This window comes from Deinococcus rubellus, assembly GCF_025244745.1.
In the GTDB taxonomy this organism is placed as follows: domain Bacteria; phylum Deinococcota; class Deinococci; order Deinococcales; family Deinococcaceae; genus Deinococcus; species Deinococcus rubellus.
This window is the reverse complement of record NZ_CP104213.1, coordinates 1446309-1501541: the sequence shown is the minus strand read 5'-3', so window position 1 is coordinate 1501541 and position 55233 is coordinate 1446309. Positions and strand designations below refer to the sequence as shown.

The following is a 55233-nucleotide window of genomic DNA, read 5'->3' as shown; positions in this document are numbered from 1 at the left end:
GAATGAGGCGGGCGTCAACATCAACACCGTCCACGGCCTGGTCGGCATCGCCGGTCCCTATGACTACGATTTTCGCAAGTTCCCCAGCAAGAACGCTTTCCCGGCGGGCGGCGACCCGGCCAACATCATGCCCAGCCGTCATATCCGGCCCGACGCCCCGCCGCACCTGCTGCTGGTGGCAGCCAACGACACCACCGTGGACCCCGATAACGGCGAGCGCATGAAAGCGGCCCTGCAAGCGGCTGGTGTGCCGTACACCTACACCGTGCTACCAGGCCTCAACCACATCACCATCGTGGCCGCGCTCTCGCGCAAACTCACCTTTCTGGGCGGCACCCGCAAGGCCGTGCTGGACTTTCTGGCGACCCAGGAGCAGAAGCCGTGAACCTGACGGCAGGCGTCTAGACAACTTTCTCTGCCGTCAGGTTCGGATGAGGCACACGTGCTGGGATAACGCGCATGTCTCATCTGGTTCTGCGCCTTTCACTCGTTTTCACGCTGCTCAGTTCGCCTGGACTGGCCGCCGTGACAGTCAAAAAGGGCGATACCCTCTACGCCATCTCTCAGCGCAGCGGCGTCAGCGTCGCCCGTTTGCAGGCCCTCAACCAGCTCGGCACCCACCTGATCGTGCCGGGACAGGTGCTCAGGACCGGCGGCCCGCTGCCCCGGCTGGCGGCCCAGCCGCCCAAGCCGCCTCCACAGCGCGGTAAAACGGCCTCCAGTCCTCTCCCGGCAACGCGGACGGCCATCCGCTACACGGTGCGCCCCGGCGACACCCTCGGGCGGATCGCGGGGCGCAGCGGCATCAGCGTGGCGGCCCTGCAAGCAGCCAACCGCCTCAGCGGCAACCTGATCCGGGTGGGCCAGGTGCTGACGGTGCCGCCGCCCAGCAGCCCGGCGCAGCGCCTGGCCGCCCGCATTCCGGCGTTGCCGCCCAACATGGAAGCCCGCACCGTCTACACCTACACCACGGTCGGCATCACCGACACCTTCGTGACGCTGGCGCAGACGGCCAGACAAAATGCCAGGCTCACACCCGCACAGTTCATGAGCCTCAACCGGCTTTCCTCGGCCTGGGTGTACCCCGGCATGAAGGTGCTGCTGCCCCGGCGCATTCCGGTGCCGATTCCGCCGCGTCCCCAGCACAGCGCCGTGACGCTCTCGGCGGTGCGGGTACTGGGCGTCCCGGTGCAGGTGGTGCGGGTCGATCTGAGACACCGAGACGTGCTGGTGTCGCCGGTGCTGCCCACGCGCGGGATCGGGAGCAGCGCCCGCGTCAGCACCCTGGCCCGGCTCAGCGGCGCGGCAGCCGTCATCAACGGCAGCTACTTTCATCCGCGCAGCTTTGTCCCGGCGGGCGATCTGGTGGTGCAGGGCAAACGCCTCTCGTGGGGGCGCATTCCAGTGGCCCTCTCGATCACGCCCGACAACCGCGCCCGCATCGGCAGCGGGGCAGGTGGCTCAGGGGTGGGCAGCCAGTGGAGCGGCATGGAAACCGTGATCGCCAGCGGCCCGCAGATCGTGCGCGGTGGGGCGCTGACCAGCGTTTATTCCGCCGTCTTTCAGGACCCGGCACTGTTTGGCCGGGCCGCCCGCAGCGCCATCGGCCTGAGCAGCAACCGCGATTTGCTGCTGGTCAGTACCCACGCCCGGCTCACCCCCAGTGAGATGGGCAAGGTCATGGCCCGCCTCGGCGCGCAGGACGCCCTGCTGCTCGACGGCGGCTCCAGCGCGGGCCTGAGCTGGAACAACGCCCCGGTGCTGGAAAGTCTGCGCAGCGTCGCCTACGGTATCGGGGTCTTTCCGGAGTATGCGGGTCGGCGGTATTCGCGGAGCTGAGGGAGTCTCAGCGCCCCGCCCGCACGTCCTCGATCAGCTCGCGGCACAGCTCGGCGGCCACCGGCCCCAGCGGGCTGATTTCCGCACCGAGCAGGGTGACCAGTTTGTCCTGGCGGGCACCGCTCAGGTAAGGCCAGCGCTCCAGATCGCCGCGCCACACCTGCGCGGCCGCGTCGCGCACGAAACGCACCGCACCGTCGAAGTAGCCGACCTGAACGGCCAATCGGGCGCGCTTCTCGGCCTGCACCAGATTCAGCCCGCGCGTCGCCAGCAGCACCCGGCGCGCCTCGCGCTCACCGCCGAAGCCGTAGAGCTGATCGAGGTGGTCCACCGCCCTGGGAAACGCCAGCCCGACCTGCGCGCGCCAGAGGTGCGGCAGCCGTACCCCGCCGTCCGGCCAGCCCGCCGCCCAAAGATGCCGCCAGCTCAGCAGCGCTGGATACAGGCACTCCACGGCCAGGCGGCGCACGTCGGCCAGCACCAGCAGTTGCGCCGCCGTGCCGGAGCCCGCGCTGAGCAGTTGCTGGGCGGCAGTCAGGCGGATCTCGGCCTGACGGATAAGTCCGGCGCGGAAGTCGGCCAGTTGCAGCGGCGTCAGGGCATACAGGGTCCGCTGAAGCCTACCGAGGGTGCCGCCGGGATCGTAGACGGGGCGGCAGTGGGCCAGCAGACCCAGCGGCCCAGTGGCCTGGAGCGCCTCCCAGTCCTGCCAGGCTTCCAGCGAGTCATAGGGAAAGCGCAGCCGCACCACGCCCGCCTCCGTTGCCCGCAGCGGGAACCCGGTTTCCGGGGCGCTCAGGCCGCGCTCGAAACTCAGCAGTGTGGGGGTGCTGCCCGCCCAAGCGCTCGGCGTGCCCAGGCTGCCCACCTTGGCCAACGCCCGCACCTTGCGCTCGGCGCTGAGGCGCTGCACGATCTGTTCAAGCGGCTCCATCTGTTCAAGCGGCTCCATGTCGGGCCTACTGTACTGCCCAGCTCAGCCCAAACCGCGCAGCCCCCGGACTACCCAGCCCGCTCAGGTCAGTCAGCGGCGCAGAGGGAGCCTTCATGCTCGCCCGGCACATTCGGCGTCACCTTCGCGTCAGCGCGCCGCAGTAGAATCGAACCATGCAAAAGTCAGTCTGCTCTGCTCTTTTGACACTTCTGATGCTCTCCTCGGCCCAGGCCCTGAGCTTGCAGGGCAGTGTCATCGGCAGCGGGGCCAGTCTGCCGCCCAGCGCGCGGGTGGGCCTGTGGAGCGCTGGGCCGTCAGGCGCGCCGATCAACGAACTGGTCAGCGCGCCCATCATCGGCGGCACCTTCACGCTGAGCCTACCGACGGACGCGCCGCCCAGCCGCGCCCAGTTCCCGCTGCGCCCGGAAAGTATCGGCTGGCCCGGTGTGGTCGGCGACGTGAGCCTCAGCGCCCCAGTGCTCAGCAGCGCGGTCAATCTGTTCGTCTACGACGACGCCAACCGCAACGGCAAGCGCGACGACAACGAAGCGCTGATGGACGCCTTTCCCGACGTGCAGCGTCAACCGCTGGTTATATTCTGGGTTAGCGGCAAGGTGACGGTGAGCGCCGGGCACGGCTTTGCGGCAACGCTCAGCAGCGGCTGGAACACCTTCATCGTGGACCTGGGCCGCAACGCCAGCATGAGTGCTTATACCGGACAGCCGGTCAACCTGCGGGTGCGGCCTTAAGGAGCTGCTGAGGCGCGTAGCACGCACTCCATCCCAGTTCTGGCAGCCTGCCCAACCGATTCTTTTGTGATGCTCAGCCTTGCCGCCGCCTGTCAGATGAGATACAAGTGCAGGATATGCGAGAAGCTGTTCTGGAGTCCCTGCGCTCGGTCAACGATCCTGAGCTGCACCGCGATCTGGTGTCACTGGGCATGATCGAACGAATTGACGTGGCTCAGCTTGAGCACGCGGCGGGCAGCGCCATTACCGTCAAGGTCAACCTCACCACCCCGGCCTGCCCGCTCAAGGCCACCATCGAGCGGGACGTGCGGGCCGCCGTGCTGGGCGTGCCGGGTGTTGAGACAGTCAGCGTCGAGTTCGGCGCTCAGGTCCGGATGCCCGCGACCCCGCCGCTGCCCGGTGTCAAGAACGTGCTGCTGATCGGCAGCGGCAAGGGCGGCGTGGGCAAGTCGTCGGTGGCGGTCAACATCGCCTGCGCGCTGGCCCAGAGCGGCGCGGCGGTGGGGTTGATGGACGCCGACGTGTACGGCCCCTCGGTGGCGCACATGCTGGGGCAGGGCAGCGCCAAACTCGTCGGCAACGCCGAGCGCAAGATGGTGCCGCTTGAAGCGCACGGCATCCGCTTTATCAGCATGGCCAACCTCTCCCCCGCTGGACAGGCGCTGGTGTGGCGCGGCCCGATGCTGCACTCGGCCATTCAGCAGTTTCTAAAAGACGCCGCCTGGGGCAATCTCGATTACCTGATCGTGGATCTGCCGCCCGGCACCGGCGACGTGCAGCTTTCCTTGACCCAGAGCGTGCAGGTCACTGGGGCCGTCATCGTGACCACCCCGCAGGACGTGGCCCTGATCGACGCGGCGCGGGCCATCGACATGTTCCGCAAGGCCAGCGTGCCGGTGCTGGGCATTATCGAGAACATGAGTTACTTCGTGGCTCCCGACACCGGCATTGTCTACGACCTGTTCGGACGTGGGGGGGCTGCCAAGCTCGGCAATTATCCGCTGCTGGGCGAGGTGCCGCTCGATACCGACGTGCGCCGCGACGCCGACGAGGGCACGCCCGCCGTGATCTCGCACCCCGACGCGGCGGCTTCAAAGGCACTCAGACAGATTGCCGAGAATCTCGCCGGACGGGTCAGTGTGCAGACCCTGGCCGAGTTGCCGATGGCACAACTGGTGTAAGGGCTATGACCCTCGCCCCAACCGACCCAGCGGCCCCAGGTGACACAGGTACCAGAAGTGTCGCCGCGCCGCCCGCCTTGCCGGAGCGCACCAAGAGCAAATTGCTGGAAGTCATCAAGGCCTGCGACTGCGCCACTGCCCAGACGCTGGCCGACAAGCTGGGCGTCACGGTTCCGGCCATCCGGCGGCACCTGCAAGACCTTCAAGACGCCGGGCAGCTCGAAGTCCGCACCGAGAAGCCCGGTGGCCGGGGCCGTCCGCAGCATGTGTATGTGCTGACCGAGGCGGGTGAGGCCACCTTTCCCAAAGCCTACGCCGCTCTATGCCTGGACGTGCTCAGCCACGTGGAGCAGCTCTTCGGTGAGGGCGCGGTGATGCAGGTGATGGACGCCCGGCGACTGGAATTGTGCACCCAACTCACGCCGCTGCTGGGCCAGCACACCGATCTGGGCCACAAATTGCACGCCCTGGCCAGGGCCCTGTGTGAGCACGGCTACGCCGCCCGCGCCTATCAGGAGGGCAGTCAGTGGTATCTGGCGCAGCGCAATTGCCCGGCCCCCGCCGTCGCCAAGCACTTTCCCCAGCTCTGCCAGGGCGAACTGACGCTCTACCGTGAGTTACTGGGGGTGCCGGTGAGCCGCGAATCCAGACTCTCATGCGGCGCGGCGGAATGCCGCTACAAGGTCGGTTGAGCCGGGCGTATGCCGCTCTACAGCATGGTGGCCTGGCCCACCGCCGAACTCAGTGACTGGCTGACAGGGGTGCAGCGCCGCCTGGGCGTCAGCAGCTACGGCGACCCACACCTGAACCTGCGGGTGCCGTTCGAGTATGAGGGCCAGCCCCAGACCCTGATCTGTGACGTGCGGCGCAGCCTGGCAGGCATGTCGCCGTTTCAAGTTGAGTTTCTGCGCTGGCGGCACTTCCCGCACGTCGTCTTTCTGGAGTACGCCCTCAGCGTGCCGCTCCGCGATCTGCACCAGCAGCTGATTCAGGTGCCGGGCGCACCCGCCGGGAAGTACGACGGCGAGCAGTTCATCCCGCACCTCTCGCTGGCCATCGGCATCTGCGACTGGGCCGAGGAAAGCGTCTGGCGCGAGCTGGAGCCACTGCGCCCGCCGCAGAGCAGCTTTGAAGTGCAGGCTGCCTCACTGACCCGTGAAGGCGGCGGCGAATTGCGCGAGGTTCACACCTTTCCGCTGGGCGATAGCCTGACCGGAATGCGCGAGCAGGAGCAGTAAGGCAGCTCCTGCCCCATGCCACGAATCCCCGCGAGACGAACGCCGTTACTTCACCGCCACCCGTTCAGAACGCTGCCACCTGACCGTCGGCCCGGCTCTCGCTGCCGCCGATCAGCACCCCTTCCGGCGTCCGCCAGATGATCTGGGCGCGCCCGAAACTGGCCCCCTCGGTCTGCACACGCACGGTGTGACCCATCCGGGAGAGTTCGCGCACGGCCCTCTCGCCGAAGTCGTATTCCACCTCGATTTCCTGGCCGGTGAGCCACTGCCAGCGCGGCGCGTCGATGGCCGCCTGCGGGTTGAGGTGACCGAGGAGGGTGTTGAGGATGACCTGCACGTGGCCCTGCGGCTGCATGAACCCGCCCATGACGCCGAACGGCCCCACCGCCCGTCCCTGATGCGTCAGGAAGCCGGGGATGATGGTGTGGTAGGGGCGCTTGCCCGCTGCCAGGCGGTTGGGGTGGCCCGCCTCCAGCGTGAAGTTGTGGCCCCGGTTGTGCAGCGCCACGCCGGTTCCCGGCACCACCACGCCGCTGCCGAAGCCCATGTAGTTGCTCTGGATGAAGCTGACCATGTTGCCCTGGCCGTCCGCTGTTGCCAGATACACTGTGCCGCCGCTGCCAGGGCCGGGCGTCTGCGGGTCGCGGGCCGCATCCGAAATCAGGGCGCGCAGCTCCTCGGCGTGGGCGCTCGACAGCAGCCGGTCCACCGGCACCTCGGCGTGCCTGGGATCGGCAATGTGGCGGTGCGCGTCGACGAAGGCCAGCTTGATCGCCTCGATTTGCAGGTGCAGCGAGCGGGGATCGTCGCGGCCAGGCGGCAAATCCAGCCCGTTCAGAATGTTTAGCGCGATCAGGGCCGTCAGCCCCTGCCCGTTCGGCGGAATCTCCCAGACATCGTGCCCTTTGTACTGGGCACTGATCGGCGCGACCCACTCGGAGGCGTGAGCGGCCAGATCGTCCGCGCTCAGGAAGCCGCCCGCCTGCTGGCTCGCCGCGTGAATGGCGCGGGCCGTCTCGCCGTCGTAGAAGTCGGCCCCCTGACTGTCTGCAATGCGCTCCAGGGTGCGGGCATGGTCCTCGGAGGCCCAGACCGCACCGGGCGTCGGCGTGAATCCGACGGGCATGAAGACCTTGAACCACTCGGCGAACTCAGGGCCGCTGAGTGCCGCGTAGCTACGGGCCGCCCGCGCCCAGTGGCGGGCCACCTCGGGGCTGAGCGGGTAGCCCTGCCGGGCGTAATGAATGGCGGGCGCGAGCAGTGTGGCGAACGGCAGTTTGCCCTGGCGGGCGTGCAGATCGGCCCAGCCGCGCACCGCACCGGGCACGGTCACCGGCGTCCAGCCGTGGCGGGGGATCGGGCCGCCGCCGAGTGACTCGGGCGTCAGCCGGGCTGGAGCCGCGCCGCTGGCATTGAGGCCGCTCAGCTCGCCGCCGTTCCCGTCCGCCTGCCAGCTCAGGGCGAAGGCGTCGCTGCCAATGCCGTTGCTGGTGGGTTCCAGCACCGTCAGAGCGGCGGCAGTGGCAATGGCGGCGTCGGCGGCTGACCCGCCCTCGCGCAGAATGAAGAGACCGGCCTGGGCGGCCAGCGGCTGCGAGGTCGCCACCATGCCGCCGCGTGCCAGCACCGGCTGGCGGGTGGACTTGTAAGGATTTTCAGGGTTCACGGCTCCAGTGTGCCACTCCCGCACCGTCAACAAGTAGAGTGCGGCATCGAAACCGGCTCCTACAAACTCTTAATGAAGTTGTGAATCGCCTCAATCTGGGCAGGGGTGGCAGGTTCGCCGCTCAGGCCAGTATCGGCAAAATGCGGCATGATGGACGACAGGGTGCGGCCCTCGGCCTGACCGTGCAGGACCGCCTCACTGAACACCGGCAGCGCCCAGCTCTTGGTCACAGCCAGATTCGGCCCGACCCCGCCCTCGGCCTTTGCGCCGTGACAGCCCGCGCAGCTCAGCGCGAACAGCTCGCCGCCGTTGACGCTGACCTGCGTGGCCTGCCCCTCGGCAGCGCCGCCCGCCAGCGCCTCGCCACTCACCCCAGACATCCGCTGGCCCACGGTGTAGGCCCCCAGGCTGAGGCCAATGGTGGCAACGAAGCCCACCAGTGACCACACCAGACTGCTGGTCTTGACCCGTTCATCATCCATGGGCGGCTCCTTGATATGTAATGGCTGTTCTCACTGAAGTGCCCACCGTCATTTCTGACCTCACCACAACCGCAGCCCCGGCACCGGATTGCTGTTGGCCAGCATCGGGCCAATCACCGGGCCGTAAGTCAGCAGCACCAGCACGAATGCCATCACCCAGATGGCGGGCAGGGCTTCCAGGCGGCGGGCCAGACGGCTGTTCTCGTGGGTGCTGATCGCCTGACTCCAGGGGATCGGGGTGTCTTCACCGTCGCTGCGGCGTTTGCCCCAGAGGGTACCGAACAGGACCGTGAAAAAGAGGATGGACGCGATGAACAGCACCCCGCCGCTGATGGCCGTCAGCAGTTGCGGCAGGTGTGCCGACTGGTACACGTCCTGGCCCATATTGCTGATCTGGGCGCGGCGCGGCACCCCGAGCAGGCCCTGCCAGTGCATGCCCACCGCAAAGATCATCATGCCGATAAACCAGGTGTAAGCGCTCCACAGCGCCGCTTTCGGCGCGAACAGGGGCTTGCCGGTCAGGTGCGGCACCCACCAGAAAGCGATACCCATAAACGTCAGCGTCGTGGCCGTGCCCACGGTGATGTGAAAGTGACCGGGAATCCAGGCGGTGTTGTGAATCACCGTATCGAGCGCGGCGCTGGCGTTGATGAAGCCGCCCGCACCACCAAAGATGAAGCTGATCATCGCCAGAACCTGCGCCGTGAAGCTGGCATTCTTCCAGGGCAGATGGGCCATCCAACCGAACAGGCCGCTACCACCGCGCGCTCTCGCTGCGTCCTCCAGGCTGGCCGCCAGACTGAAGGCTGTCAGCAAGCTGGGAATCGCCACCATGAAGGTCAGGCACATTTGAATCGTTTTCATCAGCGGGCTGATATTGGGGTCACTGTACTGGTGGTGCAGCCCCACCGGGGTGCTGAACAGGAGAAACATGGCGAAGGCCAGGCGGGTCAGCGGATCGGAAGCCAGCCGCCCGCCCGCCTGCTTCGGGATGAAGGCGTACCAGCTGATATAAGCGGGGAGAAGCCAGAAATACACGATGGGGTGGCCAGTCCACCAGAACAGCGTGCGTGAGAGCAGCGGATCAACCCCGGCGGTCAGGCCCAGGGACCAGGGAATCAGCAGCACCAGCACTTCCACGACGAGGCCCAGCGAGGCGACGATCCACATCATCCAGGTGACCACGCACATGTACGTCACCAGCGGCGTGATCTGGCCCCGGTGGGCGCGCTTCCAGCTCCACCACAGCCCGATGACCTGCCAGGCCACGAACCAGCTCGACCCCACCATCAGCCCCGCGCCGATATAAAACAGCGGACTGCCCTTCAGCGGCGGGTAAAAGGTGTAGAGCACACTGGCATTGTTCATCAGGATCGGCACGGCGGCGATCAGCAGACCCAGCGTCATGGCCCAGTAACTGAACCAGGCGAATTTGAGGTTGGGCCGCATGTTCAGGTCGCGGGCGGGTAGGTACAGCATCCAGCCGGAGATAAAGAACTGGGTGAAGACCAGCGCGTTGAGAACGCCGTGCAGGGTCAGGCCCTGGTAGTACGACTGAATGATGTTGCGCAGAATCGGCAGGTTATAGAGGTTGATGTTGCCGTAGTTGAGCGCCTGCAAGGGGCCGATCAGCACCCCGATCAGCAGCGCCAGGAAAGCGGTGACGATGTAGTACTGCGCCACTTTCTTGAGCGGCTGGACGGCAGCCGCCTCCGAAATGGGCACGTGCTGAGTACGGGCGGGCTGGGTAATGGTCATTTGTTCTCCGGCGCAGTCACGACGAAGCGCGTCACCATGTTCTGGTGACCGATACCGCAGTACTCGTTGCAGACGACGTTGTAGGTGCCGGGGCGGGTGAAGGTATGGCGGAAGGTCGCCACCTGCCCCGGAATCACCTCGATGTTGATATTGCTGCCCTCGACGTAAAAGCCGTGAATCACGTCCTGCGAGGTCACGTTGATGCTGAGCGGCTGGCCTGCCGGAACGCGCACCACCGCTGGCTCGAAGCTGAACGCCTTGGCGACGATATAGAGATCGGCTGGCGTGCCCGCCGCACTCGGACGCAGTCCCGGCGTGGCGAACGGCGTCACCGCCAGGTTGGTGGGGTCCACCTGGCGGCCCGCGTCACCGGCGTGGCCGCCCTTGAGTTGCGGAAAGGTACCGGACAGAAAGCTGACGAACACCCCGGCCAGCAGCAGCGCGGTCATGACGGTGGCCACGCCGAGCCAGAGGTTCTCCGCCCGCTCCAAACGGTCATGGTCGAGCATCAGGCCCGCGCCTCCAGAATGCCCAGCACCAAAAACCACATCATCAGAATGGTCAGGACCAGCACCGCGATGACGACCCAGGTACCGTACGGTCCGCTGCCCCGGCGAGGCTTTTGTCCGCCTTGAGAACTGTGCGCGCCCCGGCTCACGGCTGAGACCCGATTTTCCAGCAGCGGCCCCGGCATTGACAGACTTCAGTATTCACGCCTCCAGCCTGGGCAACCAGCGTTACAAGAGCATTACGGCCCCTCCCAGCGCGCTGAACTCAACGACACCCCGATGCCGGAAACCGTCGAGCTGGCCGAGCAGATCAGGCAAGGCCGCGTCATCAGGGCCAGGGCGGCGTTGACACCTGTATTGATCATCGGCGCAGGGGCAATGCTGCTCAGCGAGTCAGCTCTCCTCCATCAGCCTCAGCTCCAGCAACCGCGCCACCGGAGCGAAGGTGCGGCGGTGTAAAGCACTCACGCCCAGTTCGGCCAGCGCCGAGCGGTGGGCGGGTACACCGTACCCCTTGTGCGCAGCGAAACCGTAGCCGGGATACTCGGCGTCGAGCCGCACCATCAGGGCGTCGCGCTCGGTCTTGGCGAGCAGCGAGGCCGCCGCCACCGTGTAGCTCAGCGCGTCGGCACGGGCCGGGGCCGAGTAGGGCAGGTCGGTGGGCAGCCGCAGGTAATCGGTGACGAGCGCCTGCGGTCTGGGGTCGAGGCGGGCAATAGCGCGCAGGGCGGCAGCGTGGGTGGCTCCCAGGATGTTGAGGCGGTCAATTTCGTCAGGCCAGGCGTACTCGACGGCGTAGGCCAGAGCCACCCGGCGCACCTCGGCAGCCAGCACCTCACGCTCGGCGGCGGGAAGCTGCTTGCTGTCGCGGAAAGGCAGATCGCCCAGATTGTTCGGCAAAATCACGGCGGCCACCGTCACCGGCCCGGCCCAGGCCCCGCGCCCGGCCTCATCCACGCCCGCGACCCGAAAATACCCGCGCCGCCAGTGGGCGCGCTCATAGCTCCAGTCGGGGGTCACCGGGGGAAGGTGGGTCATCTGGCGCTCAGTGTAGGGCAGCCGATCTCCATCGTCAGCGGCTCTGCACGCCCACGTCGAGCGACTCGGCCACCGCCTGCACCGCTTCGAGCTGGATGTCCTTGACCGCCACCGCCACCGTCTCACCGCTCTCCAGATCAACCACGAAATGGTCGCCCTCCAAGCGCACCCGGCTGACGATCTGCTCGTCGCCCTGCGGACGGGTGCGGGCGCGCAGTTCCACGTACTTGCTCAGCGGGGTGCGGATGACCTTGGGGGCCAGCACCTCCTCCACCTGAAAGATGCCGCCAGAATTGTTCATGGTCACGTCAATGCGAACCGGCTTGTTCAGGCCGCGCTCGATGACGACCTGATCGACGGCCAGGGCACTGATCGAATGGATGTCCACGCTGCCCAGGGCAAAGGCCTTACGCCCGCGCCCCTTGGTGATGTCGGTGCCGTCAGCCACCGCCGTGATGCCCGCCTCGATGGTCAGCGGCGGCGGGTTGAGATCGTGGCAGTTGATGCAGCCGAGAATGATGCTGCGGATCTTGGTGCGCTTGAACACGTCCGGGTAGATCGGCTCCAGAATGCGGTTGATGATCGGCAGGGCCAGCATCACGCCGTGATGTTCGTGCGAGGCGCGGTGAATCTGGTTGCCGATATCGTGCAGCATGGTGCCGAGAATGACGCTGAGGTACACGTCCTCCACCTCGCCGATGCCGCTCTCCAGGATGTCCGGGCGGACCCCGCCCTCCAGCAGCAGCTCCAGGATGGCCAGGCTGGCGGCCCCGGTGATAAAGGCGTGAACCCGCCCGTGGTCGTTGTAGCCGAGCTTGCGCATGGTGATGTAATTGGCCATGTCCCAGTCGGCCAGCGCCTCGGGATCGCTTTGCAGGGCGTCGTAGGCGGCCAGGGCACGCGGGAATTCGGCCAGGTCGGCGCGAATGGCCCGGTCCGCCTCCTCGATCAGCTTGGCGCGGGGCGTGGCGAATTCCACCGTCCGTTCAGCCGTCTGGCGGCGGGTGGCCACGTCGTGCAGCGCGCCGCCGCTGACGTTCAGGGTAAATTTCTGGTCGGTCATGGCAACTCCTGGGCTTGGACTGTTCGGGAAAAACGGGCAAGCCCCTGAACTCTAGCGGTCAGGGACTTATGGTTTTCTGACGTCCCGCCCGCTGATACCCGCACTTCAGGGCAAGGTCAGGTGCCAGCGGGCCTCACTCGCCCTGAAAATCGGCCTGACGTTTGGCCAGGAACGCCGCCGTGCCTTCCTTGAAATCGCTGGTGGCGGCGGCCATGCCGAACAGGTCTGCCTCGATTTCCAACCCTTCTTCCAGGCTGCCGCTCAACCCGCGCCGCACCGCTTCCTTGACCAGCGAGAGGGCGATGGGCGCATTTTTGGTCATCTGCTGGGCCACCTCACGGGCTTTTTCGAGCGGGTTCTCGGCCAGGTAGTTGACCAGGCCCATCTGCAAGGCTTCCTCGGCCCCGACCTGCCGCCCGGTCAGCATCATGTCGAGCGCCCGGCCCGGCCCGATCAGGCGCGGCAGGCGCTGGGTGCCGCCGTAGCCGGGAATCAGGCCCAGCGTCACTTCCGGCAGGCCCAGTTTGGCGCGCGGCGAGGCGATTCGCACGTCGCAGGCCAGTGCCAGTTCCAGGCCGCCGCCGAGTGCATAGCCGTCGATGGCCGCGATGGTCGGAAACGGCAGCGAGGCGATCTCGTGCATCACGTTCTGACCCGAGAGCGACGTTTCGCGCCCGGCGTAGACCCCGTCCAGGCGGCTGAGTTCGGCAATGTCGGCCCCGGCCACGAACGCCTTACCGCCGCCCCCAGTGACGATCAGGGCCGCAATCTCAGCAGTCTCGGCGACGGCCTCGATGGCCTCGACCAGTTCGGTCAGAACTTCGCCGCTCAGCGCGTTGAGGGCCTGCGGGCGGTTGATGGTCAGCACGGCCAGGTCACCGTGCTGATCGAGCGTCAAAGTCCCAAATTCGAGTTCGTCAAGCATGCCGCTCATCTTCTCACAGCGGCGGCGCGGACCTGGGTCATGGGCCTGGCCGCCCCGCCTGGCCCAACATCCACCCAACAGACTATGAGGGGTCTTCTCACATCTCCAATCAGATTCAAGAGAGCATTCATCTTCTCATGAAAAGAGCCAGAAAGAAGCGCCGAGCCAGTATCAGGCGCACTCATCCAGAAAAGTGTCCTGGTCACACCAAAGCAAAGTGAGTCGGAATCGGGACAAACGGCCAACCTTAAGCGAAGTCACAGTCAACCCGTCTTGTCACGCAGTTCATAGGCCACTCACAGAAGCTGACTACGGTAGAAGGCGAGATCGTGAGCCGTGAGGCAAGAAGCACGACGAGTCACTGAGGAGAAAGATATGAAAAAGATTCTGACGATTGTTGCGACGATGGCCCTCGCCCTGGGCGTGGCCAGCGCACAAGACACTGCTCCGGTGACCAGCGCTACTGTCACCAACTTCACCGACATCCCGGCAGGCCACTGGGCCAAGGACGCTGTTGACCTGATCGTCCAGAAGGGCCTGATCCAGGGCTTCCCCGACGGCACCTTCCGGGGCAATGAGAACCTGACCCGTTATCAGGCGGCCCTGATCTTCGCCCGTCTGCTCCAGACCGGTGCCCTGAGTGCCGCTGCCCAGCCTGCCACCGGCAGCCTGAGCGCCGAAGACGTGGCCACCATCACCAAGGGCATGCAGGACGTGTCAACCGAACTGGCCGCTGTCAGCAGCCGGGTGGACGACCTGGAGACCGCCTCGACGGCCCAGCAGGACCGCATCGCGGCCTTGGAAGACAAGATCGCCGCGATGGGCGACGCTTCGGCGGCGAGCAACACCGACGAGATGACGGCCCGCATTGACGCGCTGGAGCAGGCCGTGAAGAACATTCCGGCGGGTCCGGCTGGCGAGGCTGGTCCGGCGGGTCCGGCTGGCGACGTCGGTCCGGCGGGTCCGGCTGGCGACGTCGGTCCGGCAGGCCCGGCTGGCCCCCAGGGTCCGGCAGGCCCGGCTGGCGACACTGCCAACGTGGACGCCCTGACGGCCCGCGTGGCCGCACTGGAAGCCCGCAGCACCAGCACCACGACCACCAACAGCACCGTGACCACCACCCCGGCCACCCCCTCCACCACCGTGGTGATCGGTGACACGGCCCCGATGGACAACAGCATGACCATGATGGCTGACGACCAGAGCAACAGCGGTCTGTACGCGGGCGTCACCACCAGCGCGATCTTCAGCGGCGCTCAGGGTACCCTGTTCGGGAAGAATGTGCCGTTCGTCGGCAGCTTCGGCGCGACGGTGGGTGCCAGCAAGGTCCTCTTCGGGCTGGGCCTGCGCGCCAACGTGGACTATGTGTCCCCGACCAAGGCCATTCAGGCTGACGTCAACGCCATGTACTCGCTCGGCGTGGGCCGTCTGTCGCCCTACGTCGGCGTGGGCTTCGGCCTGAGCAGCAGCACCAGCAACACCAACATCACCGCCAAGGCCAACGACTACTACGTCAACGGCATCATCGGAGCCGACGTCAAGGTTGTCGGCAACCTGAGCGCCTTCGGCGAATTCGACGGCAAGTACTACCTCAGCAACAACGGCAGCGGTACCAACAACACCGACCCCTCAGCCACAGCGACCAGCAAGTCCTTCTCGCCTGCGGCCAAGATCGGCCTGAAGTACTACTTCTAAATTTCTCGAAGTCAGACCGTGCATTCGCCCATTGAATGCAGGTCTGGACCGGAGCGCTCGCCCCTGGTGGTGGGCCGCTCCGGTCTTTTTGTGTTGTTTCCTCCCACACTCACGCCCGGCCGTTAAGCTGAGCACCACGCACCCGTCCCCGTCTCTCCACCCGCCCGGAGGTTTCCTATGACCCGCATGCTCACTGCCGCCCTGCTGCTTACCCTGCTGGGCCAGGCCGCCGCCCAGACGACAGATCAGACGACGAGCCAGCCGCCCGTCACCCAGCCGCTGCCCGCGACCAACATCGCCGCGCCGATTGCTCCACCTGCGCCGACCCTGCCGCCGACCCCGCCCGTCGCGCCGCTCTCCAGCCGCCTTTACGCTGGGGTCAGCTTCGCACCCTCGCTGAGCGGTGCGGGTACGGCCTACGGCATCGTGGTGGGCAGTTCGCAGGTCTTTGGATCCTTTGGCGCTCAGGCGGCAGTGGACTACGTGACGAGTTCGGGAGCACTCTCGGTGGATGCGCTGCTGCTCTACCGCCCCCAGTTCGGCGGCAAGCTGCGGCCCTACCTGGGCGCGGGCCTGGGCCTGACCAGCAGCACGGCGGCAGCCAGCACCATACCGACCACGCCCGTCAACGGTATTCAGCCCGCCGTCCAGACCGCCACCGACTACGCCGCACTCGTCGCCCTGGGCAGCGACTATCTGCTCACCGACAGCATCGTCGCCAGCGCTGAGATCGATTACCGCAGCCCCTTTAGCAGTATGGGCACGGCCAACGGAGCGGGCCTGCGGGGGCGGCTGGGCCTCAAGTTTCTGTTCTGAGGCGGCAGAAACGAAGAGGGTGAGGAGTCTGGGCAATCACGGTTGCCTCAAATCTCTCGCCCCTTTTTTCGCTCAGGTCTTGCCCTGAAACCACGCTCACCCCCACCACGCCCAAATGGCCCGGCCCAGTCGCCGGTCTTCTGCTATCCTCGCCCAGACGTGGCGGCTCCCTCTCTGTCCCTGACGCTGGCCCACGCCCATCTGCGGCGGCGGCGCACCCAGAACCTCAGCACTGTGCTGGGCATCGCGGTGGGCGTCATGGTCCTCATCGCCGCCCTGAGCCTCACCAACGGTTTTACTGGCGCGCTGGTGCAGGCCACCCTGCGCGCCAGCCCCCATCTCAGCCTGACCCGCTTCTCGCCTGGCGGCCTGGACCCCCAGATGGAGCAAGCACTCAAGCAGAACCCGGCAGTGGTGGCCTTCATGCCTTTTCTGGCCGACAAGGGACTGCTGACCCGCCCCGCCTCGGACGGGCGCGACGCGGGCCTGGATTTTGCCACCCTCTTCGGCGTCACTGCCGAGGCCGGAAAGGTGCTGGCCCTGCCGCCCGAGGAAAGCAAGCTCCTCTCAGACCTCAAGCCCGGTGAAGTGCTGCTGGGCAGCGCCCTGGCGCAGAGCCTGGGCGCTTTTCAGGGCCAGGAGTTGAGGCTGCTGGTGGGCAGCACCCAGCGCCGCAGCACCCTCAAGGTGGCGGGCATCTTCCGCAGCGGCAACTACCTGATCGACAGCGCCTACGCCTTCGTGCCGCTCAGGACGCTGCAACAGCTTCAGAACACTCCCAACATCAACGGCTATCAGGTGCGCTTGAATGACCCCGACCTCGCGCCGCAGGTGGGCGAGGCGCTCAGCCGGGCGCTGCCGTACAGCAGCCTGCCGTGGCAAAACCTCTACGGCTCGCTGCTCGATCAGCTCCGGCTGCAAAAACAGGTCATCGGCTTCGTGGTCTTTCTGATCGTCATCGTGGCCGCCTTCGGCATCGCCAACGTCCTGACCCTGACCGTCTTCGAGAAGACCCAGGAAATCGCCATTCTGCGGGCGATGGGCGCGTCGCGGCGGCACATCATCTGGGCTTTCGTGTGGCAGGGCGCGGCCCTGGGTGCAGCAGGGCTGCTGCTGGGGAACCTGCTGGGGCTGCTGATCAGCTTATATTTTACCTGGCGACCCTTTCAGATTCCCGGCGATCTGTACTTCATCACAGCGCTGCCGGTGCAGGTCAGACTTAGCGATCTAGTATGGGTCAACGCGCTGGGCATTTCGACCACCCTGCTGGCCGCACTGCTCCCGGCCCGGCGGGCGGCCAATATCGAACCGGCCCGGATCATCCGCTGAGCAAGGTGGAATGAAGCGCGCTGGGCAGGCGGCAGGTTTACGCCGAATCCGTGTAACTACTCAGCAGCAAAAACTAGGCATAATGATTTCACTGCGAAACACGCTGACGAGGCCATGCCAGACGTTCAATCCCTGCTTGTGGAGCGTCGAGATGTCACTCCGGATACGGGCGAAGTGCTGGCCGCCCTCCTTGGATCGGAAGCCCCCAGAGACCTTGCGTTTAACGCACCACGGCCTGATGTCCCGTTCGGCCTGATTGTTGTCAAAAGGCACACCTTCGTCGTGGAGGAAGCGCAGCACCGCCTCGCGGTGCTGCTGGCACCTCAGGGCCAGGTTGCGGCCTGGTGTCTGTTTCGTTCGGCCTCGTCTCCCAGGGACCGGAGGTGCTGGAGGATTGGCCTTCAGTCCAGCGTCCAGCAGGGCATCGAACTGCTGTTCGAAGGCGATCACGAGGTCGGGAGTGATCGTCCCATCCTTCTGCTGGTGGTACACCAGGCGCAGCGCGTCTCGCAGCTCTCCCACCCATACTTGAGCGTGATGCTCGGCGAGGCCACGCAGTTCGCGCAGCAGGTGTGCCCCGCAGAGTGCGTGTTTCGCGGAGAGCTTGAAAGACGTGCTCCAGGCGTCGTGCATCAGGATGCCCTTGAACTGCGGCAGGACATTCATGGCTTCCAGCGCGGCGAAGCCCCGCTGGGAATGCTGGCCATCCAGGGTGAGCTGCGCGCAGCTCACGACATGCATCCACTGCAGCTTGCCGTTGACCTTGCTGCCGGTCTCATCGGCGTGCAGGACGGGTTGATTGAGCAGCGCGGCTTTGAGCTGTGTCTCGAAGTCGATGAGGCGGTCAGCAGCCAATTGGAGGTTCAGGACAATGGTGCCTTCACTGGGATGCGCTCCACACAACGCTTCGAGGATCTCCGTGGTGCGTTCCAGTGGTATGAAGTGTGCCGCATTCAGGGAGACCGCCAGCCCATGAACCCGAGACCCGTACTGAACCCGGCCGGGAACGTCGTCAGGGAAGGATGCGTGCTGGCGGTGCCGACACCCTGGGCAGACCTTGACGTCCGCGCGGTATTCGGTCACCTGCAAACGCAGCTCTGGCAGGTCCATGACCTGCCGTGCTACGTGCCCTTGGGCACTGACGCTCTCCCACGCGTGTCCACAGGCGCAATATCCGGTCAACGGTAAGGAGACGACCTCATCCACGTGCTCCGCCATCTTGAGGGTCTTACCGACATGACCACGTTGAGCGCCAGAAGACCGGCCGGTCTTCTGGCGCTCACTCTTGGGTACCCACGGCTTGTCTTTGCTCGGTGGTTGACTGGACGTCGTGCTGTCCTGTGCCAACCGGGCCTCGAGGTCCCGGAGCCGTCCGAGCAACTGAGCCACCTGCGCTTCGAGTTCACGAATCCGGGCCTCAAGGCGCTCACAGTTGGGACAGGGAACTTCGCAGATGTCCAACTGTAGCAAGGAGACTGAGCTACCTCGCTGAGTAGTTACGAATCCGTTTCGTTCCCGGCGTCCTGGTCGAGATACCCCAGATCGAGCACCCGCTCCAGAAAGAGCTGAACCAGTTCGGGATCGAAGGCGCGGCCCGATTCGCGCAGCAGGAATTCTCCGGCGGCCTCAGGGGTCCAGGCGTCCTTGTATGAGCGGTCACTGGTCAGGGCGTCGAACACGTCGGCGATCATGACGATGCGCGCCGAGATGGGAATGCGCTCCTCGACCAGTCCCGCCGGATAGCCCTGACCGTCCCAGCGCTCGTGGTGGTGCAGCACCGCCTGGCGGGCTGCGTCCGGCAGGAATTCCAGTTTCTCCAGAATCTCAGCGCCCCACACCGGATGCTGCACCACCACGTCGAACTCGTCGGCACTCAGCGGGCCGCGCTTATTCAGAATGTCCTGCGGTACACGGGCCTTACCGACATCGTGCAGGGCCGCGCCCCAGCGCACTGAGCGCAGGCCCGCCGCATCGAGACCGTAGATCTCGCCCAGCCGGGTGGCATATGACGTCATCCGCATGACGTGCTGGCCCTGCACCGGGTCGAGGGTGGTGCCCAGGCAGGCAATGGTCTGCTCCAGCGCTTCCTCGGCCCGGCGCAGTTTCTCGCTGCGCTCATAAGCCTCGCGGGCGGCGGGGCCAGGTTGCTCCAGGCTGCCCGCCACCCACGTTTCACCGCGCTGCCAGACGATCCTCACCCGCCGCGACAACCCGCCGCGCCCGATGGACGCTTCCTCGCACACCCCACTCTCGGCGTAGAGGCCGCGCGGATGACTGCCCAGCGGCAGCTTGAGAAACTGGTGCAGCGGGCGGCCCAGCACATGCTCGGGCAGCAGCCCGGTGACGCCCTGCCAGTTACCGCCGATGCGCATCAGCATGCCTGCCTGGTCGAGCAAGAAGAGTGCCGAGGGCTGGCAGCGCAGCAGTTCGCTGTCGTCGGCCTCGGCTTCGGGCACATCGTCCTGCACCAGCGGACGGGCGGACGGCACGGTTTGCTCGCTGGCGTCCAGATCACCATTGAACGGAAAGCGGCGAAACGGGCCGCTCAATTCACATCACGCCCTGGCGAGGAAGAACCTGCTGCAATCGCCAGAACATTCACGCCTTCATTCTACGTTAAAGTTCGCCCAGATAAAGAAACCCAGATCAGCCTTGAGTTGCCCCTCTCCGGGGGGCCACCATCTGGGGGGGCTGGGCGGCGTAAACGAATTGACGTGCCGAGTACGCTAAGCCGCTAGCATGAGCGCCATGTTGCGGGTGCTTTTTGTGGGAGACGTGTACGGCAGGCCCGGCAGGCGGGTGCTGGCGGCCCATCTGCCGGGCCTGCGCGCCCAGGCCGATTTCATCATCGTCAACGGCGAGAACGCCGCCGGGGGCTTTGGCCTCAACCGTGAGTCGTTCGAGCTGATCGTCTCGGCGGGCGCGGACGCCGTGACGCTGGGCAACCATGCCTGGCACCACAAGGAGGTCTACGGGCTGCTGGACGGCCCCCGGCTGATCCGGCCCCTCAACCTGCCACTGGACACGCCAGGACGCGGCTGGAGCACATTCGAGGTGGGTGGCGAGCGAATCACAGTCGTCAACCTGCTGGGCCGGGTATTCATGGAGGCGGTCCAGAACCCTTTCCTGGCGATGGACGAACTGCTGACTCAGCCGGACCTGGGCAGCGTCTTCGTGGACTTTCACGCCGAGGCCACCAGCGAGAAGGCCGCCCTCGCCTGGTATCTCGACGGACGGGTGGCCGCCGTGATCGGCACCCACACCCATGTGCCCACCGCCGACAGCCGCCTGCTCCCCAGAGGCACCGCCTTCCAGACCGATGCGGGCTTCACCGGGCCGATGCACAGCATTATCGGGGCCGATCCGGCAGGCCCGGTGCAGAAATTCGTCACCGAGCGGCCCCACCGTTTCGGCGTCAAGGACGGTCCCGCCGAACTCAACGGCGTGTGGCTGGACATTGAGAGTGGCCTGGCGACCCGCATCGAGCGCCACCACTTTGAAGAGAGCATGTAGGCAGGACCTGTAAGAACAGCAGCGCAGCATCACACGGCCACTGACCTTTTCCTTTCGACCCTTTTCATTCAACTGTTCAGACTTTCGGGAGACCATATGGGCATTCGTGAAGACGTGAATCTGCTGGGCCGCACGCTGGGACAGGTCCTCAAGGAGCAGGAGGGCGAGGACTTCTTCAATCTGGTCGAGGAGGTGCGGGCGCTGGTGCGGCGGGCACGCGGCGGCGAAGGCTCGGCGCAGCTTCAGGCGTTGGTCGCCGGACTCGGCACCGACGACGCCGAGAATCTGCTGCGGGCCTTTACCTGGTACTTCCAACTGGTCAACCTGGCCGAGGAATATGAGCGGGTGCGGGTCCTCTCGGAAGCCAAGGGGGTGCGCCCGCAGAGCCTGGAGAAAGCCCTGAGCGACCTCAAGACGCTGGGCCTGAGCGCCGAGCAGACCGAGACGCTGATCAGCCGGGTCAGCCTGGGCCTGACCTTCACCGCCCACCCCACCGAGATGCGGCGGCGCACCGTCCGCAACCATCTGGTGGAAGTGGCCGAGGCCATTCCCGAACTGGGCAATCCCGAACTTACCGAGGAAGCCACCTTGCGCGTGGCGGCGCACATCGAGGCGATGTGGTCCACGCCCGAACTGCGCCGCCTCAAGCCCACGGTGCAAGATGAGGTCAAGGGTGGGCTGAGCTACCTGCCAGTGATCGCCCAGGCGCTGCCCCGGCTTCAGCGCGATCTGGAACGGGCCTTCGTGCATATCTACGGCAGACACAGTGACGCCCGGCTGCCGCTGAGTTTCAGCTCCTGGATGGGTGGGGACCGCGACGGCAATCCCTTCGTGACGCCGGAAGCGACCCGCGAAACCCTGGAACTGCACCGCGAACGTGCCCGCGAGCTGCTGCTAGAGCACATCCGCCAGGCATACGCCGATCTCAGTCAGGAGGGCGGCGGCGAGGAACCCTACCGCCAGACCCTGCGCGACCTGCACAATGCCGTGCGTGACGGCCAGCCGGTGGCGCTGCTGCCCACCCTGGAAGCGCTCGACGCCCGGCTGCGCCAGGACGGCCAGGCCCGCAGCGCCGATCAGCTCCTGACCCCGCTGCTGACGGTCGCCCGCACCTTCGGGCAGCATCTGGTGAGCCTGGATCTGCGCGAGCACAGCCAGCTCACCGGCGCGGCGGTGGCCGAGTTGCTCCGGAGCGCGGGTGTCTCGGAAAACTACGACGACCTACCTGAACACGCCAAGCTCGATGTGCTGAGCGCCGAACTCCGCTCACGCCGCCCGCTGTGGCCTGCCGGAATGCCCTTCACTGCCGAGCTGGAGCGCACCATCGGCCCCATCCGCGAGGTGCAGCGGGCCGTCGAGAAGGTCGGGCCACGCGCCTTTGGCCGCTACATCATCAGCATGAGCGAGTCGGTCAGCGACATCCTGGAGCCGCTGCTGCTGGCCCGCGAGGTGGGGTTCCGGATTCTGCCGGTGCCGCTGTTCGAGACGCTGGGCGACCTGCAGCGCGCCCCGAGCGTGATGTGGGAACTGCTCTCGCTGCCGGAATACCGCGCGGTACTGGGCAGCGACGTGCAGGAGATCATGCTGGGCTATTCGGATTCCAACAAGGATGCGGGCTTTCTGGCCGCCAACTGGGCCCTGCACGAGGCGCAGCGCCAGATCAGCGCGGTGTGCCAGCGCTCGAACGTGCCGTGGCGGTTCTTTCACGGGCGCGGCACCAGCATCGGGCGCGGCGGCGGCCCGGCCTCGCGGGCCATTCTGGGGCAGCCTGCCGGAACGATTGACGCGGGACTGCGGATCACCGAGCAGGGCGAGGCGCTGGCCGACAAGTACAGCCACCCGGTGCTGGCCCACCGCAACCTGGAGCAGGCGCTCTACGGCCTCCTGCTCTCGGCGGCGCGCCCCCAGGCCGACCTGCCAACCGCCTGGACCGACGCCCTGACCGCAGCCAGCGAGGTCAGCGCCCGCACCTACCGCGCCCTGGTCGAGGACGATCACTTCCTGCCCTTCTTCGAGGCGGTGACGCCGATTCACGAAATTGCTCGCCTGAATATCGCCTCACGCCCGGTGCGGCGGCCCGGCGCGCCCACCCTGAGCAATCTGCGGGCCATTCCCTGGGTCATGAGCTGGACCCAGAACCGCTCCAATCTGCCGGGCTGGTACGGTTTGCCCGAAGCGATTGAGCAGATGGGACTGGACGTGGCCCGCGAGATGTATCGGCAGTGGCCCTTCTTCCGCAGCGTACTGGACAACGCGCAGATGGCGCTCGCCAAAAGCGACCCGCAGATTTTTGACGATTACCTGTCGCTGGGGGGTGCAGGCACCGAGCTGGCCGAGCGCCTTCAGCATGCCTACGAGGGGGCGGTGCGGCTGGTCGAGGCGGTCATCGGCGGCGAGCTACTGGCGGGCGAGCCGCGCCTCAAGCAGAGCATCGCCCTGCGCAACCCCTATATCGACCCGATCCACCGCATTCAGGTGGAATTGCTGCGCCGCTCGCGCGCCGAGGAAAACGGCCTGGACACCTACGAGCGCCCACTGCTGCTGAGCGTGCAGGGGATTGCAGCAGGAGTGCGGAACACGGGGTAACGTCGATCAAACACGCTACATTTGAAATATGGACTCCGACTGAGATGGGGCCAACCTAAAGTACATCGCCCGGCACGTTGTGGAAGCCGAAGAGCCACTGACAGACGAGGGCCGGGTGAGAATCCCCAGCACTCCAAAACGGGCAGGCGAAGTCCGACTGGCTTGCACAAGCAGGGCGGAAAACGAATGATCTACGCGGTAGTGGCATGCATGGCGCTCTGGGGCCTAGAACCGAATGTCCCAGCAAGCGTAGTGAGTGGTAAGCAGTTTAAAATCTCCATCATGAATAGGCCGTTTTCAGTTGTCGACTATATTTTCTTCCGTTTAAGTACTATGGCTTTCACACAAGATGGAGACTGAAGTCTCCAGACTGCGCCGACCAGCACTTCTGAAGCCATCGTCAATGCTCCAACTAGCGACACAACTGGAACGCTCTATATTTAGGCCCGAACTTTTGCTGATACGCGTTTTGTATAGATAAACGAGAACCAAGTATCGTTCAACTACTGTTCTCCCAGTGTAGATTTTGGAAAAACGCTCGAGTCAACCGCTTTAAATTTGCCTATCGGTGATATCACTGTCGGCATTACTTGCTAGATCTGCCAAATTGCAACATAGAGTTTAATTCACAATTTAGAGCAGAATAACTCATCTGGATTGTACTGCTCTAAGTTGTTCTACAAACCCAATATTCTTAGCCCTCCAGCACCCTCTCCAACCGCCCCAGCACCCGCTTCTTCCCCATCGCTTCCAGCATCTCGAACATGCCGGGGCTTTCGCTGGTGCCCGCAATCGCGGCCCGCAGCGGCTGCATCACCTTGCCGGGTTTGACACCCTCGGCCTCGGCCAGCTGGCGCAGGGCGGCCTCGGTGGTGTCATGGGCGAAGTCGGGCAGGGCAGCCAGCGCGTCTCGCACCCTGGGCAGCAACTCGCGCCCGTCCGCGATCAGCTTGACGGCCTTGTCGTTGATGCTGTAGTCCTCGGTGAAGAAGTAAGTGGTCTTCTCCCAGAACTCGGCCAGCGTCTCGAAGCGCGGCAGCATCATGGCAACGACAGCGCGGAAGTAAGTGTCTTTGGCAATGCCCTCGGCGTAACCCTGCTCGGCCCCGAAAGCGTGAACACGGTTCACCACATCGTCCAGGGTCAGCACCTCGCGGATGTACTTGCCGTTGAGCCACCTGAGTTTTTCCACGTCGAAGGTGGACCCGCCCAAACTGACCCGTTCCCAGGTGAAGTGCTCCACCATCTCGGCAGGCGAGAAGACTTCCTGCGCCGCGCCATCGTCGCCGCTGGGCATGCTCCAGCCCATCATGCCGAGGTAATTGAGGAGGGCTTCGGGCAAAATGCCCATCTTGCGGAAATCTTCGACGCTGGGATCGCCCCGGCGCTTGCTGTACTTCTTGCCGCCCTTCGACAGCAACCAGGGCGTGTGAATCCACTCCGGCTCGCTCCAGCTCAGCCCCTGCAAGATCAGCTGGTGAATGGGGGTGCTGGTCAGCCACTCCTCGGCGCGGATGACGTGGGTCACGTTCATCAGGTGGTCGTCCACCATCGCCGCCAGGTGGTAGGTCGGGAAGCCGTCACGCTTGAGCAGCACCTTGTCGTCGAGTTCAGCATTATTGAACACCACGTCGCCGCGCAGCCGGTCACGCACCACCGTCTGCCCTTCGAGGGGCGCGGCCAGCCGGATCACGAACGCCTCACCCTCCTCGGCCCGCCGGTCGGATTCCTCACGGCTCAGCGTCCGGTCCCGGCGGTCATAGCCTAAGTAGCTGTCCTTGCGGGCCTCGGCAGCCTTGCGGCGCTCGTCCAACTCTTCCGGCGTGTCGAAGGCCCGGTACGCCGCGCCACTTTCTAGCAGTTGCACGGCGTACTGGCGGTGCAAATCGGCACGCTGCGACTGGGTGTAGGGACCGAACTCGTCTTCCTGGCGCGGGCTGGCGTCCGGCTTGAGGCCGTCCCAGACCGTGCCGAGCCAGTCGAGCATGTCCAGAATGCGGCCCTCGCTGGCGGCGTCGTAACGGTTGCGGTCAGTGTCTTCGAGGCGCACGATGAACTTGCCGCCGTGCTGGCGGGCAAACACCGAGTTAAAGAGGGCCTGATAGGCGGTGCCGACGTGCGGGTCGCCGGTGGGGCTGGGGGCGATGCGGGTCACAACTTGAGGCGCAGACATAAGCCGCAGGATACCGCCTGCACGAACGTGTAAGACCTTCGTCCGGGGGCCGTGCGCTACCCTGAGAGCATGAGCGAGCACACATCAGAACGCGAGCGCCTCACCGACGGCGACGTGCAGGAACGCAAACCCCAGGGCTGGTGGGGCGACGACGGCAAGCTGTTTCGGCTCTTTGAATTTGACAGCTACCGGCAGGGCCTGGACTTCGTGGTGCGGGTGGCCGAACTCGCCGAGGCCCAGAACCATCATCCCGACATCACCCTGAAGTACAAAAAAGTGCATGTCGAGTACGTGACCCACGAGACCAACAGCATCGTCGGCGGCGTCACCGAACTCGATCTGCGGGGGGCAGAGGCTGTCAACAGCATTTTTGAGCTGCCCGGAGAAGCGCTGTCGGGCGAGGGATGAGCCTGCCGGTTGCCGCCCCCGAACCGGGCCTGGCTGAGATCGCTGCCCGTACCCACACCCTGCACGTCTGGGTACAGCCCGAGGACATCGACGAACTGGGGCACGTCAACAACGTGGTGTACCTGGCGTGGTGCGAACTGGTGGCCCGCGCCCATTCGGACCGGGTAGGCATGACCTTGCCGCGCCTCTTCGAACTCGGCATGGTGGCGGTGGCGCGGCGGCACGACATCACTTACCACATCCCGGCACTGCTGGGCGACGAGGTGGAGGTCTGCACCAACCTGATTTCCAGCCAGGGCATCCGGGCGCGGCGCGAATACACCCTGACCCGCGTGTCTGATAACAAACGCCTGGCCGAGTGCGTCACCGACTGGGTCTGGGTCGATCCGGTATCGGGCCGCCCCAAGCGCCCTGATCCGGAAATCGTGGCCGCCTTCGGCTTCTGACGACTTAGCCTGGCCTCTTCAGGGCACTGGCTTACTCAGGGTACTGGGTTGGACACGTCCGCGCTCCGGTGAGCGCCGCTGTCGAGCAGTTCGCGCAGCACCCGCACCGTCTGACACAGTTCGTCCTCGGTGGTGTAGAGGGCAATCGGCGCGAGGCGCAGCACATCGGGCGAGCGGTAATCGGGAATGATGCCGCGTGTCCGCAGCGCCGCCGAGAGGGCGCGGGCCTCGGGGTGCAGTAGCGACACGTGGCCGCCGCGCCGGGCATGATCGCGTGGCGTGATGACCCGCATCTCCAGCAGGTGCTGGTCGGCCAGCTCGATCAGCAGATCGGTCAGGGCCAGACTGCGTGCCCGCAGCGCCGCCAGATCAAGGTGCTCGAAGACTTCCAGCGCCCCGTCGAGTGCCGCCAGCGCCAGCACAGGCGGGGTGCCCTGCTGGTAGGCCGCCGCGCCGGGAGCCGGGCGAAACTGGGCCGTCATCTCGAACTGACTGCCCTTGTCGTTGCCCCACCAGCCACTGAGCGCGGGGGCAAGATGGTGATGACGCTGATGCACAAACAGCCCGCCCGGCGCGCCGGGGCCAGCGTTGAGGTACTTGTAGCTGCACCACACTGCGAAGTCGGCCCCTGCACCATGGAAGTCATGCGGCATGGCCCCGATGCTGTGGGCGGCGTCCCAGCCGATCAGCGCGCCCGCCTGGTGGGCCAGCTGGGTCAGCCCGGCCACGTCGAGCAGTTGCCCGCTGCGGTAGAGCACGGTGGGCAGCAGCACCACGGCGATGTCCGGCCCCAGCGCAGCGCGCACGTCGTCCTCGTGGATGGTCTGGCCGTCGCGGCTGGGCACGACTTTCAGCTCCGCACCGTAGAGCCTGGCCCAGCTCTGCATCGCGTAGAGGTCGGTGGGAAAATCGAGCGCGGTGGCCAGCAGGTGTTTGCGCTCGCCCTGGGGCCGGTAGAGGGTGGCCAGCAGCGCGTGCAGGTTGGCGGTGATGCTGCCGGTGGCGATGACCTCGCGCGGCTCGGCCCCCACCAGCCGCGACAGCGCAGGCGAAAGGCTCTCGGCCAGCCCGAACCACTCGTCCCAGCCCGACACCGCCTGGGTCTGCCACTCGCCCAGGCGGCGCAACACCGCCTGATGGGCACTCAGCGGCATCAGGCCAAGGCTGTTGCCATCGAGGTAAATCCCTTCCGGCATGGCAAACAGTTCGCGGCGCGGCCAGACCAGCACGGGAGCCGCCGTCACGGCAACAACCCGGCGGGCAGCAGCACGGCGCGGGCCGGTGCGCCATCGGCCTCGGTCAGCGGCAGCGGCAGGCAGATCAGGGTGTACTCGCCCGGCTCGACGCCCGAGAGGTTCAGCCCTTCCAGAATCAGCATGCCGGTGTCCAGAAAAGCGTGGTGGGCGTCGAGGGTCTTGCTGGTCAGCGGGTCCACGCTGGGGCTGTCGGTGCCGATCAGCCGCACCCCGCGCCGCGCCGCCGCGTACACGAAGGCTGGATCGAGGGCCGTGAAGTCTTCTGGAAAGGTGAGCCAGTGGGCGGGCTGGCCGGTGTAGAGCAGCAGTCTGGGCGGCAGCGGGTCAGGCAGATGACCAAGCAGTTCAGCCGTCACGAACTCGCCGGGCGGCGTATGCACGACCAGGCACTCGCCGAGGTAGCGCTCCAGCGGCACCTGGCCGAGTTTGGGCGCGTCGTCGCCGTAGTGCCAGGGGGCGTCCACATGGGTGCCGGTGTGTGTACTGGTGTGAATGACCCCGGTGTTGACGCTGTCGCCCTGCGCCATGCGCGCCCCCGGCGTCACTGTGAAGGGCGGATCGCCGGGCCAGTTGGGGTGGAAATCAGGCAGGCTGCGGGAGATGTCGCGGAAGCCAGCAGGCAAATCAGGCATGGCCCCAGGGTACGGCAAAGCGGGCCGCACCAATGCTGGGGCAACCCGCTAAAAGGAGGCGCGCGCTACTGCCGGATGATCTGGGCGTCTTTGGGCAACTGACGCAGCCGGGCCATGCTCAGGCCGCTGTTGACTTTGTACTCGCTGACGTTCAGGTCGGCCACAGTCTTGCCAGCGCCATCAATGAGCTGAAAACGGGTGGGCCGCCAACCGTTCTCGCTGACGAACACACGGGTCTTGCCGCCCTGCACGCCGGTCCTGGGGCTGGCTTCCAACTGGTAGACCCGGTTGGGGGCCGCGCCGCTGCTGCCGAGCAGCTTCACGTCGTAGCGGGTCTTGAGGGCCGTCACCAGGTTGCTGAGCTGCGAGAGGTCGAGGCCGCCGAGGTCCTGGCCGCCTGCTGCCTTGCTGGCGTTCATCACCGTGATCTGGTTGGTCAGGTAAAGGTAATTGCGGACTTCCTTGTTGTCGAGAATGACCACGTTGTCGGCCAGCGCGTCGGGGGCATTGAACACCACGCGGGCCAGGTTGGACGCCGGGATGGTCTGGACATTCAAATCGAGCTTCTGGACGCCGCCGCCCTGATCGGCGGTGCCGGAGACCCGGAAACTGACGTCCTTGGCCGACTTCTGAGCACTGGCGAGGTTGTTGAGAATGTCGTCGGCACTCTGGGCCTGCGCCACCGAGAAAGAAGTCAGTGAAACGACGCCGAGGACGCCCAGCACGGCGAGAGAAGGAGAAATACGCATGCCCGGAGTATCGCGTCCGCTCTCATGAGAAGCCCCGAGGCTGGCTGACGACGGGTTGGCCGATCCCGCCAGGCCACCCCAGGGAGCTGCTCAGGGCTGGTTTGGCGGCTGGTTCATTGGCAATTGGGGAAGTGATTGATCGGTGGATGACGGCGCTGCTGATGGGTCGGTGGTCTCCAGCTCCGGCGGCTGGTCCGACGAACCCACTTCCGGCACCTGATCCGGCGTTCCCGCCCCTGGCGTCTGTGTTTGTGTTCCCGCTCCTGGCGTCTGCGTTGATGCTCCCGCCCCTGGCGTGAAGGTGTACCCGGCGCGGACGCCCAGGCCGCCGCTGCCGCCGCGCACACCAAGACTCAGGTGGCCGTCCACGGCCTGGCCCAGCGGCACATCGGCGTCCAGGCCGTAACGCAGGGGGAGGGCCGCGCTGCGCCACGGCTCATAAGCCAGATAAGCACTCAGGTCAATGGCCTGCTCGTCATTCAGGGCGATGAGAGCCGGAGCGTCCAGGGTCAGCGTGCCGCCGAAGCTGCGCCCCAGCAGAGCGTCCGCGCTGAGGGTGAAGGTATCGGCGCGGTAGGTGGCTCCGGCCAGTGCGCCCAGCACCCCCACGCCGCCCAGCGCCCCGAGACGGTAGCTGAAAGCTCCGGCCCGCCACTCGCCGCTCAGGGCCGCCCGGCTCTGCGCGCCCAGCTGGCCGCTGAAGGTGGCGATCAGGTTGCGCGACACCCGGTACTTGGCGTCCAGATTGGCCTGGGCCCCGAGCGGACCGACGGCGGGAGCCACCTGATTCCAGACCGAGAGCGGATCGAGGGCCGCTGCTGGCGCGCTCCAGAACTGCCCCGAGGCGCTCAGCGCCACTGGCCCCAGCGTGCCGCCTGCCGAGGCCCCCAGCCGCACGCCCGGCTGCGCGAACACCAGCGCGGCGTTCAGCTTCAGGTTCACGGTGCCGATGGTGAAGAGCGGCTGGTTGCGCTCAGCGCCCACCTCGGCGGCGCGGTTGGACACGCCCAACGAGAGCTGGTTGCCGCCCAGCAGCACGTCCGAGACGCCCGCGCGCACCGTGAAGGGTTGGGCCACCCCCGAGGCCACCGAGCCGGAAAAGTCGTAGGTCGCGGCCTGAGCTGGGCTGAAGAATGCCGGGGCGAGCAGCAACGCCTTGAGCGTAAAGCGAACGGGACGGCGTGCGCGGGAAGTCCGGAAGATCATGCCCCGCAGTGTAGCGATCAGCACCCACCATTTCAGACAATTCAGCTCCAGCCCGCTAGACTTGTGGGCATGATCCTGCCTGGCCGCTTACCGCTTCCGGTTCTCCTCACCGCCGCGCTGCTGGGCAGCTTGCTGAGCCTGAGCAGTTGCGCCCCCGCGCTGCAACGCGTCGTCAAGGTGCCCACCTTCACCGTCCAGCAGACCCGCCTGACCGGGCTGGCACTGGGGTCTCCGGCCATCGCCCGCGTGACCATCAAGCTGCGGATCGACAACCCCAACCCGGTTGCGGCGCGGCTGGCCAACATCAACGGGCACTTTTACCTCAACGGCGCGGACGTGGGGACCGTCAACCTGCCGAACATCGACGTTCCGGCGCGCGGCAGCGCCCTGCAAGATGCCCTGCTGGAACTGCCGGTCAGTTTCCAGACCACCGCCATCTGGTTGCAGGTGGCGCGGGGCCGCGAGATGCCCTACCGGGTGGACGGCACGTTTACCGCCGACTTCGGGGCGCTGGGCCAGCCGAGTTTCGGGCCGTACACGCTGGCACAGGGCCTCTTTCAGCAGCCTGCCATCCTGCCATGACACCAGACCCAGACAATTTCGGCGCGTGGGCCTACCAGCCGCAGCAGCCTATTCCCGGCGCGGCAGGCGGTCCCCTGTCGGGCCTGCTGTTCAATGTCAAGGACCTCTACGGCGTGGACGGCTGGCCGCTGACGGCCTCCACCCAGGCCCAGTTGCCGCCCGTGGTGCCCAGCCCGCTGGTGACGCGTCTGCTCGACCTCGGCGCGACCCTGATGGGCAAGACCCACCTCCACGAGATCGCCCTGGGCATCACCGGGGCCAACCCCGTCGCGGCGGGCCGCAATCCGCTCGACCCGGCGCGGGTGCCAGGCGGGTCGAGCAGCGGCGCGGCCATCACAGTGGCGCTGGGCGAGGTGGATTTCGCGCTGGGCACCGATACCGGCGGCAGCATCCGGGTTCCGGCGGCCTGGTGCGGGGTGGTGGGATTCAAGCCGACCAAGGACCACCCCACCTGGCCGACGACCGGCATCTTGCCGCTGAGCCAGACCTGCGACCACGCCGGACCGCTGACCCGTGACGTGGCGACGGCAGCCCGCCTGCACGCTGCACTCAGTGGCAAAAAGCTGGAAGCGACAAGCTGGGACGGCTTGCGGGTGGGCCTGTGGCGGCCCGAGGAGTGGCTGCAAGCCGAGGCATTGGGCGCGCTGGACGAGGTGGGTGCCAAGGTGGAGGCGCTGGGCGCGTCGGTCAAGGAATTCCGGCTGCCCGACATGCTCGACGCCTACAGTCCCATCGTGCAGAGCGAGGCGGCGGCCATTCACGCGGCGGCGCTGGACGACTCGCCTACCGGCTTCAGCCAGGGCACCGAGGCCCTGCTGCGGCTGGGCGCGGCGCGGCCCCATGAGGAGGTACTGGCGGCCAGGGCCAAACGCGACGGCTACCGCGCCCGCTTAGAGGACCTGTTCACCCAGTTTGACGTGCTGCTGGCCCCCGCCGTGCCGGGCGTCGCGCCGCTGACCGGGCAGGAGGAGTTGGCCCTGCCGGAAGGCCAACCGCATTCAGCCCTGACGCCGCTGCGGGTGGCGGTGCTGCGCCTCAGCGTGCCGTTCAGTTTGCTGGGCGTGCCGGTGGTCAGTCTCCCCCGCCCCGCCGGAGCGCTCAGTGTGGGCGTACAGCTGGTGGGAGCCTGGAATACCGACGCCGAGCTGCTGGGGCTGGCACTGAGCCTGGAATCTGCGCTGGGTTGACCAGAACTCCGCCGTCAGACAGCCTTCATGCTCGCCGCTTACCTTGAGCAGATGAAACAGCGCACGAAACACGCTTTCCCCCTGCTCGCGGCCCGACTCGCCCTGGTTCCCGCCCTCGCGCTCGGCGCAGCCAGCCTCGCTCCGGCCCACGCCGCCGCGCTGTGGATAGGTGCGGACCTGCGGACCAACGGCCTGGACGCCCACGCAGGCAGCGCGCTCTTACCGGTGCCGTTCATCGGTACGGTGGGTGTCGAGGCGGGCGCGACCACCAGCAGCAGCGCGGGCGGGCTGAGCGAGGTGCGGGTGGGCGGCACCCTGCGCGATTTGAATCTGCCGTTCACCAAGACTGACGCCTTCCTCAGCGCAGGGCTGGCCTACCACACCGCTGGCAGCCAGTCTTCCGGCGTGGGCGTGTACCTGGAAGGCGGCGCGCGCGGGCCACTGGCCGGGCCGCTCGGCTGGCGCGTGAGTGTCAAGACCGATACCAAGTCGGGCATCAGCGCCGGAGCCGGGCTGGAGTTCCGCTTCTGAACCCACCGTTCTGAATTCGCCCGTCGGGCACGCCTCTCACACCCTTCAGGCTGCCTGAGCGCTAGGTTGACGCATGCGCTCCTGCGGCCTTGTCCTGACGTTGCTGCTCACCACCGCCGCCCACGCCGCCCCCAGCGCCCTGGAGATCGTGGTGGCCTACCCGCCCGCGAACTACAGCGTTCCCTACGACCACGTCATCTTTGAGGGCCACGTGACGCCCGGCGCGAACCTGAGCCTCAACGGACAGGCACTCAACGTCGGCGCGGACGGCCTGTTTATGGAGTGGCTGCCGCTCAAGATGGGTAAGAATGCGCTGAAACTGCTCAGCAGCCTGGGGAGCCAGCGCCGCACCGTGACGTTCAATGTGAATTTCAATCCACCGCGCGCCCTGCCCGCCAAGCCCACCGCCATCAAGGCCGGGACGCTGACGCCGGACCGGGCGCTGAGCCTGTATACCCGCGTGCCCGCAGAGGGCCGCACCTTCACGGTGGGCTTTCAGGGATCGCCGGGCGGACGGGCCAGCGTCAGCATTCCGGGGCTGGGCCGCTTCGCCCTGACCGAGCAGCCTGCCAGCACCCGCCCGCCTCTGGCCGCCGGGTGGTACAGCGCGGCCCTGACCTTGCCGGAGAACCTGCCGCTGGGCAGAGCCGACGTCAAGGTCAGCCTGACCGGCAGAGACGGCAATACGGTCGTCGCCACCGCACCGGGCACGCTCAACTCCACACCGACGGGCGCGGCGCGGGTGGCCGAGGTCACGGCAGCGGACGTGGGTGAGGGCGTGAATCCCAGCACCAGCGCCCTGACCACTGGGCCGGGCACCACCGACCTGCTGTTTCCCAAACAGGGGCAGCGCTTGGCCGTGCTGGGCGACCTGGGCGACGCTTACCTGGTGCGCGGACCCGGCGGCCTGGCCACCGCCCTCAAATCGGTGCTGAAGCTGCTGCCAGCAGGCACACCGCCGCCCACTGCCGGAGCAGGAGTGCCGCAACTGCTCAGCTTGCCTGGCGAGTGGCAGGTGCGGCTGCCGATCAGCCAGCGCACCGTCTTCAGCCTCGACGAAAGCCAGGTGGGCGACTCTGCGGGCCTGAGCTGGACACTTGCCGACGCGGTGGTTCCAGCGGGCCACACCCCCAGCGACCCCCACACACCGGCCCTGAGCTGGCAGCCGGACGGGTCCAGCCTGCGTCTGACGGTACAGCTTCCGCAAACCCAGAACTGGGGCTACCACGTCACGGCAGAGCCGGGCGCGTGGGTGCTGCACATCCGCCAAGCGCCCATACTCGACCCGCTTCAACCGCTGAAGAACCGCTTGATTCTGCTCGATCCCGGTCACGGCGGCTCAGAGCTCGGCGGGGCGGGCAGTCTGGGCGAGCCGGAAAAGAACATCACGCTGCCGATTGCCCGGCGGGTGGCGGAACTGCTGCGCGCCCAGGGAGCCGACGCCCGCCTGACCCGTGACCGCGACGTGCGGGTGCCGCTGTATGACCGCCCGCTGATGGCCGAGCAACTCCGCGCCGATCTACTGATCAGCATTCACGCCAATGCCCTTCCGGACGGTGCGGACCCGAGGCAGCGGCGCGGCCTGGAGGTCTACACCTTTCACCCGATGACCTGGGGGCTGGCCAGGGCGCTCATCAAGAGCATCGCCGCGGCGACGAACCTGCCCACCCAGAGCGCGCCGCCGCTCACGCTACCGGGCCTGCGGGTCAGCAACCTGGCACTGACCCGGCCCACCTCGCAGCGCAGCTTGCTGATCGAGACCGCTTACCTGACCCAGCCGGGCGACCTGCGGCTGCTGATGGATCCGGTGGGCCGCGAAGCCATCGCCCAGGGCATCGCGCAGGGCATCGCCGACGATTACGCTGCGCAGGCCAGGCTCGCCGCGCCGCTCGTCCCGCCAGCCCCACCGCTCCCCGAACTCACGCCGCTGCCGCGCCCGCCGCAGCCCGACGCGCCGCTGGTACCGACGCCCGCGCCTGCCGGACCCACTGTGCCCACAGGCCCGCCACTCGGCCCACCAACTGACCCCGGCGGCCAACCGTAAACGGCAAATCAGCCGCAGATCACACCAGTCACTTAAACTGGGCAGATGAACAAAGTGCTGCCCCTGCTCTTCCTGGGCGTTCTGATGCTGCCCGCCGCGCTGGCACAAACGAATCTGCCAGAGATTCCGCCAGTCAATCAGCCGCTCCCCATTCCGGCCCAGCCCGCGCCACTGCCCCCCATTCCGGCCCAGCCCGCGCCACTACCCCCCATTCCGACGCAGCCCAGCCCGCCGCCCACCCTGATTCTGCCCGCTCCAGTGATACTCGACAAAGTGGGAGCGACCCTCAGCGCGCCGCGCACTGTCAGCGGCGAGTTCACACTGAGCCTGAGCCTCAAGAACGACCAGGCAGCGGCCCTGGACTTCAGTGCCGGGCGCGACAGCGAGCAGAACTGCGCGGCGGCCCCCAGTCTGCGGGTGCTGCAAGTCGGCACACGAGCGGTGATCTATCCCACCGGCGAAAAGCGCATCTGCACCCAGGAGCAGCAGATTCAGACGGCCCCGGCAGGCGGCAGCGCCACGTTTACCCGCACGCTGACCTTGCCCGCAGGCGAGTACATGGTCGAGGGCTGGTTTCAGGGCTTTGCCGGGAAGGCCGGGCAGCAGGTCAAGGTGAGTGCCCAGCCGGTGCGAATCAGCGTGAAGTGAGGGCATGGTATGCGGTCTGCGGCACGGACCGTATGACCGCCCCTGGCCCGGCCCCCGATTTAGACTTTCAGCCTGCCACCGTCCGCTTTTCCCTGCGCGCCGCCGTGATCGTCATTCACGGCGGCTTGGTGCTGGTGTGCCGCGAACCGGGCCTGGACATGTGTCACCTCCCCGGCGGACGGCATCCAGGCAGGCGAGGACAGCCTCGCGGCGGCACGGCGCGAACTGCTGGAGGAAACCGGGCGAGACGTGGGACCGCTACAGCTGGCGCTGATCTCCAAGGATTTCTTCGAGCCGGCCAGCGGACCACATCAGGGCGTCGCATTTTACTACGTTGCCGGGGCCGCGCCCGACTTGCCTGCCGAAGCCTTTGCCAACCTCAGCGCCGGGGGGTACTGGTTCGAGTGGATCAATCTGGACAGGCTGGCCGAGACGCAACTGGTGCCACCGATGGTGCGAGATTTCGTGCCGAACCTACCAGGCCCAAATCGACCTGGAGACGGTGTGCAGCATCTGGTGTCTCGGCGCTGACGGCCCATACGGGTTCCGTCTGTTTCGTTAACAGACTGGGAAAGCGCCAGTTTGCCAACTCCACGCCCGGAACCCGTTCTTCTCATTCTCGATACGCTCGGATATTCATCGTTTTTGCAAACGATTCAATCGGAATCCGTATCAGTTGGCAGTTCAGTTGATTGAGACCAGAGGAAGGCGGTCTGTTGGTACGCTCGGGCCGCCCAACCACTCACCTTGAGTTCGGGCCAGGCTCCCCGGCCCGCTGAATGCCGAGCAAGACCCCGAAGCGCGGCAGCACCCAGCGGTCCAGGCCCCACCAGCCCGCCACCCGCCAGCCCAGCACCAGCCAGGTGGCCAGAATGAACAGCAGCGGATTGACCGAGACGGTTCCGGCCAGCAGGTAGCTGGCATTCATCAGGCCGCCGAAGAAAGCTGCCAGGCCGGTAAACAGCCCCAGAATCAGCGCCAGGCCCACCAGGATTTCACCGTAAGCCACCAGGTACGAGAAGGTGGCGGCGTTGGGAAGGGCCACACGCTCAAGGAAGGTGGCGTACCAGCCGCTGACATCGGGGTGATCGCCTGAGGCTTTGTGCAGCGCGCCCTGCAAAAAGCCGCTGACAGCGGTTCCGGCTTTGGCCCCCACCCAGACGCCCGCCGGGTTGGTCAGTTTTTCCCAGCCTGCCAGCAGCCATTCGTAGCCGACGTAGAGGCGCAGCAGCGTCCACAGCGGCGCGAGGCGTGGGTCCGCGAATAAAAAGCGTGAGATGGCCGGTTCATGCAGAGCGGGCGGCGCAGCGGAACGAACGTTGACCTGGGTCATATGTGGTCTCCTATGGGGGGTTTAATCGAGCGCACCAGCAGCACTGGCACCTCCACGCGCCGTAAAAGTGCCTCGGCCACGCTGCCGAGCAGCATTTTGGCCATCCCGCTGCGGCCATGCGTGCCCATTACGACCACGTCCACGCCGCGCCGCTGCACCTCGTCGGCGATGACCTTGGCAACCTGACTGCCGCCCGCTTCCACACTCACGGTCTGGAGGTTGGGCACGTCCAGCAGGCGGCCAGCTTCAGTCAAGACGCGCCCGGCTTCAAGGCGAATCAGTTCGCGTTCCTCGGCCACGTCCAGCGAGTAGAGTGCGCCGTCCGCGTAAGAGATCGGCGGCGGCGGCGCGACGTAGAGCAGTGTCAGGTCGCTCTGATACTGGCGGGCAAGGTCGGCGGCGTAAGGCAGGGCCTGGTGACTGGTTGGGCTGCCGTCGGTGGTGACGAGAATGTGAGCAAACATGACGCCTCCTGTCTTTCTGTACGGTTGATCTACAAGGGCAGCCTGTGCCCAGCGCGTTACCGCAGCATTACGGCCTGCCCAGCGCCGTAACGCCCCAGTAATTCACCAGGGCCAGGATCAGGGACGTTCAAAGGAGACACTATGTTGGTCAAAGACGCCATGCATATCGGAGCGCTGTTCATCACACTGTCAGACCCACTGAGCGCTGCCGCCGCCAGAATGCAGGCGCAGCAGATCAAACGCTTGCCGGTGTTTGAGGGCGCGCGACTCGTCGGCCTGCTGACCGAGCGTGACATCAAACGCCACCTGCCCGCCCTGCACGAAAACCTGACGCCGTGGGAGTTTATCTGCCGCGTCGGCCAGCTCAATGTCAGCGACGTGATGGCCCAGCCGGTCCTGACCACCATCCCCGAAGAAACGCTCACCGACGCCGTGCGCCGGATGCTGGACCACCGGGTGGGCGGTCTGCCGGTGCTGGAAAATGGCCAGCTCAGCGGGATGCTCACCCTCACCGATGTCCTCAGGGCCGAGGTCAAGCAGGCCCGGCTCAAGTGGGGATCGGTGCGCCAGCACATGACCGTCAACACTATCAGCGTCAGGGCCGAGTCGCCTGCCCGCGAGGCCAGCGCCAAACTCAACATCACCGGACTGCGGGTATTGCCGGTGCTGGACGGCGATGTGATGGTCGGCGTCATCCACGAACGCGATCTGCGCGAAGCGGTGGAGCATGGCAAGGTGGGACACGGCGACACCGTGCTGGCCGATCAATTTTTTCTGGAAGGCGTGACGGTGCGGGAGATGATGCGCCCGCCCAGCGAGTACGTCTTAGACACCAACCCGATGCGCGACGCCCTGAGCCGGATGCTGGAAATGGGCATTCACGGCCTGCCGGTCATCAGCGAGGGCGGGCGGCTACTCGGCGTCCTGACCATCAGCGACGTGCTGAGAACCCTGCTGGGCGAGGCCCACCCGGATCAGGCCGCCGTCTCCAGCGGGCCCAAGGAGGCCTGAATCCGCTCTAGACCTTGCTCAGATTCGCAAACTTGACGATCAGTTTTTTCGTCCCCGCCGTCCCGAAATGCACCGTGACTTCCTGCTTCTCGCCCATGCCCGATACCGCCAGCACCTGTCCCTCACCGAATTTGGGGTGCTTGACCTTCTCGCCGCCCCGGTAGGCCATCCCAGCGGTCAGCGGGCTGGTATTTTTTACCACACTGGGCGCAGGCTGCGCGCCAGGGCTGAAGTCACGCCAGGTCTTCTGCCTGTACTCAATGACCCGCCCGTAACCGTCGATGCTGTCAAAACCGCCGCCCAGTTCCTCCAAGAATCGGCTATCCTCGGCACTCTTGGTCTGGCCGTACTGCATCCGGTTTTGCGCGGCACTCAGAAAGAGCCGGTCCATCGCCCGCGTGATCCCGACGTAAAACAGCCGCCGCTCCTCCTCGATGCCGCCCGCTTCGTTCAGGCTGTTGCGGCTGGGCAGCAGGCCCTCCTCCACGCCCACGATGAACACACTGGGAAATTCCAGGCCCTTGGCGTTGTGCATGGTCATCAGCGTGACGGCGTCCTCGGGCTGGTCCTTGTTCTCGATTTTGGTCCGCATGTCGTCCACGCTCGACAGCAGGGCCGCATCGTCCAGAAATTCGGCGATGCCGCCCTCGTTGTCGCTACTCCACTCCTCGGCGGCGCTGACGAGTTCTTCCAGGTTCTCCAGGCGTACCTGGCCTTCCTGTCCTTCCTGGCGCAATAAATCCAGATACCCGCTCGACTCGATCAGGAATTTGAGGAAGCTGGCGGGCGAGTAATTGTCGGCGGCCTCGGAGAAGGCTTCCATCAACTTGGCAAATTCGACGGGCTTGCTGGCTCCCCGGTCGAGAATACTCTCGGCATTGGCGCAGGCAACCAAAAGCGACGTGCCGTTGATCTGCGCCCAGGTCAGCATCTTGTCCATGGCCGTGTCGCCGATGCCGCGCTTGGGCCGCCCGATGATGCGGCGCAGGGCCACATCGTCCACCGGATTGATGCTCAGGCGAGCATAGGCCAGGATGTCGCGGATCTCGCGCCGGTCATAAAAGCCCACCCCGCCGACGATCTTGGCCGGAATGCTGACCCGCCGCATTGACTCCTCGATCACGCGCGACTGGGCGTTGGTGCGGTAGAGCACCGCCATCTTGTTGAACGGCTGGCCCTCAGCGTGCAACCGGGTCACCCACTCGGCCACGAAATCGCCCTCGCCCCGGTGATCGTTGGCGCGGTGGAAGACCACCGGCATACCGTCTTCTTTGACAGCCAGCAGTGTTTTCTCCAGACGCTCGGTGTTGTTCTCGATCAGTTTGTTGGCGAGTCCCAGCACACGGGCACTGGAACGGTAATTGTGCTGAAGCATATAGACTCTGGAATCGGTGTAATCTTTTTGAAAATCGAGGATGTTCTGAATATCCGCGCCACGAAACTTGTAAATCGATTGATCGGGGTCGCCCACGACCAGTAGATTCCGGTCTCTTGAAGCCAGCAGCCGGGTCAGTTCATACTGCGCCTTGTTGGTATCCTGATACTCGTCCACGTGAATGAATCTGGCCCGGTCCTGCACTTTTGCCAGCACGCCCGGCACTTCCTGAAAGAGCCGCACGGTCTCGGTAATCAAATCGCCGAAGTCGATGGCATTCTGGGCTTTCTTGCGCGATTCATAGCGCCGGAACGCCTCGGCGGCAGCGTCTCGGGGCAGCCCACTGATATACGGCTCGGGCCACTTGTCCAGGTCGCCCGGCGAACGCAAATTGCTCTTGGCCTTGTCGATGATGCTTCTCAGCACGCGGGGATGGGTGTCGGGGCCGATGCCGGGAATGCTGCCCATGATTTCTTTGAGAATGTCGAGCTGATCGTCGTCGTCGTAGATGACAAAGCCGCGCTTCAGGCCGATGTACTCGCCGTAGGCCCGCAGAATCCTCACGCCCGCCGAGTGGAAGGTGCTCATCCACAGTTTGTCAGACCCAGTGATCAGGTGCGAGGCCCGCTCGCGCATCTCAGCGGCGGCCTTGTTGGTAAAGGTGACGGCCAGAATCTGACCGGGGTCGACCTGGTGGGTCTCGATCAGGTGGGCGATACGGTAGATCAGGGTGCGGGTCTTGCCGCTGCCCGCGCCCGCAATGACCAGCGCGGGGCCTTCGAAGTGCGCGGCAGCCTCGGCCTGGTTGGGGTTGAGTTCGGAGAGGAGGTCACGGCCAGTCATCCGGAGAGTCTAGCGCGGCAGGAGGGCGATTATGCTGTGGGCAGAAGGATCAGTCGGTAAAGCGCAGCAGGTAGCCGTCCGGGTCGAGCACCAGAAACTCGCGCTGGCAGTGTTCGGTGCTGCCCTCCAGATACACCGAGGTCTTCATCGGCACAAAGATCGGGTAAGCCTCAGCTTCCAGCCGCGCATACAGCGCGTCCACATCCGGCACGCTGATCTGGAAGTTGATGCCGCGCCCCAGCGGATAGTCCAGCGCTCCGGTCTGCCACGAGCCGCCAGGACGAATCTGCGAAAGCATCCACTGAATACGGCCCAGGCTCAGATAAGCAAACCCGGGGCGGGTGTAGTTGACGGTGAAGCTGAACAGCCGGGTGTAGACGTCCAGACTGCGTGCCAGGTCGCTGACGTCCAGCTCGGGCACCAGGGCGGCCCACTCGGTGATCGGCACATGAGAAGTGTTGGGTTCGGTCATGGCAGGCAGTCTACCCAGTGGGCCGGGAGATGAAGAACGTCTGCCCGCCCCCGTTGCAAATTCCCAGGGCGCTTCCCCAACACTTCGGTGGTCCTGTAGTCTGGGCCAATGCTCTCGCCCACCGCCGTCGCCATTCGCACCGCGCTGCAAAGCGTTTTGGTGGCCTTGCTGGTGCTGGGCCTCAAGTACCTGGCCTACCTGCTGACCGGCAGTGTGGCGCTCTATTCCGACGCGCTGGAGAGCATCATCAATGTGGCGGCGGCCATCGGCGCGTACCTGGCCCTGCGGGTCAGCGCCCGCCCCGCCGACGCGGGCCACCCCTACGGCCACAGCAAGGCCGAGTATTTCTCGGCGGTGGCCGAGGGCGTGCTGATTATTCTGGCGGCCCTCAGCATCATCCACGCCGCACTGCCCGACTTTCAGCATCCCCGCGAACTGAACGCGCCGCTGACGGGACTGGCGATCAGCGCTGGGGCCAGCGTCATCAATTTTCTCTGGGCGGGCGTGCTGCTGCGAACTGGCCGGGCGAGGCGCTCTCCGGCGCTGATCGCCGACGGGCGGCACGTGATGTCGGACGTGGTGACCAGCGTGGGCGTACTGGGCGGCCTCATGATCGCCAAGTACACCGGCTGGTTCATCCTCGACCCGGCGCTGGCGGTGCTGGTGGCGCTCAACATTCTCTGGAGCGGCTACAGCCTGGTGCGTGACAGCGTGGGCGGTCTGATGGACGCCGCCGTGGACCCCGGTACCGAGAAACGCATTCGGCGGGCCATCAGCACCGAGGCTGAGGGTGCTCTGGAAGCCCACGACCTGCGCACCCGCCACGCTGGGGCCGTGACCTTCGTGGAATTTCATCTGGTGGTGCCGGGCGACATGACGGTGGAGGAAGCCCACGCCATCTGTGACCGGCTGGAAAACGCCCTACAACTCGAGGTGGAAGGCGCGAGCGTTACCATTCACGTGGAGCCGCAGGAGAAGGCCAAGCACCACGGGGTGCTGGTGCTGTGAGGGGAGATTTGATCTGGCCCTTATTTTCTATACACTGATCTGACGCTCTCGGCACGACGCGGGAAGACGGTGCCCATTCACCCCGCCAGACCTGCCGAGCGGAGGAGCAACGACATGGCTAAGGTCCAGCAGGGTCGGCAGAAGGACTGGTGCAGGCATCTCACGGCGGCGGCGACGGCAAGTCTGCTGCTGGGCAGTGCCCAGGCCCAGTTCTTCACGCCCTCGTTTCAGAATTACCAGAGCTTCGCACAGCGTTCGGTGGGGTATGTGGCGGCCACCATCAAACCCGAGTTCACCGCCCAGGCCGTGCGGCAGGCGCTTAAGCCCCCGGCGATCCCAGTCAAGTACAAGTACGCCCTCTCCAGAACCGACTTCGCCTTCAAGGGACGCCCGACCCAGCAGAAAAACTGCGCCGCGATGGTGACAAAGCCCAGCGACCAGCAGCAGATGGCTCAGGTGTGCCTCCAGCTGTTCAACGCCGCCCAGACCATCCCGGAGCTTCGGAAAAACAACCTGGCTGCTGGCCTGACCCTGCTGATCAGCCTCAGCCTTCAGGTGCAGACCGGCGCAGAGCTGACCAGCACCGAAATCGACGCCCTCCAGCGCGGGCTGAACGACGTGCTGGTGGACACCGGGGTGATGCAGGGCAAACCGGGCGACATTCAGGCGATGTACGAGACCTCGGTGATGACCGGCGCGTTGATCATCGGCATCGCCCAGAACGGCGCGGACGACGGCAACGCCGATCTGACCAATACGGCGAAGACGCTGGCCGCGATTGTCCTCAAGGGCATGAAGTTGAACTAGACTCTGGAAACGATGTTCCAGACCCGGCCCGGCCACACCGCCTACACGTTTACTGATGTCCGCGAACTGCTGGGCCGCGCCTCGGCGCAGAAATCGGGTGACGAACTCGCCGGGCTCGCCGCCCGCAGCGCCGGGGAGCGGCAGGCCGCCTGCGCCCTGCTGGCCGACCTGCCGCTGCGAACGTTGCTCGACGAACCGCTGATTCCCTACGAGGCCGATGAGGTGACGCGCCTGATCGTGGACAGCCACGACGCCCACGCCTTCGCGCCGATCAGCGGCATGAGCGTGGGCGGGCTGCGCGACTGGCTGCTGTCGGCCACGCCCGAACAGCTTGCGGCGGTGCGCGGCGGCCTGACTCCCGAGATGGTCTCTGCCGTCTGCAAGCTGATGCGCAACCAGGACCTGATGCTCGTCGCCAGCCGCTGCGAGGTCGTGACCCGTTTTCGCAACACGCTGGGCCTGCGCGGGCATTTTTCCACCCGGCTGCAACCCAACCACCCCACCGACGACCCACGCGGAGTGCTGGCCGCCTGCCTGGACGGGTTGATGTTCGGCGCGGGCGACGCGGTGATCGGAATCAATCCGGCGCTGGACAGCGTGGACGCGTGTATGAGGTTGCTGCACCTGCTCGACGAACTTCGCCAGACGCTCAATATTCCCACCCAGAGCTGCGTCCTGACCCACGTGACCAACACCATGCAGGCCATCGGGCGCGGCGCTCCGGTTGATCTGGTATTTCAGAGCGTCGCGGGCACGCAGGCCGCCAACCGAGGCTTCGGCATCGATCTGGCGCTGCTGGACGAGGCTCATGCCGCCGCCCAAAGTCTCAGTCGCGGCACACTCGGGCAGAACGTCATGTACTTCGAGACCGGGCAGGGCAGCGCACTGAGCGCCAACGCCCATCACAGTCTCGACCAGCAGACCTGCGAGGTGCGGGCCTACGCGGTGGCGCAGCGTTACGCTCCGCTGCTGGTCAACACGGTGGTGGGCTTCATCGGCCCCGAATACCTCTATGACGGCAAGCAGATTATCCGGGCAGGTCTGGAAGACCACTGCGCGGGCAAATTGATGGGGCTGCCGATGGGGGTGGACGTGTGCTATACCAACCACGCCGAGGCCGATCAGGACGACATGGACGTGCTGCTGACCCTGCTGGCCGCCTCAAATGTCAACTTCGTGATGGGCGTGCCAGGCGCGGACGACATCATGCTCAATTATCAAAGTACGAGTTTTCATGACGCCTGGTACGTGCGCGAGTTGCTGGGCCGCCCGCCCGCGCCGGAGTTCGGGGTCTGGCTGGAGAGTGTGGGATTGACCCGCAGTGGACGGCTGAGCCTGCCAGGGGCCGGAACCCCGCTCAGAGAAGCGCTGGGTGCGCTGGGAGCCGGATGAGCGAACTGGACGAGACGACACCCTGGCAGACCCTACAAGCCTTCACCGACGCCCGCATCGCCCTGGGCCGGGCCGGAACTTCGCTGCCCACCCGTGAGGTGCTGAAGTTCGGTCAGGCCCACGCCGCCGCCCGCGACGCGGTGTGGACCGCCGCCGACTTCGGGCCGCTGCTCGAGGAGTGGCCCGACGCCGTGGAAATTCGTTCGCAGGCAGGCAGCCGCGCTGAGTACCTGCGTCGCCCGGACCTGGGCCGCCGGTTGCACCCAGACTCGAAAGCCCTGCTGGCAGCGTCGAACCTCCCTACCCCAGATGTGCTGATCATCGTGGGTGACGGGCTGAGCGCCGCTGCCCTGGCACATGCCCCGGCCCTGCTGCGAGAACTGCTCCCGCTGCTGGGCAGGCTGAGCGTTCAACTTCTGCTGGCCCGGCAGTGCCGGGTGGCCCTGGCCGACGGGGCGGGCGAGTTGCTGAGGGGCGGGGTCAGCCTGATTATCCTGGGCGAGCGCCCCGGTCTCAGCAGCTTCGATAGCCTGGGCGCATACCTGACCTTCGCGCCGCGCGTCGGTAAACTCGACAGCGAACGCAACTGTGTCTCCAACATCCGGCCCGGCGGTCTGGAGATTCCACAAGCGGCCCGGCGCACGGCTTACCTGCTGCGCGAAAGCTTGCGGCGTGAACTGAGCGGGGTGACCCTCAAGGACGAGAGCGGGAGGATACTGGACGCGCCTCTGCCCCTTGACCCCCTCCCCTGCCCTGCGCCACAATGCCCGCAGCGTTGATCCGCAGAGAGTAGCCCGGTAAACGTGTTCACGAGCGAGCCTGAGACGGTGGAAGTCAGGCGAACACGGCGGCGTGAACAGGCGGCGGGGAGCGCGGGCCGAGATCAACAACGCCCGACAACTTCAACAAAGTGCCTCGCCCAGCGCGGGGAACTGGGGTGGAACCGCGCAAACCATACTGCGCCCCCAGACGGAGAACCAACACCGTCTGGGGGCGGTTTGCTGTTTTCCATATCCCATATCCCCCGAAGGAGACCGCCATGCCCGCAACCTCGATGGAAGAACTCGTCAGCCTGTGTAAACGCCGGGGCTTTATTTTTCAGGGATCGGAAATTTACGGGGGCCTGCAAGGCTTCTACGATTACGGCCCGCTCGGCGTCGAACTCAAGAACAACATCAAGGCCGCCTGGTGGCGGGCCAATGTCTATGAACGCGACGACATGGAGGGCCTGGATTCCAGCATCATCATGCACCGGCTGGTGCTGCGCCACTCGGGCCACGAAGCGACCTTTTCCGACCCGATGGTGGACAACAAGAAGAACAACAAGCGCTACCGCCTCGACCACCTGGTCAAAGACCAGAAGGCGGACGTGATCGCCAAAGTCGCCCAGGAAATCGGCGAGGATGCGAGCAACTTCCCGGCAGTGGTGGCGGCACTGGTCGCAAACCCGGCGAAGGCGAGTCAGGCCCTCAAGACGGCAGGTGTGCGCGACGCTTTTTCCGGCGAGGTGGGCGACTGGACCGAGCCGAAGCCCTTCAACATGATGTTCAAGACGACCATCGGCCCGGTGGCCGACGAGGAGAGCTACGGCTACCTTCGCCCGGAAACCGCCCAGGGTATCTTCACCAACTTCAAGAACGTGGTGGACAGCACCTCGCGCCGCCTGCCCTTCGGCATTGCCCAGATCGGCAAGGCGTTCAGAAACGAGATCACACCGCGAAATTTCATCTTCCGGGTGCGGGAGTTGGAGCAGATGGAGATCGAATTTTTCTGTACGCCCGGCACCGACGAGAACTGGCACGCGCACTGGCTCGAAAAACGCCTGAGCTGGTGGGAGGCCCAGGGCGTGCCGAGGAGCAAGATCGAGATTCTGGACGTCCCGAAAGAGGACCTGGCCCACTACTCCAAGCGCACCTACGATCTGATGTACGACTACCCCACCCTCGGGTACGAGGAGATCGAGGGCATCGCCAACCGCTCAGACTACGATCTCGGCTCGCATACCAAGTCGCAGGCTGAGCTGAATCTGGTTGCCAATGTGGCCGAGAACAACGACAGTATTGCCAAGCTGACCATCCCACACCCGGACACCAACAAGCCCGTCGTGCCGTTCGTGATCGAGCCGTCGGCGGGGGTAGACCGGGCACTGCTGGCGGTGCTCAGCGAGGCGTTTACCAAGGAGACGCTGGAGAACGGCAACGAGCGCATCGTGCTCAAGTTCAGGCCACACCTCGCGCCGATCAAGGTGGCGGTCATTCCGCTGGCCCGCAACAAGCCCGAGCTGGTCGAACTGGCCCGCCAGATCAAGTCCGATCTGCAAAAGCTGGGGCTGGGCCGCATCCTGCTGGAAGACAGCGGCAACATCGGCAAGGCCTACCGCCGCCACGACGAGGTGGGCACGCCCTACTGCGTCACGGTGGATTTCGACACCATTGGACAGAGTAGCGGCGACCAGAGCGGGGACGAGAACCTCAAGGATACCGTGACCATCCGTGACCGCGACACCTTGCAGCAGCAGCGCGTGGCGATCAATGAGCTGGCAGGCTGGCTCCAGGCAAAGCTGAAGTAAAGCGCTGACAACCGAATTTCTGAGACGGCAGGCCGGGGCAAACCCCTCGAGCCTGCCGCGCTGATGTCCAACCATACGGTTCCGTTTGTTTCCTTCTTCCGTTGTTTTGTATTGGGCAGAATAGATGCCCGGCTGGACGCCTGCCCGCTGGTCCGATGAAACTGGTCTTGAAAACCGGTTTCATCGGAGTCGCCATCAAGCGATTGCGGCCTCGGCTCTGGATCACGGCAATCTCATTGTATGGCCTCGTACCGACCAGGGGCCAGAGGTTCTTTAAGCTGGCAGCAAGTCAGAGGAGAAGGGCCTTCAAAAAGCCCAAATTCGCAACGGTATCTCCGCCCTTTTTGAAGAGCGTGGGGCCGGGAGCCGAAATCTGCTCTGTGACTTAAAAGGAGCTGCTTATGTTCAAGAAAACCCTGCTTTTGACGACAGCCATGGTTCTCGCTCCCTCGGCGTTCGCCGCTGCCGCGACCTCTATGCTGCCCAACAACAGCATCGCCGGAATCGTGGTGAGCAATCCCGATTTCAGCACGTTGCTGGCGGCAGTGGAGGCAGCCGGTCTGACGGAAACACTCAACGGCTACGGCCCCTTCACGGTGTTTGCGCCGACCAATGCTGCTTTCGCCAAGATCCCGGCCGATCAGCTCACGGCCCTGCTCAACGACCCGGCCAAGCTCAAGGCCGTGCTGCTTTACCACGTCGTGCCAGGGAAAGTCATGGCGGCGGACGTGGTGACCATGACCAGCGCCACGAGCCTGGAAGGCTCCCCGCTCAACATCATGGTCAACGGCAGCACCGTGATGGTCAATGACGCCACCGTCACCGCGACCGATATTGCGGCGAGCAACGGCGTGATTCATGTGATCGACACCGTGCTGATGCCGCCCAACTGAGGCAGGCTGGAACGGACAAACCACAGATGAAAAAAGCGCCGCACCCTGCTGACAGGTGCGGCGTTTTTCTTTAGGCTCGACTCAAATGCTGATCTCGGCGAACCTCGCGTTCTCCCGAATGAACTCCTTGCGCGGCCCCACGTCGGTGCCCATCAACGCCTCAAAGACCTCGTTGGCAATGAGCAGGTCTTCGATACTGACGCGCTTGAGCACCCGCCCCTCGGGATTCATGGTGGTGTCCCAGAGCTGGTCGGCGTTCATCTCGCCCAGGCCCTTGAAGCGCTGAATCTCGTACTTCTTGCCTTCACGGCTGGCCTGCGCCACGTGCTTTTTGAGCTGGTCTTCGGCGTAGAGGTAGGTGCCCTTGTTGGCGCTGGTCTGGCGGCCCACCATGATGCGGTAGAGCGGCGGCTGGGCGATATAGAGGTGGCCCTGCTCGACAATCGGACGCATGTAGCGGAAGAAAAAGGTCAGCAGCAGCGTGGTGATGTGCCCGCCGTCCATGTCGGCGTCGGTCATGATGATGATCTTGTGGTAACGCAGGTTAGAGAGGTCGAAGTGTACGTTGTCGCCCGTGCCTTCCACGCCCGCCCCAATCGCGCCGATTAACGAGCGAATCTCGGCGTTCTTGAGAATCCTGTTGAGTTCAGCCTTCTCCACATTCAGGATCTTGCCGCGCAGAGGCAAAATCGCCTGGAAGCGCCGCTCGCGTCCGCCCTTGGCCGAGCCGCCCGCCGAGTTGCCTTCCACAATGAACAGTTCGCTCTCCGCCGGGTCCTGCGAGGAACAGTCGGCCAGCTTGCCGGGCAAGTCATCGTTTTCCAGCGGGTTGCTGCGGCGAATGATGTCGCGGGCCTTGCGGGCGGCCTCGCGGGCACGGGCAGCCTCAGCGGCCTTCTCCACGATGGTCTTGCCGATCTTGGGATTCTCCTCCAGGAATTCGGCGAACTTGTCGCCCACCACGGCGTTCACAGCGGTCTGCGCTTCACTGTTGAGCAGCTTGACCTTGGCCTGCGACTCGAACTGCGGCTCGCCCAGCTTGACCGACACCACACAGTAGATGCCTTCCAGCAGGTCGTCGCCGCCGGGAATGGGGTTCCCGGATTTGATCATGTTCTTGTCGCGGGCGTACTTGTTGAGAATGCGGGTGTACGCCGTCTTGAAGCCGGTGAGCGGGGTGCCGCCGTCGCGGGTCCGGATCATGTTGGCGTAGGTCAGGATGTTGTCGGAGGAGTAGGTGTTGGCGTGGATGAACGCCACCTCCACCTCCACGCCGCTGTGGGTGCCGCGCATGACGATGGGCTGGTCGTAGAGCAGCTTGGAGTCGTCGATGACCAAGGCGCGGGCGAAGTTGGCGATGCCGCCTTTTTCATGGAAGGTTTCTTCCTTGATCTCATCGCCGTGCAGCGCGATGCGCTCGTCACGCAGCACGATCTTGAGGCCGGTCAGGTAAGCCAGTTCCCGCAGGCGACCCCGGATGCGGTCGTAGTTGAAGCTGTTGTCGAACTCGCTGAACACCTCGGCGTCCGGCAGGAAGCTGACCTTGGTCGCCCAGCGAACATCCTTGGGGGTGTCGCCCAGCACCTCCAACGGGATAATGACGTCGCCGCGCTCGAAGCGGATGTGGTAAAGCTGGCCGTGCTTGTTGACGGTCACATCGAGGTAGGTGCTCAGCGCGTTGACCACGCTGCTGCCGACGCCGTGAAGCCCGCCGGACACCTTGTAGGCACCCTGGCCGAACTTGCCGCCCGCGTGCAGCTCGGTAAAGATGACCTCGATGGCGCTGCGGCCCTCGGACTTCATGATGTCCACCGGGATGCCGCGCCCGTTGTCGGTGACGGTGGCCGCGCCGTCCTCGTGCATGATGATATGCACCTCGTCGGCGAAGCCCGCCAGGCCCTCGTCGATGGCGTTGTCGATGATTTCGGTCATGAGTTGGTGGTAGCCGTCCACGCCGGTGCCGCCCTGCACGTACATGCCGGGGCGCTTGCGAACAGCCTCCAGACCTTTCAGGACGCTGATCTGGCTGGCGTCGTATTCCTGGACTTCCGGGGTGGTGCCGATATCGGGTAAATCAGATGAGGTCATGAAGCTCCTTTTCTGTTATGGGCGTAGCTTTGAGCAGACATCGCGTGCGGCAACTTTCTCGCCACTGGACACGCTTCTGGTGGACTCCATAGTGTAGCATCTCGCAACACTCTGGTCAAGAAAATTACGCTGTGAGCGAAAAGCCTGACGGCGGTTTCACAAAGCGTTTTTTGTCGTCTGGGCGCGGCTTTTCGGGTGGCATCCGGCATCTGCCCTGCCGATTTCGCTCTAGGCTGTGGACATGGACCTGTTGCGCGCCCTGCACGATTTTTCGTTCAACACCTCGCTGGCCAAGCTCTTTCCCAATCTGTTCACGCTGGCCTGCCTCATTCTGCTCGTCTGGAGCGTTGTTCCGGCCCTGCGCGGCGTGGTGGACCGGGGCTTCGTGCTGCTCACCCGACTGAGCTGGGCCATCTTCTTTCTCTACGGCCTCAGCGGCGTGCTGCTGGCCGTTTCAGGCCTGAAGGTCGCCAGCGCCGTTGCCGAGGCGGGCAAGACCGTCACCCGCTACGGCTTTCTGCCCGATCCCAAGCGCAACCTGGAGCACTGGATGTACACCATCTTCGCGCTGGCCAGCCTGTACTTCATCGAGGTGCTGATCGCCGGAAAGCTGATCGACCGCCGCAAGGGGCTGTACTTTCTGCCGGTGGTGACGCTCTTCTTGTGGGGCTGCGCCTACATGATCGGGCGGGTGGCGATCTTTCCGGGCGAGCAGCAGGCGACTGGGCAGTAGAAAAGCGGGCAGACTCAGGCGTCCAGTCCGCTTTCCTGGGCCGCCTCTCCCCCGCTGAGCACCTTCAGCACTTCCCGCAGGGCCGGGCTGTCCTCGGCGCTCACGCCCTGCCGCTCGGCCAGGTAAGCGGCCACCCACGCGCCGAAGTACCACAGTGCCAGTGCGCCGGGGTAGCCGTCCGCGCCGTCCGGAAACGGCACCTGTATCACCTCGTCGATGCGGGTTTCGAGCACCTCGCGGGCCAGGGTCAGTTCGGGCGTCTCGTCACCCAAAATCAGCGCCACCTTGCTGTCGCCCTTCTCGTGCTGGGCCTCGAAGGCTCCGGTCAACAGATACAGCGGCTCCAGTTCGAAGGCGATGCTCAACACCTTGCCCACGCGGGCCAGCAGATGCTGCCAGATGTGGACCAGGGCGGTGTCCTCGGGGGCGGCCAGCAGCAGCGGCGTGCGCTGCCAGAGGGTCCAGGCCAGGTCGCGGGCGGGGTTGCCGTCAGCAATGTCGGGGGCACATTTGGCGGCGAGGTCGCTCAGCAGCGTCTCGGCCCGCTGGGCTTCCTCGGCGTGGCTGCTGGCATAGGCGGCAAACTGGGCCAGGTGATAGGTCGCCCCCACGCCTGCCGGAGCCAGAAAATTGAGATCGCGGGTGGACATTCCCTCGGCCTGCACGCCCGCCCGCACCACCGCCGCGCCGCTAACCTCGGCCAGTCCGGCGTAGTCGCGCGCGGCAGGGCCAGCGTCGGCACTTTCCAGAATAAGTTGGGTGCCCTCACGGGTCAGGCGGCGGTCCACGAGGGTATCGAGCAAAGCGGCGGCCAGTACCCCGGCCCCGACGCCCAGCACACCGTAGGGCGCGGCCAGCGGGCGGGTCGGCCCCTGGTAGGAGGCGGGCAGGTTCAGCAGTTCAGTCATCAGCATCCCTCTAGCGTGCCACGCCGCGCCGCCCGGAGGCAAAGCACGCGGGCACACTCCAGCCCTTAGACTGACGCTATGACGTTCATCGTGATCTCCGGTTTGTCGGGCAGCGGCAAGAGTACTGCCCTCAGAACGCTGGAAGACACCGATTACTTCACCACCGACAACCTGCCGCCGGAACTCTGGAACGCACTGGGCGATCTGGCGCAGGCGCGCAGCATTGACCGCATCGCTGTGACCACCGATGCCCGTACCCGCGACTTCCTGGCGGCGGCGGGCAGCAGCCTGACCCGTCTCAAGGCCCAGCGCAGCGACGTGCGGGTGCTGTTTCTGGAAGCCGAGGCCGAGGTGCTGCTCAAGCGCTACAACCTGACCCGCCGCGAGCACCCGCTGGGCGACCCGAGCCTGATGCTCGACTTCCGGCGCGAGCGCGAGCTACTGGCCTCACTGCGGGCACTGGCCGACACCGTCATCGACACCACCCAGCTCAGCGCCGCCGACCTCAGCAAGCGGCTGCTCGACTGGCTGGGGGTGTCGAGCAGTTTCGATCTGCGGCTGTTTACCTTCGGCTTCAAGAATGCCCCGCCGCGCGACGTGGACCTGGTGCTGGACATGCGTACCCTGCCCAATCCCTACTACGACCTGGACCTGCGCTCCCGCACCGGGCTGGACGAGGCGGTGGCCGACTACGTCTTCCAGAATCCCGAGAGCGAGGCGTTTTATCAGCACACCCGCAGCTTTCTGCACGACGTGGCCGAGCGCGCGCGCGACAGCGGACGCCACAGCTACAACGTGGCCATCGGCTGCACCGGCGGGCAGCACCGCAGCGTGGCGGTGGCCATGCGCCTGGAGCGCGATCTTCAGGACCTCAGCGCCCGCGTGATCGACCACCGCGATCTGCCCAATGCCGGGAGCATATGACGGTGCAAAAGACCCAAAAGCCTGCCTCGCCCGCCTTTCCCAACCCCGCCGAGCAGGCCGGGCGCTGGTCGCGGACGCTGAGCAATTTCAAGTCGGCCAACCACGGCCGCCGGGCCAAGCGCTGGCTGACGCCCGGCATGGGCATCAAGCGCTGGTTCGTGCTGTTCGGCGTGTGCACCTTCGTCGGCGCGGTGGGTTTTTTGCACTTCACCTGGACCGGGCCGCTGCACTTCACCGCCACCGCCTGGATCTTGTGGCTCAACAACTTCACCAAACCCGAGGTGCTGCCGCTGTGGGTGGTCGGCGTGGTCGTGATGGCGCTGGCCTTGATCGGCGCGCTCACCTCCATGACCATGCTCAACCGCTCGGTGCTCAGATCAATTGGCACCGACCCCAGCGAGGCGGTCAACGTGATCTACTCGCGCACCACCCTGGCGCGCGGCCCCAGGATCGTGGCACTGGGCGGCGGCACCGGACTGTCGAACGTGCTCTCGGGCCTCAAGCGCTACTCGTCGAACCTCACCGCCATCGTGACGGTGGCCGACGACGGCGGCAGCAGCGGACGGCTGCGCGAGGCGCTGGGGATGATCGCCCCCGGCGACCTCACTGACTGCTACGCGGCCCTGTCTGACAGCCCGGTGCTGGCCCGGCTGCTGCTACACCGCTTTGCCAGGGGCGAGGGGCTCGAGGGCCACACCTTCGGCAACCTGCTGCTGGCGACCCTGTCTGAAGAGCAGGGCGGACTGGGCGGCGCGATGCAAGAGATTCACGAGGTGCTCAATGTCTGCGGGGCAGTGTATCCGTCCACCACCCAGCCGGTGACCCTGATCGCGCAGCTCAAAAACGGCCAGGAGGTGCGCGGCGAGAGCCACCTGGCCGGCGCAGGCGGCGTGGGCGCGGGGGTCATCGGCATTCAGGAGGTGCGGCTCGACCCGCCGCAGCCGCCAACCCTTCCAGCGGTGATTGCGGCCATCGCCGCCGCCGAGCTGATCGTGCTGGGACCGGGCAGCTTGTTCACGTCGATCATTCCGGCGCTGCTGGTGCCTGACATTCAGGCGGCCATCCGGGCGTCCGGTGCGCCGCTGGTGTACGTGGCCAGCATCATGACTGAACCTGGCGAGACCGACGATCTGACCCTGGACGACCACGTGCGGATGATCGACCGTCACCTGGGACGGGTGCCGGACGTGGTGCTGGTCAACGACGCAGCAGTGCCCAGCGCCGTGCAGGAGCGCTACCGCGCCGCCGGGGCCAGCCTGATCGCGCCGCACAGCTTCGATGCTGCCCTCAAGCTCAGGCTGCGCCACACGCCGATGCTGATCGGCGAGCAGGCCCACCACGACCCGCACCTGCTCGCCAGCGCCCTGACTGGCCTGCTAAGTGGCGGACGCGGTCACGCCCGGCCCCGGCACACCCAGACCAGCTCGCCACAACGACCCTAAACCAGACGGGGGTTCGGGCAGAGAGCCGCGCCAGCTTCCAGCACACCCAAGCCACCGACAAATGCTCTAACGTGAGGCCATGACCTCCTCGCCAACCCAGGACGCCGAATTTACCCGCAAGGTGGCACTGGGCATTCTCAGCACCTTGCAGCACAAGGGCCTGATCGGCTCTGCCGAGGTGGACGCCATTTTGCGCGCCGCCATGCCCAAGCCGCCCGGCCCGCTGGCCGTCACGCCCGCCTCGCCGCCGCCCAAGTCCGATACCAGCCGGGTACGCCGCGAAGCCCTGCCGCCGCCGGTCTTCGATATCGAGCTGTGAACTGAGAGCGCCCTCCTGGGTCAGTCCGAGTCGCCAGTCAGGGCACTCAGCAACCGCAGCGCTTCGGTGAGGCGGTGGGCCTGCACACGGGCCGCCAGACGGGCCTGCTCGGCGTCGAAAGCGTGGCGCGATAAGGTCAGGGCGTCGGCCCCCGAGCGGCGCAGTTGCTCCTCACCCAGCTTGGCGTCGCGGTAACGCTGGGCCATCTGCTGAAAGGCGGTCTGGTGGACGCGGGCAGCTCCCAGGGTATGTTCCATCTGGGCGGCGGCCTCGCCCTCGGCCTGAACCAGTGCGGCGCGGGCACCCTGGACCCTGGGATCGCTGGCGTCGCCTGCCTGCCATTCGGCGTAATTGAGCTGGTGGCGGGCGCGCAGCACGTTGGGGTGCATCGGCACCGCCAGCGCGAAGCGTGAAGCTTCCAGACTGACGATAGAACTCTGCGGATCGTCCTCGGCCACCGTCTCATCGACCAGGGGCGAGAAAGCGTCCAGAAAGGCGGCGGTCTGCGAGAGCATCAGCTTGTTGTGGGCGAGGCGCGGCCCCACCTTGTGCCCGGCCCGCGCCTCGCTGCCGACCTCCTCGACAGTGAGGCGCAGCACCTCGCCCTGGGCACGGGCGCTGCGGACCTGATCGGCCACCTCGATGCGGGCGTGCTCGGCGCGCAGGTTGCTGAGCAGTTCCTCGGTTTCCCAGCGCCGCACCTCGGCCTGGGTGGCCTGCACGTCCCACTCGGCGGCGCGCTCCAGATTTTTGAGGTCCGGATTGGCCCGGATGCCCTCCAGACTGCGGGCGGCGATCTCGGCGTGGGCACGGGCCAGCAGCAGCGGCAGATCGTGGGCACGCCGACCCCAGCGCACTGGCCCCGGCGCAGGCGCGATGGTGCCGGTGCTGGGCAGCGCGGGGCTGGGGGTCGATTCGGCAAAAGAGGCCAGCGCAGTGGTCGCGCCTTCCAGCCAGCGGTCTGCGCGGGCGTCGCCCATGTTGTTGCGGAAGATGGTGTACACATCTTGCAAGACGGCCACCACGTCGCGTGACCCCAGCGGGCGAATGGCTGGCCAGCCCCGGCGGACCACCGCGCTCTCGATGATCTGCTCGGCTTCACGCACGCCCATCTCGACGGCCAATAGGCTTCTCAGCCATTCACGGTAGGAATCGTTCATTTAGAGGTCCTTCTGGAATGCAGCGGGCACAGCGGGCATTGACTCGGCGGGAGCGGGGCAAACAGCGCAGGACAGACGGTAAGGGTTCAGCTCAGAGAGCAGTGCAGCGTTCACGCCGGACGGCATTCTACGGACTACTGCTGACTGGCGCGCTGGCGCAGCGCCTCATAAAGCACCAGCGCGCCCGCCGTCGCCACGTTGAGGCTGTCGGCCCGGCCCAGCATGGGAATGGTCAGGTGAATATCGGCGGCAGCCTGCCAGAACGCGCTCAGGCCCGCGTGTTCGGTGCCCAATAGCAGCGCGGCGCGG

53 protein-coding genes and 1 pseudogene (2 of these 54 running past the window's edge) are annotated in these 55233 nt (G+C 65.7%); 30 read left to right on the top strand and 24 right to left on the bottom strand.

Annotated features, from left to right (window positions below; translation table 11 throughout):
• Together N0D28_RS07810 and N0D28_RS07805 are read left to right on the top strand one after the other, a co-directional pair.
• Positions 1-385: the 3' end of an alpha/beta hydrolase gene (locus N0D28_RS07810; RefSeq protein WP_260561798.1), read on the top strand. Its footprint begins 476 nt before the window's first position; 385 of the gene's 861 nt are visible here — the last part of the coding sequence; its start codon lies beyond the left edge, outside the window; its stop codon occupies positions 383-385.
• Between the two features lie 74 nt (positions 386-459).
• Positions 460-1839 (top strand): LysM peptidoglycan-binding domain-containing protein, encoded by a 1380-nt coding sequence (locus tag N0D28_RS07805; protein WP_260561797.1) that lies wholly within the window; start codon positions 460-462, stop codon positions 1837-1839.
• A 7-nt stretch (positions 1840-1846) separates the two neighbouring features.
• Here the strand turns inward: N0D28_RS07805 and N0D28_RS07800 are convergent, their stop codons facing one another.
• The gene (locus N0D28_RS07800; protein WP_260561796.1) at positions 1847-2791 is read right to left on the bottom strand and encodes a hypothetical protein; all 945 of its coding nucleotides are present in this window, start codon (positions 2789-2791) and stop codon (positions 1847-1849) included.
• 155 nt (positions 2792-2946) lie between these two features.
• On the opposite strand from N0D28_RS07800, the gene N0D28_RS07795 reads away from it, so the two are divergent.
• The 4 genes from N0D28_RS07795 (at position 2947) to N0D28_RS07780 (ending at position 5941) form a co-directional block, all read left to right on the top strand.
• Positions 2947-3522, top strand: coding sequence for a hypothetical protein (locus tag N0D28_RS07795; protein WP_260561795.1), 576 nt, complete (start codon positions 2947-2949; stop codon positions 3520-3522).
• 116 nt (positions 3523-3638) lie between these two features.
• Complete coding sequence (locus tag N0D28_RS07790) at positions 3639-4703, top strand: Mrp/NBP35 family ATP-binding protein (RefSeq protein WP_260561794.1); 1065 nt, start codon at positions 3639-3641, stop codon at positions 4701-4703.
• Between the two features lie 5 nt (positions 4704-4708).
• Positions 4709-5395: a helix-turn-helix transcriptional regulator gene (locus N0D28_RS07785; RefSeq protein WP_260561793.1), complete on the top strand. Its 687-nt coding sequence runs from the start codon at positions 4709-4711 to the stop codon at positions 5393-5395.
• Positions 5396-5404: 9 nt separating this feature from the next.
• A complete protein-coding gene (locus tag N0D28_RS07780) occupies positions 5405-5941 on the top strand; it encodes a 2'-5' RNA ligase family protein (RefSeq protein ID WP_260561792.1) in 537 nt (178 codons plus the stop codon).
• Between the two features lie 64 nt (positions 5942-6005).
• Here the strand turns inward: N0D28_RS07780 and N0D28_RS07775 are convergent, their stop codons facing one another.
• The 8 genes from N0D28_RS07775 to N0D28_RS07740 form a co-directional block, all read right to left on the bottom strand.
• Entirely contained in the window at positions 6006-7550 is a 1545-nt protein-coding gene (locus N0D28_RS07775; RefSeq protein ID WP_260561860.1) for a gamma-glutamyltransferase family protein, read from the bottom strand.
• 116 nt (positions 7551-7666) lie between these two features.
• Positions 7667-8089 (bottom strand): c-type cytochrome, encoded by a 423-nt coding sequence (locus tag N0D28_RS07770; RefSeq protein WP_260561791.1) that lies wholly within the window; start codon positions 8087-8089, stop codon positions 7667-7669.
• Between the two features lie 60 nt (positions 8090-8149).
• On the bottom strand, positions 8150-9847 hold the full coding sequence (locus N0D28_RS07765; protein ID WP_260561790.1) for a b(o/a)3-type cytochrome-c oxidase subunit 1: 1698 nt from the start codon (positions 9845-9847) through the stop codon (positions 8150-8152).
• Complete coding sequence (locus N0D28_RS07760; protein WP_260561789.1) at positions 9844-10356, bottom strand: cupredoxin domain-containing protein; 513 nt, start codon at positions 10354-10356, stop codon at positions 9844-9846. Before N0D28_RS07760 ends, N0D28_RS07765 begins: the two co-directional genes overlap by 4 nt.
• Entirely contained in the window at positions 10356-10541 is a 186-nt protein-coding gene (locus N0D28_RS07755) for a cytochrome c oxidase subunit 2A (protein WP_260561788.1), read from the bottom strand. Before N0D28_RS07755 ends, N0D28_RS07760 begins: the two co-directional genes overlap by 1 nt.
• A 208-nt stretch (positions 10542-10749) precedes the next feature.
• Positions 10750-11394 (bottom strand): ribonuclease HII, encoded by a 645-nt coding sequence (gene rnhB, locus N0D28_RS07750; RefSeq protein ID WP_260561787.1) that lies wholly within the window; start codon positions 11392-11394, stop codon positions 10750-10752.
• A 34-nt stretch (positions 11395-11428) separates the two neighbouring features.
• The gene (locus N0D28_RS07745; protein ID WP_260561786.1) at positions 11429-12457 is read right to left on the bottom strand and encodes a phosphohydrolase; all 1029 of its coding nucleotides are present in this window, start codon (positions 12455-12457) and stop codon (positions 11429-11431) included.
• A gap of 133 nt (positions 12458-12590) precedes the next feature.
• A complete protein-coding gene (locus N0D28_RS07740; RefSeq protein ID WP_260561859.1) occupies positions 12591-13382 on the bottom strand; it encodes an enoyl-CoA hydratase/isomerase family protein in 792 nt (263 codons plus the stop codon).
• Between the two features lie 375 nt (positions 13383-13757).
• Here N0D28_RS07740 and N0D28_RS07735 point away from each other — a divergent pair, with 375 nt between their 5' ends.
• From N0D28_RS07735 to N0D28_RS07725, 3 genes are all read left to right on the top strand, one after another.
• The gene (locus N0D28_RS07735) at positions 13758-15077 is read left to right on the top strand and encodes an S-layer homology domain-containing protein (RefSeq protein WP_260561785.1); all 1320 of its coding nucleotides are present in this window, start codon (positions 13758-13760) and stop codon (positions 15075-15077) included.
• A 177-nt stretch (positions 15078-15254) separates the two neighbouring features.
• Positions 15255-15893 carry a hypothetical protein gene (locus tag N0D28_RS07730; protein WP_260561784.1) on the top strand — a complete coding sequence of 213 codons (639 nt, stop codon included), beginning with the start codon at positions 15255-15257 and terminating at the stop codon, positions 15891-15893.
• Between the two features lie 159 nt (positions 15894-16052).
• Positions 16053-17222, top strand: coding sequence for an ABC transporter permease (locus N0D28_RS07725; protein ID WP_260561783.1), 1170 nt, complete (start codon positions 16053-16055; stop codon positions 17220-17222).
• A 60-nt stretch (positions 17223-17282) separates the two neighbouring features.
• On the opposite strand, the gene tnpC is transcribed toward N0D28_RS07725, so the two are convergent.
• On the bottom strand, positions 17283-18632 hold the full coding sequence (tnpC, locus tag N0D28_RS07720) for an IS66 family transposase (RefSeq protein ID WP_260561858.1): 1350 nt from the start codon (positions 18630-18632) through the stop codon (positions 17283-17285).
• A gap of 86 nt (positions 18633-18718) precedes the next feature.
• Entirely contained in the window at positions 18719-19771 is a 1053-nt protein-coding gene (locus N0D28_RS07715) for an HD-GYP domain-containing protein (protein ID WP_260561782.1), read from the bottom strand.
• A gap of 199 nt (positions 19772-19970) precedes the next feature.
• Here N0D28_RS07715 and N0D28_RS07710 point away from each other — a divergent pair, with 199 nt between their 5' ends.
• Together N0D28_RS07710 and N0D28_RS07705 are read left to right on the top strand one after the other, a co-directional pair.
• Positions 19971-20735, top strand: coding sequence for a TIGR00282 family metallophosphoesterase (locus tag N0D28_RS07710; RefSeq protein WP_260561781.1), 765 nt, complete (start codon positions 19971-19973; stop codon positions 20733-20735).
• Between the two features lie 96 nt (positions 20736-20831).
• The gene (locus tag N0D28_RS07705; RefSeq protein WP_260561780.1) at positions 20832-23321 is read left to right on the top strand and encodes a phosphoenolpyruvate carboxylase; all 2490 of its coding nucleotides are present in this window, start codon (positions 20832-20834) and stop codon (positions 23319-23321) included.
• Positions 23322-24015: 694 nt separating this feature from the next.
• Here the strand turns inward: N0D28_RS07705 and gltX are convergent.
• Positions 24016-25494 (bottom strand): glutamate--tRNA ligase, encoded by a 1479-nt coding sequence (gene gltX, locus N0D28_RS07700; RefSeq protein WP_260561779.1) that lies wholly within the window; start codon positions 25492-25494, stop codon positions 24016-24018.
• Positions 25495-25563: 69 nt separating this feature from the next.
• Here gltX and N0D28_RS07695 point away from each other — a divergent pair, with 69 nt between their 5' ends.
• Positions 25564-25902 carry a 4a-hydroxytetrahydrobiopterin dehydratase gene (locus N0D28_RS07695; RefSeq protein ID WP_260561778.1) on the top strand — a complete coding sequence of 113 codons (339 nt, stop codon included), beginning with the start codon at positions 25564-25566 and terminating at the stop codon, positions 25900-25902.
• Entirely contained in the window at positions 25899-26348 is a 450-nt protein-coding gene (locus tag N0D28_RS07690) for an acyl-CoA thioesterase (protein WP_260561777.1), read from the top strand. Before N0D28_RS07695 ends, N0D28_RS07690 begins: the two co-directional genes overlap by 4 nt.
• 35 nt (positions 26349-26383) lie before the next feature.
• On the opposite strand, the gene kynU is transcribed toward N0D28_RS07690, so the two are convergent.
• The 4 genes from kynU to N0D28_RS07670 form a co-directional block, all read right to left on the bottom strand.
• Positions 26384-27577, bottom strand: a complete 1194-nt coding sequence (gene kynU, locus N0D28_RS07685; protein WP_260561776.1) for a kynureninase — start codon at positions 27575-27577, stop codon at positions 26384-26386.
• Positions 27578-27588: 11 nt separating this feature from the next.
• Entirely contained in the window at positions 27589-28236 is a 648-nt protein-coding gene (locus N0D28_RS07680; protein ID WP_260561775.1) for a cyclase family protein, read from the bottom strand.
• Between the two features lie 65 nt (positions 28237-28301).
• Positions 28302-28985, bottom strand: a complete 684-nt coding sequence (locus N0D28_RS07675) for an outer membrane lipoprotein carrier protein LolA (RefSeq protein WP_260561774.1) — start codon at positions 28983-28985, stop codon at positions 28302-28304.
• Between the two features lie 90 nt (positions 28986-29075).
• Complete coding sequence (locus N0D28_RS07670) at positions 29076-30191, bottom strand: hypothetical protein (protein ID WP_260561773.1); 1116 nt, start codon at positions 30189-30191, stop codon at positions 29076-29078.
• A 69-nt stretch (positions 30192-30260) separates the two neighbouring features.
• On the opposite strand from N0D28_RS07670, the gene N0D28_RS07665 reads away from it, so the two are divergent.
• The 6 genes and pseudogenes from N0D28_RS07665 to N0D28_RS07640 form a co-directional block, all read left to right on the top strand.
• Positions 30261-30773 (top strand): LEA/WHy family protein, encoded by a 513-nt coding sequence (locus tag N0D28_RS07665; protein ID WP_260561772.1) that lies wholly within the window; start codon positions 30261-30263, stop codon positions 30771-30773.
• Positions 30770-31960 carry an amidase gene (locus tag N0D28_RS07660; protein ID WP_260561771.1) on the top strand — a complete coding sequence of 397 codons (1191 nt, stop codon included), beginning with the start codon at positions 30770-30772 and terminating at the stop codon, positions 31958-31960. Before N0D28_RS07665 ends, N0D28_RS07660 begins: the two co-directional genes overlap by 4 nt.
• Before the next feature lie 51 nt (positions 31961-32011).
• Positions 32012-32491, top strand: a complete 480-nt coding sequence (locus tag N0D28_RS07655) for a hypothetical protein (RefSeq protein WP_260561770.1) — start codon at positions 32012-32014, stop codon at positions 32489-32491.
• 73 nt (positions 32492-32564) lie between these two features.
• Positions 32565-34535: an N-acetylmuramoyl-L-alanine amidase family protein gene (locus N0D28_RS07650; protein WP_260561769.1), complete on the top strand. Its 1971-nt coding sequence runs from the start codon at positions 32565-32567 to the stop codon at positions 34533-34535.
• Between the two features lie 45 nt (positions 34536-34580).
• Positions 34581-35183, top strand: coding sequence for a hypothetical protein (locus tag N0D28_RS07645; protein WP_260561768.1), 603 nt, complete (start codon positions 34581-34583; stop codon positions 35181-35183).
• A gap of 165 nt (positions 35184-35348) precedes the next feature.
• Positions 35349-35714: pseudogene (locus N0D28_RS07640) on the top strand (NUDIX domain-containing protein); the annotation flags it as partial.
• A 211-nt stretch (positions 35715-35925) separates the two neighbouring features.
• Here the strand turns inward: N0D28_RS07640 and N0D28_RS07635 are convergent.
• Together N0D28_RS07635 and N0D28_RS07630 are read right to left on the bottom strand one after the other, a co-directional pair.
• Entirely contained in the window at positions 35926-36516 is a 591-nt protein-coding gene (locus N0D28_RS07635) for a DoxX family protein (RefSeq protein WP_260561767.1), read from the bottom strand.
• Positions 36513-36980 carry a universal stress protein gene (locus N0D28_RS07630; RefSeq protein WP_260561766.1) on the bottom strand — a complete coding sequence of 156 codons (468 nt, stop codon included), beginning with the start codon at positions 36978-36980 and terminating at the stop codon, positions 36513-36515. Before N0D28_RS07630 ends, N0D28_RS07635 begins: the two co-directional genes overlap by 4 nt.
• A gap of 141 nt (positions 36981-37121) precedes the next feature.
• On the opposite strand from N0D28_RS07630, the gene N0D28_RS07625 reads away from it, so the two are divergent.
• Positions 37122-37991: a CBS domain-containing protein gene (locus N0D28_RS07625; protein ID WP_260561765.1), complete on the top strand. Its 870-nt coding sequence runs from the start codon at positions 37122-37124 to the stop codon at positions 37989-37991.
• Positions 37992-37998: 7 nt separating this feature from the next.
• On the opposite strand, the gene N0D28_RS07620 is transcribed toward N0D28_RS07625, so the two are convergent.
• Together N0D28_RS07620 and N0D28_RS07615 are read right to left on the bottom strand one after the other, a co-directional pair.
• Positions 37999-40209, bottom strand: a complete 2211-nt coding sequence (locus N0D28_RS07620) for an ATP-dependent helicase (RefSeq protein ID WP_260561764.1) — start codon at positions 40207-40209, stop codon at positions 37999-38001.
• 49 nt (positions 40210-40258) lie between these two features.
• The gene (locus N0D28_RS07615; protein WP_260561763.1) at positions 40259-40681 is read right to left on the bottom strand and encodes a bleomycin resistance protein; all 423 of its coding nucleotides are present in this window, start codon (positions 40679-40681) and stop codon (positions 40259-40261) included.
• 108 nt (positions 40682-40789) lie between these two features.
• On the opposite strand from N0D28_RS07615, the gene mntE reads away from it, so the two are divergent.
• The 6 genes from mntE (at position 40790) to N0D28_RS07585 (ending at position 47350) form a co-directional block, all read left to right on the top strand.
• Positions 40790-41689 carry a manganese efflux transporter MntE gene (gene mntE, locus N0D28_RS07610; RefSeq protein ID WP_260561762.1) on the top strand — a complete coding sequence of 300 codons (900 nt, stop codon included), beginning with the start codon at positions 40790-40792 and terminating at the stop codon, positions 41687-41689.
• A gap of 114 nt (positions 41690-41803) precedes the next feature.
• Complete coding sequence (locus tag N0D28_RS07605; protein WP_260561761.1) at positions 41804-42496, top strand: DUF6683 family protein; 693 nt, start codon at positions 41804-41806, stop codon at positions 42494-42496.
• A gap of 12 nt (positions 42497-42508) precedes the next feature.
• Positions 42509-43888, top strand: a complete 1380-nt coding sequence (locus tag N0D28_RS07600; RefSeq protein WP_260561760.1) for an ethanolamine ammonia-lyase subunit EutB — start codon at positions 42509-42511, stop codon at positions 43886-43888.
• Entirely contained in the window at positions 43885-44667 is a 783-nt protein-coding gene (eutC, locus tag N0D28_RS07595; protein ID WP_260561759.1) for an ethanolamine ammonia-lyase subunit EutC, read from the top strand. The genes N0D28_RS07600 and eutC overlap by 4 nt, the downstream gene beginning before the upstream one ends.
• Positions 44668-44927: 260 nt before the next feature.
• Complete coding sequence (locus N0D28_RS07590) at positions 44928-46457, top strand: glycine--tRNA ligase (protein ID WP_260561758.1); 1530 nt, start codon at positions 44928-44930, stop codon at positions 46455-46457.
• Between the two features lie 434 nt (positions 46458-46891).
• Positions 46892-47350, top strand: a complete 459-nt coding sequence (locus tag N0D28_RS07585; RefSeq protein WP_260561757.1) for a fasciclin domain-containing protein — start codon at positions 46892-46894, stop codon at positions 47348-47350.
• Positions 47351-47431: 81 nt separating this feature from the next.
• Here N0D28_RS07585 and N0D28_RS07580 read toward each other — a convergent pair whose 3' ends face one another.
• On the bottom strand, positions 47432-49438 hold the full coding sequence (locus N0D28_RS07580) for a DNA topoisomerase subunit B (RefSeq protein WP_260561756.1): 2007 nt from the start codon (positions 49436-49438) through the stop codon (positions 47432-47434).
• A 241-nt stretch (positions 49439-49679) separates the two neighbouring features.
• Between N0D28_RS07580 and N0D28_RS07575 the strand changes: the two genes are divergently transcribed.
• Positions 49680-50171: a hypothetical protein gene (locus tag N0D28_RS07575; protein WP_260561755.1), complete on the top strand. Its 492-nt coding sequence runs from the start codon at positions 49680-49682 to the stop codon at positions 50169-50171.
• A gap of 14 nt (positions 50172-50185) precedes the next feature.
• Here the strand turns inward: N0D28_RS07575 and N0D28_RS07570 are convergent, their stop codons facing one another.
• Positions 50186-51079: an SIS domain-containing protein gene (locus N0D28_RS07570; protein WP_260561754.1), complete on the bottom strand. Its 894-nt coding sequence runs from the start codon at positions 51077-51079 to the stop codon at positions 50186-50188.
• Between the two features lie 78 nt (positions 51080-51157).
• Here N0D28_RS07570 and rapZ point away from each other — a divergent pair, with 78 nt between their 5' ends.
• The 3 genes from rapZ to N0D28_RS07555 all read left to right on the top strand — a co-directional run bounded on the left by rapZ (position 51158) and on the right by N0D28_RS07555 (position 53764).
• Positions 51158-52003 (top strand): RNase adapter RapZ, encoded by an 846-nt coding sequence (gene rapZ, locus N0D28_RS07565; protein WP_260561753.1) that lies wholly within the window; start codon positions 51158-51160, stop codon positions 52001-52003.
• A 2-nt stretch (positions 52004-52005) separates the two neighbouring features.
• On the top strand, positions 52006-53445 hold the full coding sequence (locus N0D28_RS07560; RefSeq protein WP_312846439.1) for a gluconeogenesis factor YvcK family protein: 1440 nt from the start codon (positions 52006-52008) through the stop codon (positions 53443-53445).
• A 79-nt stretch (positions 53446-53524) separates the two neighbouring features.
• Positions 53525-53764: a hypothetical protein gene (locus N0D28_RS07555; RefSeq protein WP_260561752.1), complete on the top strand. Its 240-nt coding sequence runs from the start codon at positions 53525-53527 to the stop codon at positions 53762-53764.
• A 20-nt stretch (positions 53765-53784) separates the two neighbouring features.
• Here the strand turns inward: N0D28_RS07555 and N0D28_RS07550 are convergent, their stop codons facing one another.
• Together N0D28_RS07550 and N0D28_RS07545 are read right to left on the bottom strand one after the other, a co-directional pair.
• Positions 53785-54924 carry a hypothetical protein gene (locus N0D28_RS07550; protein WP_260561751.1) on the bottom strand — a complete coding sequence of 380 codons (1140 nt, stop codon included), beginning with the start codon at positions 54922-54924 and terminating at the stop codon, positions 53785-53787.
• Between the two features lie 134 nt (positions 54925-55058).
• Positions 55059-55233, bottom strand: partial view of a TrmH family RNA methyltransferase gene (locus N0D28_RS07545; protein WP_260561750.1) — the final stretch only. Its footprint extends 626 nt past the window's final position; the window shows 175 of its 801 coding nt (coding positions 627-801); the start codon falls outside the window, past its right edge; the stop codon is at positions 55059-55061.

Excerpts from the sequence above, each read along its gene's own strand:
- N0D28_RS07800 (WP_260561796.1), bottom strand. The coding sequence starts at position 2,791 with ATGGAGCCGCTTGAACAGATGGAGCCGCTTGAACAGATCGTGCAGCGC.
- N0D28_RS07730 (WP_260561784.1), top strand. The coding sequence starts at position 15,255 with ATGACCCGCATGCTCACTGCCGCCCTGCTGCTTACCCTGCTGGGCCAG.
- N0D28_RS07795 (WP_260561795.1), top strand. The coding sequence starts at position 2,947 with ATGCAAAAGTCAGTCTGCTCTGCTCTTTTGACACTTCTGATGCTCTCC.
- N0D28_RS07670 (WP_260561773.1), bottom strand. The coding sequence starts at position 30,191 with ATGATCTTCCGGACTTCCCGCGCACGCCGTCCCGTTCGCTTTACGCTC.
- N0D28_RS07625 (WP_260561765.1), top strand. The coding sequence starts at position 37,122 with ATGTTGGTCAAAGACGCCATGCATATCGGAGCGCTGTTCATCACACTG.
- N0D28_RS07680 (WP_260561775.1), bottom strand. The coding sequence starts at position 28,236 with ATGCCTGATTTGCCTGCTGGCTTCCGCGACATCTCCCGCAGCCTGCCT.
- N0D28_RS07735 (WP_260561785.1), top strand. The coding sequence starts at position 13,758 with ATGAAAAAGATTCTGACGATTGTTGCGACGATGGCCCTCGCCCTGGGC.
- rapZ (WP_260561753.1), top strand. The coding sequence starts at position 51,158 with ATGACGTTCATCGTGATCTCCGGTTTGTCGGGCAGCGGCAAGAGTACT.
- N0D28_RS07710 (WP_260561781.1), top strand. The coding sequence starts at position 19,971 with ATGTTGCGGGTGCTTTTTGTGGGAGACGTGTACGGCAGGCCCGGCAGG.
- N0D28_RS07620 (WP_260561764.1), bottom strand. The coding sequence starts at position 40,209 with ATGACTGGCCGTGACCTCCTCTCCGAACTCAACCCCAACCAGGCCGAG.
- N0D28_RS07570 (WP_260561754.1), bottom strand. The coding sequence starts at position 51,079 with ATGACTGAACTGCTGAACCTGCCCGCCTCCTACCAGGGGCCGACCCGC.
- N0D28_RS07615 (WP_260561763.1), bottom strand. The coding sequence starts at position 40,681 with ATGACCGAACCCAACACTTCTCATGTGCCGATCACCGAGTGGGCCGCC.
- N0D28_RS07635 (WP_260561767.1), bottom strand. The coding sequence starts at position 36,516 with ATGACCCAGGTCAACGTTCGTTCCGCTGCGCCGCCCGCTCTGCATGAA.
- N0D28_RS07760 (WP_260561789.1), bottom strand. The coding sequence starts at position 10,356 with ATGCTCGACCATGACCGTTTGGAGCGGGCGGAGAACCTCTGGCTCGGC.
- N0D28_RS07585 (WP_260561757.1), top strand. The coding sequence starts at position 46,892 with ATGGTTCTCGCTCCCTCGGCGTTCGCCGCTGCCGCGACCTCTATGCTG.
- N0D28_RS07600 (WP_260561760.1), top strand. The coding sequence starts at position 42,509 with ATGTTCCAGACCCGGCCCGGCCACACCGCCTACACGTTTACTGATGTC.
- eutC (WP_260561759.1), top strand. The coding sequence starts at position 43,885 with ATGAGCGAACTGGACGAGACGACACCCTGGCAGACCCTACAAGCCTTC.
- N0D28_RS07605 (WP_260561761.1), top strand. The coding sequence starts at position 41,804 with ATGGCTAAGGTCCAGCAGGGTCGGCAGAAGGACTGGTGCAGGCATCTC.
- N0D28_RS07575 (WP_260561755.1), top strand. The coding sequence starts at position 49,680 with ATGGACCTGTTGCGCGCCCTGCACGATTTTTCGTTCAACACCTCGCTG.
- N0D28_RS07790 (WP_260561794.1), top strand. The coding sequence starts at position 3,639 with ATGCGAGAAGCTGTTCTGGAGTCCCTGCGCTCGGTCAACGATCCTGAG.
- N0D28_RS07690 (WP_260561777.1), top strand. The coding sequence starts at position 25,899 with ATGAGCCTGCCGGTTGCCGCCCCCGAACCGGGCCTGGCTGAGATCGCT.
- N0D28_RS07740 (WP_260561859.1), bottom strand. The coding sequence starts at position 13,382 with ATGCTTGACGAACTCGAATTTGGGACTTTGACGCTCGATCAGCACGGT.
- rnhB (WP_260561787.1), bottom strand. The coding sequence starts at position 11,394 with ATGACCCACCTTCCCCCGGTGACCCCCGACTGGAGCTATGAGCGCGCC.
- N0D28_RS07705 (WP_260561780.1), top strand. The coding sequence starts at position 20,832 with ATGGGCATTCGTGAAGACGTGAATCTGCTGGGCCGCACGCTGGGACAG.
- N0D28_RS07580 (WP_260561756.1), bottom strand. The coding sequence starts at position 49,438 with ATGACCTCATCTGATTTACCCGATATCGGCACCACCCCGGAAGTCCAG.
- N0D28_RS07745 (WP_260561786.1), bottom strand. The coding sequence starts at position 12,457 with ATGACCGACCAGAAATTTACCCTGAACGTCAGCGGCGGCGCGCTGCAC.
- gltX (WP_260561779.1), bottom strand. The coding sequence starts at position 25,494 with ATGTCTGCGCCTCAAGTTGTGACCCGCATCGCCCCCAGCCCCACCGGC.
- N0D28_RS07675 (WP_260561774.1), bottom strand. The coding sequence starts at position 28,985 with ATGCGTATTTCTCCTTCTCTCGCCGTGCTGGGCGTCCTCGGCGTCGTT.
- N0D28_RS07645 (WP_260561768.1), top strand. The coding sequence starts at position 34,581 with ATGAACAAAGTGCTGCCCCTGCTCTTCCTGGGCGTTCTGATGCTGCCC.
- N0D28_RS07755 (WP_260561788.1), bottom strand. The coding sequence starts at position 10,541 with ATGCCGGGGCCGCTGCTGGAAAATCGGGTCTCAGCCGTGAGCCGGGGC.
- N0D28_RS07770 (WP_260561791.1), bottom strand. The coding sequence starts at position 8,089 with ATGGATGATGAACGGGTCAAGACCAGCAGTCTGGTGTGGTCACTGGTG.
- N0D28_RS07550 (WP_260561751.1), bottom strand. The coding sequence starts at position 54,924 with ATGAACGATTCCTACCGTGAATGGCTGAGAAGCCTATTGGCCGTCGAG.
- N0D28_RS07630 (WP_260561766.1), bottom strand. The coding sequence starts at position 36,980 with ATGTTTGCTCACATTCTCGTCACCACCGACGGCAGCCCAACCAGTCAC.
- N0D28_RS07805 (WP_260561797.1), top strand. The coding sequence starts at position 460 with ATGTCTCATCTGGTTCTGCGCCTTTCACTCGTTTTCACGCTGCTCAGT.
- N0D28_RS07785 (WP_260561793.1), top strand. The coding sequence starts at position 4,709 with ATGACCCTCGCCCCAACCGACCCAGCGGCCCCAGGTGACACAGGTACC.
- N0D28_RS07660 (WP_260561771.1), top strand. The coding sequence starts at position 30,770 with ATGACACCAGACCCAGACAATTTCGGCGCGTGGGCCTACCAGCCGCAG.
- N0D28_RS07665 (WP_260561772.1), top strand. The coding sequence starts at position 30,261 with ATGATCCTGCCTGGCCGCTTACCGCTTCCGGTTCTCCTCACCGCCGCG.
- N0D28_RS07695 (WP_260561778.1), top strand. The coding sequence starts at position 25,564 with ATGAGCGAGCACACATCAGAACGCGAGCGCCTCACCGACGGCGACGTG.
- mntE (WP_260561762.1), top strand. The coding sequence starts at position 40,790 with ATGCTCTCGCCCACCGCCGTCGCCATTCGCACCGCGCTGCAAAGCGTT.
- N0D28_RS07765 (WP_260561790.1), bottom strand. The coding sequence starts at position 9,847 with ATGACCATTACCCAGCCCGCCCGTACTCAGCACGTGCCCATTTCGGAG.
- N0D28_RS07655 (WP_260561770.1), top strand. The coding sequence starts at position 32,012 with ATGAAACAGCGCACGAAACACGCTTTCCCCCTGCTCGCGGCCCGACTC.
- N0D28_RS07555 (WP_260561752.1), top strand. The coding sequence starts at position 53,525 with ATGACCTCCTCGCCAACCCAGGACGCCGAATTTACCCGCAAGGTGGCA.
- N0D28_RS07780 (WP_260561792.1), top strand. The coding sequence starts at position 5,405 with ATGCCGCTCTACAGCATGGTGGCCTGGCCCACCGCCGAACTCAGTGAC.
- N0D28_RS07650 (WP_260561769.1), top strand. The coding sequence starts at position 32,565 with ATGCGCTCCTGCGGCCTTGTCCTGACGTTGCTGCTCACCACCGCCGCC.
- N0D28_RS07590 (WP_260561758.1), top strand. The coding sequence starts at position 44,928 with ATGCCCGCAACCTCGATGGAAGAACTCGTCAGCCTGTGTAAACGCCGG.
- N0D28_RS07775 (WP_260561860.1), bottom strand. The coding sequence starts at position 7,550 with ATGGTGGCGACCTCGCAGCCGCTGGCCGCCCAGGCCGGTCTCTTCATT.